The sequence below is a fragment of the Streptomyces sp. CB01580 genome (genome assembly GCF_001905795.1).
GTDB lineage: Bacteria > Actinomycetota > Actinomycetes > Streptomycetales > Streptomycetaceae > Streptomyces.
Map to the genome: position 1 here is coordinate 1 of NZ_LIXJ01000026.1, position 57,671 is coordinate 57,671.

Below are 57,671 nucleotides of genomic sequence, written 5' to 3' on the forward strand. Positions count from 1 at the left end.
GCCTGCGCGGCGAAGGTGCTGCGGGTGGAGGTCGTCGACGCGGGCGCCGGACAGCCCGCGCCGCGCACTCCGCACCGGGCCGGACGGCCGGGTGGGCACGGCACCGACTACGGAACAGACCCACATTTTACAGTCCCCCGCTGGTGTAGGCATCCCGCACCTGGGCTGACAAGGAAGTTTGGGCAGTACTAACCCACCTGACACCCCATCAGAACGAGCGTCAAATGAGCGTCACGAGCGTCATTTCAGCGTCAAGATATCGCCCGTAACGCCCACACCGCACATAATACGCACGAGCAAAACCGCAGGTCAGGAGCCCTTTGCGGCCAGTTCGAGGATGGCGACACACTCCACGTGGTGGGTCATCGGAAACATGTAGAGCCAAAAGCCGGTTAAAGAAAACTGCAGGTCAGAGACGCGTTCGGAGCGAAACGGACTCAAGGTCAATGTGCATTACGTGCGCCACGGGCGCTACGCGCAACCTCTCGACGCACGCCTATAGCCCTTCGACGGCCTGGAGGCCTCCACCAAGCGGGGCGAACACATCAGCGTGACCTTTTCCGAAATCGGGGTGGCCGCGCGAGCAGCGTGTCTTCATCGCTTCACGGCGAAAGGCACGCCAAGGCTGCGCAACGCGACCGCCAGGTCCACAAGTCACTCACCGCTGCTAGCGACGCCGACCTATCAGCGATCACCTCGGCAGCCGTGCTCGCCGAGGTGATCCACTCCCAGGTCGATGCCGCCGCGATAGGCGGACGCTCTCCCAACTACCTTTGCCCAGCTGGGCGGTCACGATCCTCACGCGAGATCGGACAACAACAGCTCCAGTTCCCTCTCCTCCTCGACACGAACACCGAGTTCGGCGACGGCCGCAGCGAGTGCGGGCTCCCAGGGAGTCTCCGTGGGGGTGCTGGCGAGCGGTGACAGTGGAGGTGAGGCGCAGCGGAGCACGGCGGCGCGGTAGTCCGCGGCCGTGTAGCGCCAGGGCCGCCACGGGACGCGGCGGCGAAGGACGCCGGCGATCCGGAGCCCGCCCCAGTCGAAGTCCCCGTGGTAGTACAGGGTCGCTCCGTGGGCGTGCAGCCCACGGAGCAGTGTGAGGGCGGCGGCGGAAGGCTGGCCTTGGAGGCAGACCAGGGGCGGGCAGGCAGGACCGAGCACGTCGGCCGCCGCCGCGAGGACGGTCGGATTCTCGCAGATTCGCACCATGGGAGCGGCGACGGCCGGAGGCTTGCGGGTGAGCTGGCGAAGGGTGAGCACGCAGGGTTCGCCTTCTTCGGCCAGGCGGTCCAGGGCTGGGGTGCCGCGCAGGTTCAGGGTCAGGACGGTCGAGGACAGCTCGTCCCGCAACAGTCCCACCGAGGCCCAGGCATCGCGTCGCCATTCGGCGCCCTGCCCCTCGTGGAAACCGGTCAGCGCACGAGCCCCGGACAGGGTAATGGTGGCCAGCGGTGTGCCGTCATCAAGGGCGTGAGCCCAGCCGAGGACCCGGGCAGCGAAGGCGGGTAGCGAGACGACTGGGACGGCGGGGAGTGCGCGCAGGGCGGTACACACCCCGGTGAGCAGACCGAACGTGACGTCTGGAGTGCGCCCCAGGCGCCGCGCCAGGCCGTCGGCGCGAATCCGGGCCGCCCACTCCGCAAGCGCAGGGACCGCAGCGACAAGCTCGTCGAGCGGCGTGTGCGCCCGCTTCCAGGCGTCCTCCTCCTCTTGGCGGGCTTCGACGAGCGATGTGACAGGCCCGGTGAGCGCCGCGACCGCGGCGGCGAGGCCATTCGGGCTTGCGCCCGAACGGCGCAGTACAGCGTCGACCGCTTCCAGCCGTACGGTCAGAGACCTGCCGCCACCGGGGGCCCGGGCGAGAAGTCGTTCGGCCGCCGCCCGCTGGGCCGGAGTGGGATCAGCCAGGGACACGGAACCAGTCAGGGGCTGCCCGGCCACCAGTCGTCGGCGCGCTCGTTCGACGAGCCAGGAGATGTCCGGTGTGCCGAGCAGCCGGGCGAGCCGCGGGCTGTCGACTGCTTCGGTGCCGGGCTCAGGCCCGTGGGTCAGTTCCACAGCGGCTCGGGCTCCTCTCCTCCGGGCGCGTCCTGGGGCGCGTGCCGTATGGGGTCCTCGCGGCGCTGCCGTCGCGTGCCGTCCCACTCCCAGCGGGTGACGAGGACCGCCGCCACCTCGTCGATCCGGGACAGCTGGGCGATGGCGATGCCGGGCACCTGCGGGTAGCAGGACCACTCCCGTTCGCTGGTCATGACCACATCGAGGTCGAAGGCGCTCAGCAGGCCGAGGCACTTGGCGCGGGAATCGTCGTCCACGCCGGCGAACGCCTCGTCGAGGGTGACCAGGCGGGGCGCGTGCGGGCTGCCCGCGCTGGCGTAGTGCGAGGAGGCGGCGGCGAACAGCGGTACGGACACGGCGAGGACGCGTTCGCCGCCGGAGGCGGGGCCGGTGGCGGGGACCCAGCGCCCGTGCTGGTGGCGTTCGACGCCGAATTCGTGCCAGGAGCGGTAGTCGAGCGCGGCAGTGAGGTGTTCGAGCCAGCTGCCCGAGCCGTCGTCGGACTGCTGGCGGGCGATCTGGGCCTGGAGGAACTCGCCCACCGCCGCGCGGTCCTCCGAAGTCCAGGCGTCCGCGGACTGGCGCAGCCTCTCGCGGGCTCGGGCCAGTCCGGACGGGGCCTTGCGCGAGGCCCGCCATACCAGCCGGAGTCTCATGCCGGTGGAGGTGGGACGGTCCTCCAGTTCGGCGTTCATGTCCCGCACCTGTCGTTCGGCGGCACCGATGAGTTCCTGGAGGGTGCCGGCGACCTCGGTGATCAGGTGAGTTTCGAGGATCTCGCGTTCGTGCGCGGACAGGATGCGGGTGAGCTCGCCGACCTCCGTGGCGAGCGCGTCGGCGAGTTCGGGTACGGCACGCTCGCGCCCCTGGTAGACGATGTCGACGACCACGCCGTCCTCGACCATGCGGGCGGACGCGCTGTGCCCGTGCCGGGACAGGGTGTCCTGCAGGGTCTTGAGTTCCTCGCTGAGTCGACGCTGGACGCGTTCCCAGGCGGCATCCGTGTCGTCGACGTTCGACAGGCCGGATTCGATGGCGCGGGCGAACGCGATGGCCGGGGTCGCAGCCCAGTGGCCGTTGTCCGAGGCGGGGACGGTGACCTCGGGCAGCGCGACCGCGACCAGGCCGGTGGCCGTGAAGCGCTGGAGGGCGGAGATGGCCTCCGCACGTGCGTCGACGGCTTCGGCGAGGTCCTTCTCCAGTTGCTCGATCCGCCCCTCGGCCCGGCTCGCCTCCCGGTCCGCCTGGGCGTGACGCTGCCGGGCATTCTTCTGGTCGGTCTCACAGATCCGCTGGGCCTCGGCGGTCTCGGCGAGGCGCCGTTCGAGTTCAGCGACGGCGGCGCCGACGGTGGAGCGCAGGGTCTGGTGGCGTTCGTCGGCCGCGGCCGCCTCGCGCACCGCCTCTTCAGCCCGCTGGGCGAGGTCTGCGACCCGCTCCTTCGCCTCGGCCGCCTCGGCACGCTCGTCGTCCACCTGCCGTGCGGCCTCCCCTTGTTCGCGCAGCGCGGGCCACAGAGCCGCCAGCGTGGCGGCGAGGGAGCCGAGGGCGTGACGCACGGCGGTGAGTCCGGCCCGATCTGCGGGCAATCCCAGATCAGTGGCGGCCTCGGCGAGTTCGGCGGCGGCCCGCTCGGCATGCTCAGCCGCCTCGGTGGCCTCGGTGGCGCGCTCTTCATACCGGGCACGAGCCTTGCGTACGGTCTCGGCGGCGGCGCTCACGAGCGCGTGCGCCCTGGTGAGCGACGACTCGTCGGGGACCTCGGCGAGCTCGGCGTCGAGCATGCGCCGGCGTGCCGCGATCGCCTGGGACCGAGCCGCGAGATTCTCCGATTCCTCGCGCAGGGAGACGAGTTCGATACCGAGCAGGGCGACGCGGGCCCGGCGCGCCGCCTCGCGCGCGCCTTCGCCGATGTACGTGGCGGCGGGCTTGGCCCATGTACCGGTGAGTGCGCCGACCCGAAAGCGCCCGTCGGGTGCCACCCATGTCGCGGCTTCTCCCCTGCCGTCGAGGCCGATGGCGGCGAGCAGCCGGGTCACCGTCACCTCATCCACAGCGGTGGCTCGTCGATCGCCGTGGTCCAGGGCCGGGCACAGCACATCCGCCAACGAAGGGCCGCTCACCGGCCCGTTCGACGGGGAGAGCAGGACATCGTGTCCGTCCACCGCCAGGACGGAGCCGTCTGGCAGCACCCAGGCGTCGAGGAGGCCGGAGGCTTCGAGCGCCGCTTCGAGCCCGGCGTGGTCGGCTTCAGGCAGTTCGTCACGGAAGTCGACCAGGCGCCAGAGCGGCGCGCCTGGCAGCGTCTCGCGCAGGCCGGGGGTGCGCGTCGCCGGGGGCTGGGGTTCGCTTCCGGTGCCGGCTTCCAGTGCGGCGAGATCGCGACGGGTCTCGGTGATGCGCTCTGCCAGCTCCGTGGTCTCACGGGCGGCTTCGGCCGCCTGGTCGGCGAGGTCCGCCGAGCGGGCGGTGTGCGCCCGGGTGGCCTCGACCCGCGCCGGGTAGGGACCGTCGAAGTGACGGGTCCACTCCTGGAGGTCGTCCAGGAGGCCCGTCTCGTCGGCGTAGGCCAACTCCTTCCAGGCGCGGGCGCTCTCGCGCACGTCGTCCAGGAGGGCCCGGCCCGCCCGCGCCGCGTTCTCCTCCGTCTCGCCGTGCGTCTCTGCGGCCAGTGCGAGGTCGGTCTCCGCCTCGTCGAGACGGCCCGCCGCCCGACGGTACGCGTCGGCGGCCTGCTCGGACGCTTCGAGGCGGCCCTCGACGTGGGCGAGCGCCCGCTGGGTGCGGGACGCGGCGTCCTCGACGGCTCGCTGCGATTCGGGCTCGGGCAGCATGACGTCCGCCGGCAGGACGACGTGCGCGGCGGCTGCCTGCTCCCGCGCGTGGGCGTACGTCACTTCGGCCCGGCCCCGTGCGGCGCGCAGCCGGTTGTCCGCGGTGCCGAGCCGCCCGAGCGCCTTGGTGTGGAGGGCGTCCGCCTGCTCCAGGTCCCCCCGCGCCCGGTCGGCCTCCTGCGTCGTTCGCAGCACGGCCTGCGCGGCGTGCTCCAGCTCTCGGGCGTCGCGCATCTCGGGCGCCTCGCGCAGCGCTTTCTCCTGGGCCCGCAAGCGTTCGCCGGTCTCAGCCAGGGAGCCGATCTCCTCTTCGGCTGCCGCTCGCTTCTCCACCGCGCCGGTGCGCCGCTCCTGCGCCTCTGCCAAATCTCGCTGTACGCGCTCGTAGCGGGAGTGCTCGGCGCGCGGAAGCCGGGCACGGCGCCGGGTGGCGATCCGGGCGTACCGCCTGTAGTACTCCAGGAAGGCGGCAGCGGCTCGCTCGGCGGCGGACGCGGCGGCCAGCTCGTCCTTCTCCTCGTCCAGGGAGCGGAACGCCTCGGCCACGTCGGCGATGACGGCCTGGTCCATGGGCGGCAGCGCCTCGGTGAGGGCGCGGGAGAGTGCGGCTTCGTTGGGCCGCTTGGAGAGCTGGGGCTGGCGCAGCTGGATGAGCAGGTCGATGAGGGCGGCGTACCGCTGCTCTCCGAGGCCGAAGAGTGCCTCGTCGACGGCCCTGCGGTACGCCTTGGCCTGGTCGTACACCAAGCCGTACCCCTCGACGGCCTCGGCGAGGCGGTCCCGGGACAGGGCCGTGCCGGTGGCGTCGAGGAGACGGAAGGTCCCCTCCGCGCGCTCCGTGGAGCCGTGGTCGACGCGTTGACGGGTGACGGCGTACCAGTGCCGGGCGATGCCCCGTCCGCTGACGGCCTTGAGCCCGCACAGCAGCGTACGGAAGTGCTGCTCGCCGGTCGTGTCGTCGAGCCTGCCGAACTCGACCCAGGCGTAGCCGAGCCGTTCGGAGTGCGGGTGCTCGCCACCGAGGAGGAGGTTCCATTCCATCCGCTTGCCCGGGTCGCCGTCGGGTTCGACTCGCCGCGGGCTGAGGTCGCCGTCGAGCAGGAACGGCAGAGTCAGGGCGAGCACCTTGGATTTGCCGGTGCCGTTGTTGCCGCGCAGCAACAGGCGTCCGTCCCGGAAGTGGAACTCCTCCACGTCGTAGTGGAACAGGTCGACGAGCCCGATGCGCAGGGGCTGCCAGCGGGAACGCCGCGGGGTGGGGAGGCGGGTCACGAGGTGGCCTTTCGCTGCGGAGGCACGGGGGCGGAGCCGGGTTCGCGGATGACGGTCTCGCCGACCGCGTACCGGGCGAGGGCGGGTCGCACCATGACCGCGTACGGATTACGGGAGACCAGGCCGAGCGCGGTGAGCCGGCCGAGGGCCTGTTCGACGAGCTCGGTCTCCATGCCTGGTTCCCGGGCGGACTTCGACCAGAAGCCGCCGTGCTGGGAGGCGAGTTCACGGACGCGGAGGGCAAGCTCGTCGAGAGCGACGGGGCCGTCTGCAGCGGCCAGGTGCTCGGCGATCAGCAGGGTGACGTGGCCGTGGGTGCCCTGCTCGGGCATGCGGACATCGGTGAGGTCGTCTTCGGGGTCGACCATGGCGATCCCCTCGGCGCGGACCTCGGCGACCAGCCCGGTCAGCTCGGTGATCCTAGCGGTGAGGAAGCCGCGCTGCCGGGTGAGGTAGCCGAGCTCCGCGTCGGTCAGGTCGTCGTAGTAGACCACCGGGTCGTCGAGCAACCTGCGAGTGAGTGAGCGGCGCATGGCGCGGAAACGCAGTTCGTCACTGTCCAGAGCGGTTTCGGCGACGAGTTCGGCGAGGCGGTCGTCGAGGGTTGCCGCAGAGATGGTGGAGGGGCCGCGGTGGGAGGCCAGTAGTCCGGCGAGGACGCGACGTTCTACGTCGTACAGGACATCCCCCGCTCCGCTGACGTAGGCATCTTCCTCGCCCGCGACCCGACGCAGCACGCCGAGGTCGAGCAGCAGCCGTACGACGGCGGCGAGGTCGAGGCGCTCGTCGCGGCGTTCCAGGGCGAACTCGATCCCCGTCGCGGCGAGTCGGGGATCGGCGGCGTCGAGGACGATCTGGTCGGCGAGGCGCCCGAGGGCGATCTGGGCCTCGCCGCGTTCGAGGGCGGCGAGCGCGAGACAGAGCAGAACGTAGCGGCGGCGGGTGAAGGGAGCGGCACCGCGGGTCGTGTCCCGCGCGGGGTGGGTGGGGTCGGTGAGGACACCGGGACTCTTGCGCAGCCGGGCGGCTTCGGTGTCCACCTGGAGTGCCCAGCCGGTGTTGCGGTCGAACCACTCCCGTAGTTCCGATGCATGCCGGCGGGCGAGGCGGAACTCGTCGGCGTACCGGCCGCGCGCGAGCAGAAGCGGCTGCTTGAGCAGGGTGCGGGCCGCTTTGCGCAGCTCGGCGGCGTGCTGGCCGTCCAGCACCTCGGCGAGTGGTGTGGTCATCGGCCGGGTTCTCCGTCCGTCAGGCCGTCTCCGCCCGCAGGACCGCGTCCCCCCATGAGGTCGACGATCTCGATGAGGTGGTCCGGGCCGCTGAAGACTCCGCCGGGGGTACGAACCTCGGCGGTCGTGCCGTCGGCGAGTGCGGTGAGTCTGATCTCCATGGAGCCGTCGTTGCTGGTGGCCGTGGTGTGCCGCATGCCGGGCCGCCACGTGGCCAGGGCGTCCCCGAGCAGCTGGAGGAACAGCCCGAAGGAGGCAGGGTCGAGCTCGCCGAGACCGGACAGGCGCGTGACGCCATGGGTGACGAGCCGGGCACGGGCGGCGGCCGTTTCGGCGGCCTGCTTGGCGGCGGTCTCGGCGAGCAGGCGCCGCCGCTCCTCCCGGTCCTCGACCTTGCGGGGCTTGCCACGCCGCTCGTAACTGCCGGTGCGGCGCAGTTGTGGGCTGATGCGCAACGGCTCGGCCTCGGCCCACGGGGTGGCGGCCGGGACGGGCCGCGCCGCGCGGGCGGCGAGGGTGTCGGCGTCGACGGTGAGGTGCCGGGCCGGATAGAGGCCGAAGGCGGCCCGCCACAGCCGGTGCCGGGCGTCGTCGTCAGGCGCCTCGGCGAACCAGCGCGCGAGCGTGCGAAAGTCGGCCGAGCGGTCGGAGCGGCCGGCCCGGCGTTCGTTCAGGGCTCGTACGACGGCCAGGAGCTGGGGAATCGCGCCGAGCGCCCGACTGCGCAGGAGCCTGGCCTGCGACTCGCGCCCGTCCCTGCTGATGAACCACGCGCCGAGCCCTGACCAGCGGGCGGCCCACCGCTCGTACACCTCCCGCTCCGCGTCCGGGGCCTCCTCCGGCGAAGCGTCGGCGGCCTCCCGCCCCGCAGCTGCCCGAAGCAGGGGCTCTACCCTCCCGTCCTCCTCCAGCTCCAGGATCAGCCGCGCGATCCGCCCGCCCAGCGTGATCAGATCCTGGATGAACCGCTCCAGGTACTGGATGAGCCGGTCTTTGTACGCGAGGAAGACCTCCTCCTCGACGTCGTGCAGGTCGATGGTCCGCTGGAGCGATCCCATGAAGGCCCGGGCATTGTCGGCGAGCGCGGCGAACCGGCTGGCCAGCGTGTCGAGCGCCAGATGAGTCTTGGCCGGATCCGGCTCCTCCTCGGCGGCCAGGACGAGAAGTGCCCGCAGCTGGGTGACGATGTCGTGCAGGGCCACAGCCTGGAGGGCGCCGCGGCGCCCGAGCGCCTCGTCGTAGGCGGACAGCGCCTCCTCGGCGGCCTCTCCCTCCCGGGTGAGCTGGTAGATGAATCGCTTCCGGTAGAAGTCTTCGACCGCGGTCACGCGGGCGGTGTCGGGGTCCGCCCGCAGGTTGCCCCAGCCGACGAGCTTGTCGAGCGCGCCGGCGACGGCGTCCAGCTCGGCGGGACGAATGTCCGCCGGCAGCGCGGTGTGCACCTCCTCGGGCCGCAGGTGGACCGCGAACCGTTCCTTGGCCATCAGGAACGCCCGCATCACGTGGCGGTAGAGCGGGGTGTTCGGCACGGTGAGGTGAGCGAAGGGGCCAAAGCCCGACGGCTCGGGAAGCGGGCCGGTGGAAGTGCTGGGGGCGGTGACGGTCATCGCCCGCCATTATCCCTGGGGCGCGGCGACCGCGGAGGGATACCGAAGTACCCAGCTGATTCACGCCGCCCTGATCGGCTCGGAAGGGCAGGGCGAAGCCTGAGCTCGCGGAAACTGTTCTCGATCACCACTGGCTGTATCCGGCCAGGGCATGGGCGGTCTGACCCGAACCCGGCCCTATGTCGGACACCGCCGATACCCTATGGCCCGTACGCACGCGACCAGCGCACGGCCTTCGGTAGATCTTCGAGGTGGGGACCAGAGTGAACGCAACGCCGCTGAGCCCGGACGATCCGGCCGAACTGGGCGGGTTCACGCTGCTGGGACGGATCGGCCACGGCGGCATGGGCCAGGTCTACCTCGGCGAGTCCGCTGCCGGTGAGGCCGTCGCGGTGAAGGTGATCAAACCCACGGTCGTCGACTCGGAGACCCGGCAGCGGTTCGCCCAGGAGATCGAGGTCCTCAAGACAATCTGGGGACCGCGCGTCGCCGCGTTCGTGAAGGCCGACACGGAGTCGGAGCAGCCGTGGCTCGCGACCGAGTACGTGGAGGGTCCCGACCTGCGTCGGCTCCTCGACACCCGGGGTGTCCTGTCGCCCCTGGCGGCCGCTTCGCTCGGAGCGACCCTTGCCGAAGCGCTTGCCGGAGTCCACAGCCAAGGGCTGCTGCACAGGGACCTCAAGCCGGCGAACATCCTGCTCGGCCCCAACGGCCCCAAGATCATCGACTTCGGCCTCGCCGTCTTCGCCGAGTCCAGCGCCTCCCTCACCGCGCCGAACATGGTGATGGGCACTCCTGCCTGCATGTCTCCGGAGCAGGCGAACGGGGAGAAGCCGCTGACGGCCCCGGTGGACGTGTACGCGCTCGGGGCGGTGCTGCTCTTCATGACCACGGGCCACTATCCGTACCAGGCCGATCACGTACAGGTGCTGTTCAGTCACATCGTCGACCCCGACAAGGCCCCTGACCTGTCGGGAGCCCCCGAGGAACTGGTAGGCCTCCTGTCGTCCATGCTCCGATACGCGCAGCAGGACCGTCCGACGATGGACGAGGTCGTCACCCAGTGCGTGGCGGTCATCAAGGCGCACGGGGCGACCGTGGCCCAGGCCCGACGGCAACTGGCCTCCCTCACCACGGTCGCGTACGAACCGCCGGGGCCCTCCCCCGTACCGGCTCCCGCCCCGCCGCTCACGGATGCCGAGGCCTTCGCCGAGGTGTCGACTCTCCTGGCACCGAACCCGGCGGCCGTGGCGCCGACCGTACCGCTGCAGCAGCCCGCCACCCCCGCCCACCTGCCGGGCTACACCCCGACGGTAGCGGTGACCCCCCAGGAGACCGAGTCCACGGCCGAAGCCGCGCCGCAGCCCACGCCCGCGTCGCCTGCCGGCCCGCGCCGTTCCGCCGCCGCGCTCCGGATCGCGGCACAGTTGCGGGAGACGTACGCGCCGACAGCGCCGTTCTGAGCGGACCGGCAGGCAGCGAGACGCCGGGGCGGGCCGGACAGAGGTGACCATCGCCCCTTGTCCCGGGCCGTGGCCCGCACAAAGGTCTACACAGTTCAGCAGCTATCAGGAGGTACCGCGGGTGACCGCCCAGCAGTCCAGTCGGCAGTCCAGCGGGCAGCCCGTTCCGAGCACCGGTACGAGTCTCCCGCCCGGCGCCCAGATCGTCGTACGCGACGAGGAATGGCTGGTCAAGAACGTCACCCGGACCGATCATGACGGCGACCGCATCGAGGCCGTCGGGATCTCCGAGTTCGTCCGCGATCAGGAGGCCGTCTTCTTCACAGACCTGGAGCGCACCCGCGAGGGCGCGCCCGGCATCGAGCTGATGGACCCCGCCAAGACCACGCTGATCAGCGACGACTCGCCGAACTTCCGCCGTAGCCGGCTCTTCCTCGAAGCGATTCTCCGCAAGACCCCGCTGCCCCAGTCCGAGCGCGGTCTGGCCCTCGCCGACAGCTTCCTGCTCGACTCGCTCCCCTACCAGCAGCGGCCCGCGCAGCTCGCGCTCTCGGGTCGGAACCTGCGCCCCCGCATGCTGATCGCGGACGTCGTCGGCCTCGGCAAGACCCTGGAGATCGGGCTCACCCTCGCGGAGCTGATCCGCCGCGGCCGCGGTGAGCGGATCCTCGTCGTGACCCCGCAGCACGTTCTGGAGCAGTTCCAGCACGAGTTGTGGACGCGGTTCGCGACACGTACGTCGTGCAGAAGCTGCGGAGTGAACGCGAGCTCGATCAGGTCGGTGAGCCATCCCGCCGCGAGAGCACGCGACTCCTCAATGGCACGTTCCGCTCCTATACCGCGCAGCCCGGCGAACACGCCATGGTCGATGGTCACCACCAGCAGCGCATCGCTCTGGGCCTCGGCGAACAGATCCTCGTGCCCCAGGTCGAGCCACCAGGTGTCCAGCGTCTCCTTGTCCTTACCCCGCCCCAGGCTCTCACCCTTGGAAACAAAGCCCAGCGCTGTCCACATGCCGCTGAGCTCGTAGTCGCGCCGGCACTTGGCACGGATACCGAGCCGATGAGCATGCCGCGCGCGGATCGCGTCGATCAGCTCACGAGCGACACCCTTACCTCGGTGTTCCTCAGCCACACACAAGTGAGCCAGCCGCACATACAGACTCCGCTTGGGCAGCCCGAAGAGCGCATAGCCGACCACCTCCTCGCCATCCACCGCCACCAGCAGGGCGTTGTCCTCGGCGTGCTTACGGTAGGCAGGCGGCGTGAGCAGACCCAGATACTTGGTGTATTGGTCGCCCAAAGCGATAACCGCGTCCAGCAGCTCCGCCTGTTCCTCAGATACCGGCAGCACTCTGATCGCCATGTTCCCCCTCCGATTCGCTCAACCGACAATGCCCCCAGGACGGCATACTGCCGAACAGGGTCACTGCCGAGCCACTGATTGATCAAAACCGGCTAACTGGCGTGAACTTGCCTGCTCTTGTCACCTTCGGCGGGCGGTGGTGAGTCTCGCGCCTGGCGGCGGCCTGACCGGCATCTGCAGTTCCTCACCGGCGGCAGCCATGGCCCACTTCAACGCGGCGCTCGCATACATGGCTCTACGGAGGTCTGTCCTCCGGGCCAATACGCACCCCCCGGCGGTCACTCATGGGCAGAATCAGCAAGCTGGTTGACCAACACCGTTCTTCTCCATGGCCACGTGGACGCCGCTCCTACGCTCGCCGTCATGCGCGAAGTCGAGTACCGGAGCATCGGGGTTCCGTTGGAGGAGTATGAACTCACCCGCGGAGACCATCGCCGCCAGAAGCGGAGCGAGGCGATCAGCGAGTCGGTTCGGCTTCAGGTCGAGGAGGACATCCTCAAATGCCGGACGGACCCGGCGAGAGCGGAGCGTGGCCGCCAGGCGTTCGAGAACGTCGCGAAGCTGATGCAGTCCTTCAAGAAGGCTGACCACGAGATCATGCGGTGGCGTGTCCGACTGTATTGCGGCCACATCATGGAGATGGAGGCGCATTACACATACACCGACCCGCTATCCGCCGGGTCATATGGCAGGCGATGCTCTGAGTGTGGGGGAGACCGGCAAACGATCGTGGCCTTCGAGCCCATCGGGCTACGTGGCTCGCTATCGAAGACAGCAGAACGCCTACCTCCGCCGCCCCCGAAGAACCCGACACGACCCGACCTCGAGCAACGTGTGAAGAGCTTGGGGAAGGAGAACGAACGCTTGCGCACGAAGCTCAGCGGCTGAAGGCCCCGAGCGAAGCCACTGGCCTTCTCGCCGGCAGCATGTAGAGGCGAATTGACGGCAAAGTAAAGATCGCCGCCCGCCCGGAGATCCACTTGATGGCAGCATGCAGCTGCCGTAGTTCGCTTCGAGTCGAAGGTGGGCCCATTGGAACGGCAAGTCAACGAGCGGCAGCTCTCGGTACTGCAGTGGGTGGGAGCCGGGTGCCCCGTCGGCGTGTGGGAAACCAGCTCCTACAAGACCACATGCCAGGCACTGCAGAACCGGGGCCTGGTCACGGTCTCCCGGAAGGGCGGCCACTGGAGCGTCGCCCTGACGACCGCTGGCCAGTATTACCTGGCGCACGGCACCTACCCTCCCCGCAGGTCTCGCCCGCGGAAGACCCAGGCCGCGATTCCGCAACCGCCGCCCACCCGAGCCCAGGAAACGCCGGCAGCCGGGCAAAAGCCAAGCCCTCCCCCACAGCCTCGCGTGACGTTCACGGAGCGGCTGCTGCAAGAGCTCGCGGAAGCTGGCGGCCGGATCGTCAAGAGCGGCAGCGGCCCGGACTTAGAGAAGTGGCCCTCCCGCGTCGCCGCGGCACGCAGGTCCGGAAGGGTCCCGGAGACGAAGGAGCTGTACGGGGGTTGGTGCCGTGGCGGCTATGAAATCGAGCTCGTCGACATTCCCGCCTGGCGCCTTGCAGCCCTCGAACCCGTCCCCGTACCGTCGCGGCTCGCGCGGCCGCACACCGTGGTGCGGGCCATGCAGAACGAACCCCAGCCGCTGGGCCTGACCAAGCCGGTCCAAGGACGCGCCCTCAGGCATATCCAGGCGCTGATCACCGCCACCGAGAACGCAGGACACTCCAGTGCGGCAGGGCAGACCGGCTCCGCGCCCCCGCCCCATCGCCGCCGCACGGCGTCTCCCCACTTCACCATCACCGCACAGGGACAGGCTGTGGGGTTCCTCGTCCTCCAGGAGCAGGACCGGACCGAGCACGTCGCTACCGAGAAGGAACTCGCCGACCCCAAGAAGAACTCCTGGATCAGGATCCCCCGCTTCGACTACACCCCATCCGAACGCCTCCGCTTCGTTCTCAGTGGCGGCCAGCCGCGCCGGGCGAGCGAATGGGCCGACACCCCCAGCCGCTCCCTCGAAGACCAGCTCGCCGAGATCGCGCAGGAGGTCACGCTTCGGGGGGAAGCTGCCGAACGCAGGCGTCTCGACGAGATTGAAGCGGCCCGCCAGAAGCGCATCCGCTGGGAAGCCGCCATGGAAGAAGCACGCGTCCAGTACGCCGAGGCGTACCGCGTCAGACACTTCGAAGCGCAGGAAGCAGCATGGCGCCACGCCACCCAACTAACGGAGTACGTGAGCGCCGTTCGCACGCAAGTCGAGACCATGCCACCGGGGCAGGCCCGAACCGAATCCGAGGTGTGGATCGACTGGGCGGCAGCCACCGCAGAGCGCCTCGATCCGCTGAGCACGCCACCTCGACTGCCCGACATCCCCGAACCACGAGCCGACGACCTGAAGCCCTTCCTCGGGCACTGGAGCCCGTACGGCCCCTGAGACGAGATCCACCCGACATCCGCCGCAGCATCACTGAACGTCATGGCCGAGAAGCGAAGGTGCGGGACTGGCCAAACGCTCGGCAGCCGACCTCACCAACCCACTGCGGCGGCCACCTCCACATGGGCCAGTGCCCCGGCCGGCCGACACCCTCGAACCATGCATGACGACCCATCAGGCAACGCGTCGTTCGTGCGTCAAACGTGCGTCAAACGTGCGTCAGATATGCATCAGATATCGCCCGTAACGCACGTAACGCCCATAATGCACACTCGGAGAAACAGCACGTCAGCGCCCCTTCTCGGCAGGCTCGAGGATCGCCACGCACTCCACATGATGCGTCATCGGAAACAGGTCGAACGCCCGCAGCGTCCGGACCCGGTAGCCCCCCTCGCGGAAGTACGCCAGGTCGCGGGCCAGGGCCGCCGGGTCGCAGGCGACGTAGGCGATGCGGCGGGCGCCCAGGCCCGACAGGTGCTTGATCGTGGCCCTGCCCGCACCCGCGCGCGGGGGGTCGAGGACGATGAGGTCGGTCTCGGTGATGCCGGTGCGCGGGAGGATCTGGTCGACCTTGCCGTGCTCGATGCGGACGCGGTCCAGGTCCTTGAGGTTGTGCCGGGCGTCCTCGACGGCGCGCTTGCCGGACTCGATGCCGAGGACCGCGCCCTTCTCGCCGATGCGCTGGCCGATGGCGCCGGCGAACAGGCCGACGCCGCAGTAGAGGTCGAGGGCGGTGTCGCCCTTGCGGGGCAGGAGGCCCTGCATGACGGCGCGGACGAGGGTGTCGGCGGCCTGGGGGTGGACCTGCCAGAAGCCGCCGGAGCCGACGCGGTAGGTGCGGTCGTCGGCGCGTTCGCGGACGAAGGCGCGGCCGTGCACCCGGTGGACGCCGCCGTCGCGTTCGTCGACGCGCATCACCGAGACGGGCTTGTCGAGTGCGACGAGGGGCAGGCGGGCGCCGGGCCTCGGGGTGAGGATGACCTGGCGGTCGTGGGAGCCGGTGGCGGCGATGGCCTCCACCGAGGCCATGCCGGGCCATTCCCGCTTCTCGATGCCGAGTTCGGTGACGCCGGGGGCGGCGATCAGGCAGCGCTCGACGGGCTCCACGTCGTGGGAGCGGTGCTTGCGCAGGCCGACGCGGCCGTCCTCGTCGATGGCGTACTGGACCCGGGTGCGCCAGGCCGGCACCTGGCCCGCCGGAAGCTTGTCGCCCTCGGCCGGGACGACGGTGCCGTCCCAGCCCGCCTCCTCGGGGGTGAGGCCGGCCAGGCGCCGGAGCTGTTCGGCGATCACCTCGCCCTTGAGCCTGCGCTGCGCGCCGGGCTTGGCGTGCTGCCAGTCGCAGCCGCCGCACTTGCCGGGGCCCGCGTACGGGCAGGGCGCCTCGACGCGGTCCTTGGACGGTTCGAGGATGCGTACGGCGTCGGCGCGCAGGAAACGGGAGTCGCTCGCGCCCTCGGTGACCCGGGCGACGACCTTCTCGCCGGGGAGCGTGTGGCGTACGAAGAGGACCCGGCCCTCCTCGGTGCGGGCGATGCAGTGGCCGCCGTGCGCGACGGGGCCGACCTCGACCTCGTACTCCTCCCCGACCAGCGACGACGTGGGTTCGTTCTGCATGACGGGGTGACTCCAGGTTTCGGGGCGGGACAGCCGGACGACGACCTGCGGCTCGGCCGGACGACGACCCACGAGTCTACGTCGGTGTCGTCCGGCCGTTCACCACGCACGCGCCGGGGAGCCGGCGGGGCCCCGGCCCGGGTTCCGGTCAGTCCTTGTTCGCGGGCTCCTTGGGCCTGCGTTCCACGGGTCCGCGGCGCACCGCGCCCGGCGCGTTCCACTCGGCGCGCTTCCTGGCCCGCAGCTTCGCCGCCTCGGAGGACTCCAGCTGGTACGGCACCGAGGTCACCATCACGCCCGGGGTGAACAGCAGCCGTCCCTTGAGACGCAGGGCGCTCTGGTTGTGGAGGAAGTGCTCGTACCAGTGGCCGACCACGTACTCGGGGATGTACACGCTGACCACGTCGCGCGGGCTCTCCCGGCGCAGGTTCTTCACGTAGTCGATGACCGGGCGGGTCACCTCGCGGTACGGGGAGTCGAGGATCTTCAGCGGGATGTCGATGCCGCGTCGCTCCCAGTCCTCCCTGAGGGCCTTGGTCTCGGCCGGGTCGACGCTGATGGAGAGCGCCTCCAGCTTGCCCGAGCGGATCAGCTTGGCGTAGGCGAGGGCGCGCAGGGTGGGCCGGTGCAGCTTGGAGACCAGGACGATCGAGTGGACCCGGGAGGGCCGCATCTTCTCGTCGGCCGGGGTCTCGTCGGCCGCGATCTCCTCGGCCACGCGGTCGTAGTGCCTGCGGATGGCCGTCATCGTCGCGTAGAAGATCACCATGCCGAGCAGGGCGACCCAGGCGCCGTGGGTGAACTTGGTGGCGAGCACGACGACGAGCACCGTGCCGGTCAGGAAGGCGCCGAAGGTGTTGATCGCGCGGGAGCGCATCATGCGGCGGCGCTTCGCCTGGTCCTTCTCCGTCTTCAGGTGGCGGTTCCAATGCCTGACCATGCCGATCTGGCTGAGGGTGAAGGAGACGAACACGCCGACGATGTAGAGCTGGATGAGCCGGGTCGAGTCCGCGCCGTAGACCCAGGTCAGCAGGATCGCCGCGCCGGCGAGCAGCACGATGCCGTTGGAGAAGGCGAGCCGGTCGCCGCGGGTGTGGAGCTGGCGGGGCAGGTAGCGGTCCTGGGCGAGGATCGAGCCGAGCACCGGGAAGCCGTTGAACGCGGTGTTGGCAGCCAGGAAGAGCACGAGGGCGGTGGCCGCGGCCAGGACGACGAAGAAGAACGTGCCGTCGCCGAACACGGCCGCCGCGACCTGCGAGATCACCGGGTCCTGGACGTAGTCGGCGCCGACCGGGACTCCGTTGTGGATCAGGTCCCGGGCCGGGTTCTCGGCCATCTTCACGTCGGTGGCCATGGCCAGGCCGATGATGCCGCAGAACATCGTGACGGCCAGCAGGCCCATCATCGCGAGCGTCGTCGCGGCGTTCCGGCTCTTCGGCTTGCGGAAGGCGGGCACGCCGTTGCTGATCGCCTCGACACCGGTGAGCGCGGCACAGCCGGAGGAGAAGGCCCGCAGCAGCAGGAAGACCAGCGCGAAACCGGCCAGTCCCTCGTGCTCGGCCCTGATCTCGAAACCGGAGGTCGGGGCGTGCATGGTGTCCCCGAGGGCCAGGCCCCGGAACGCACCCCAGATGATCATGATGAAGACGCCCGCCACGAAGAGATACGTGGGGATGGCGAAGAGCTTGCCCGACTCCTTGACGCCGCGCAGGTTCATCAGTGTGAGCAGCACGATGGCCGTGATCGCGGCCGCCGTCTTGTGCTCGACGACGAACGGGATCGCGGACCCCAGGTTCTCCACCCCGGAGGCGATCGACACGGCGACGGTCAGCACGTAGTCGACGAGCAGTGCGCTGGCCACGGTGAGCCCCGCCTTGGGCCCGAGATTGGTGGTGGCGACCTCGTAGTCGCCACCACCGCTCGGGTAGGCGTGCACGTTCTGCCGGTACGACGCCACGACCGTGAACATCAGGACGACGACGGCGAGCGCGATCCAGGGGCTGAATTGATAGGCCGACACGCCCGCGATGGACAGCACCAGCAGGACTTCGCCGGGTGCGTACGCCACCGAGGACAGCGGGTCGGATGCGAAGACAGGAAGTGCGATGCGCTTGGGGAGGAGCGTTTCCCCCAGCTTGTCGCTGCGCAGCGCCCGTCCGATCAAAATCCGTTTGGGCAGGTCGGTCAGTTTGGACACGCAGAGGATCGTAAGCGTTCCGTATGGAAGTCGCAGAACTGTGGGTGCCGTGGCCCGCCATTTCCCTGCGCTCAGCCGAAACCGCCACGAAATCCTTAACGAAATCCTTGCACTCCCGCATCGGAAACTGCACCGGGGGACTACGCACAGGAAGTGCGCACCGGCACTGCACGGGGCCCGGGGCGCTCCGTACGAGCAGCCCCGCAAGCCCCCGCACCGGCGCCGACGTCCGTGTGCTCAGGCGCCCTGGAACAGAGCGCTGTAGCCATTGAGCGCGGGCTGACCTCCGAGATGTGCGTAAAGAACGGTGGAATCCCGCGGGATTTCGCCGCGTGACACGAGATCGATCGCACCCGCCATCGATTTCCCTTCGTACACGGGGTCGGTGATCATTCCTTCGGTACGGGCGGCGAGCCGCATCGCGTCGAGCGTGGTGTCGTCGGGAATGCCGTACGTGCCCGCGTGGTAACGCGCGTCCAGTTCGATGTCGTCCACGGTGATCTCCCGGCGCACGCCGATGAGCCGTGCGGTGGCCGCGGCGATCCGGGCGATCTGCTCCCGGGTGCGCGTGGGGTCGGCGGAGGCGTCGATGCCGAGCACGCGTCGTGGCCGGCCGCCCGCCTCTTCGAGCGCGGCGAATCCCGCGACCATGCCGGCCTGGGTGGAACCGGTCACCGAGCAGACGACCACCGTGTCGAAGAAGACGCCGAGCGCGCGTTCCTGCTCGGCGACCTCGTACGCCCAGTTCGCGAAGCCGAGTCCGCCGAGCGGATGGTCGGAGGCTCCGGCGGGGATGGCGTACGGCCTGCCGCCGTCCTCCTCGACCTCGCGCAGCGCCCGCTCCCAGCTCTCCTTGACGCCGATGCCGAAACCGGCGCGTACCAGGCGCACGTCGGCCCCGGCCAGGCGGCTGATCAGGATGTTGCCGACCTTGTCGTAGACGGCGTCGGGCCAGTCGACCCAGCTCTCCTGGACGAGTACGCACTTGAGGCCGGTGCGGGCGGCGACCGCCGCGACCTGGCGAGTGTGGTTGGACTGGACGCCGCCGATGGAGACGAGGGTGTCGCAGCCCCGCGCGAGCGCGTCGGCCACGAGGTATTCGAGCTTGCGGGTCTTGTTGCCGCCGTAGGCGATGCCGGAGTTGCAGTCCTCCCGCTTGGCCCAGACGTCGGCGCCGCCGAGGTGGTCGGTGAGCCGGTCGAGGCGGTGTATGGGCGAGGGGCCGAAGAGGAGAGGGTGACGGTCGTACGAGGAGAGCGAGGCGACAGGGGCGGACGGGGACGGGTGAGCGGCGGTCGGCGACTGGGGCGACGGGGACTGGGGTGCTGCGGGCATCACGGAGGCTCCCTCGGTCGGGTCGGTGCTGGGCTCGGAGCGGGGTTGCGATCGGCTTCCGGGGTGGTGGTCGGCTCGCTGGGGACGGGGCAGGGGACGACCGGCTGTCGACGCCGGGGACGGTGGTCGGACGCCCTGCTGGGGCGTACGGGTACTGGCTCGTGCGGGTACTGGTACGGAGGCGTGCGGGTGCTGGCACGTACTGGCACCGGGGCGTACGGGTCTCGCGGGCGCCGGTGCTGCGGGCTGCGGGCTGCGGGCTGCGGGCTGCGGGCTGGAAGCGCCTACGCGGAGCACTCCTCGGACGGGTCGTCGGCGAGTTCTTCGAGTGCCCGCCAGATCTCGGCCGTGATCCGGACCGCCGCGTCGGTGTCGCGCGCCGCGCACGCCTCGATCAGCCGGTCGTGCAGTTCCGCCGAGCCGTGCGCCGCGCTCGCCGTGCCGAACTGCCTCCACTCCAACCGCCGGATCAAAGGCGTGTAGCGCTCGACGGTGGCGGCCACGGCACAGTTGTCGCAGGCGATGACGAGCACGTCGTGGAGCCGGTCGTCGGCGCGCAGCGCCTCCGCCACGTCGCCTCGGCGCGCCGCGTCCCGGAACGCGTCGTTCGCCTCGCGCATCGCGGCGAGGTCCGCGTCCGTGAGACGGGACACGGCGGTCCGGGCGGCCAGTTCGTGCATGGCCCGTACGACGGCCGCCGCGTCCCGGACGTCGCGCGGGACCAGGCGGGTCACCCGCGTATAGCTCTGGGGCTTGGACTCCACGAGCCCCTCGCCGGAGAGCCGGGACAGCGCCTCGCGGACCGGGGCCCGGGACAGCCCGAGACGTTCGGCGAGGTCCGCGTCCCGTACGGGGGTGCCGGGCGGGATCTCGCCACGCACGATCGCGTCACGGATCGCCTCGTACGCCGTTTCCCGCAACAACGTCCGTCGGACAGGACGCAGGGTCCGCAAGGTCTCCATGAACTGACATGTTAGATGTCTGTCCTGGCCGAGCTCAAGGGTCGCAAGAAGGACGGCCCCGAAGAACCCGTATCCGCGGGCGACGAGGGTCCGCAGGAAGCCCGAGCAGCCGGTGCGTACATGACGTCGCGGCGCCGCCGTGGTGTATGTGCCCGCTCCCCCGGGGATGTGCCCGCCCCGTCCGAACACGCTTGCCTCGTGCGAATGCCCCTGCCCACGGGTGCACCGCTCTCACGGACGGGCTCCCGACTTGACAGGGTGGCCGGAACCGACCGCTCCGCCGACACGGCGCGATGGCCGGAACCGGGCGCTCTCCCCGGCCTCCGTCGCGGACGCGTCGAAAGCGCGGCCGGATGGGGCTTCGCGCTTCCCGCCGCATAAGCTCATCCTGGGCAACGGGACGGACCGTTGCCCCGTTGTTTTGCCCGGCAAGCTGAGGAAGAAGTGTGAGCAGGGTGTTTTCGCAGGTCAGCCGGATGACCAGGACTGCGAGGTAGGCACAAGGTGCACATCGTCATCATGGGCTGCGGGCGAGTGGGAGCCGCTCTCGCGCAGACCCTGGAGCAGCAGGGGCACACGGTCGCCGTCGTCGATCGGGACCCCACGGCGTTCCGGCGTCTCGGGTCGGGCTTCGGTGGGCGGCGCGTCACCGGTGTGGGCTTCGATCAGGACACCCTCCGTGAGGCCGGGATCGAGGAAGCCGGCGCGTTCGCCGCGGTGAGCAGCGGTGACAACTCGAACATCATCGCCGCCCGGGTGGCCCGCGAGATGTTCGGCATCGAGAACGTCGCGGCGCGGATCTACGACCCTCGGCGCGCCGAGGTCTACCAGCGTCTGGGCATCCCCACGGTCGCCACCGTGCGCTGGACCGCGGACCAGATGCTGCGGCGGTTGCTGCCGTCGGGCGCCGAGCCGCTGTGGCGCGACCCGAGCGGTGGCGTACAGCTGGCGGAGGTGCACACCACCCCGTCCTGGATCGGTCACAAGATCAGCACCCTTCAGGAGGAGACGGGTGTCCGCGTGGCCTTCCTCACCCGTTTGGGCGAAGCCATACTGCCCAGCTCTCAGACGGTGCTGCAGGAGGGCGACCTCGTCCACGTGATGATGCGTACGGACGAGATCGCGAAGGTCGAGGCGGCCTTCGCCGAAGGGCCCGAGGAGGGCGGTCACTGATGCGTGTCGCGATTGCCGGTGCCGGCGCGGTGGGCCGTTCCATCGCCGGCGAACTGCTGGAGAACGGGCACGAGGTGCTGCTCATCGACAAGGCGCCGACGGCCATCTCGGTGGAGCGGGTGCCGATGGCGGAGTGGCTGCTGGCCGACGCCTGCGAGATCACCTCGCTCGACGAGGCGGCCCTCCAGCGCTGCAACGTCGTGATCGCCGCGACCGGCGACGACAAGGTGAACCTCGTCGTCTCGCTGCTCGCGAAGACCGAGTACGGCGTGCCGAGGGTCGTCGCCCGGGTCAACAACCCCAAGAACGAATGGCTGTTCAACGAGGCGTGGGGGGTCGACGTGGCGGTCTCCACGCCTCGTCTGATGTCGGCCCTGGTCGAGGAGGCGGTGAGCGTCGGTGATCTGGTGCGGCTGCTGCGCTTCAGCCACGGCGACGCCAACCTGGTCGAGCTGACGCTGCCTCCGGAGTCGGCGCTGGCCGGCACCCAGGTCGGCGAGGTGGCCTGGCCCGAGGACACCTCGCTGGTCACCATCATCCGCGGGCAGCGGGTGCTGACGCCGAGCATGGAGGAGACGCTGGAGGCCGGTGACGAGCTGCTGTTCGTGGCCGCGCAGGCCCGCGAGGAGCAGTTGGAGGACCTGCTGTCGGTGCGTCGGGGCGACTCGGAGGACTGACGCGGCGCGCACACGGGCGGTACGCCGAGGGCCCGGAACCTGTTCCATGGTTCCGGGCCCTCGTGTCCGCCGATGCCGTCGACGCGTTCAGAACTCCTGGGAGCGGGTCGCCGCACCCGCCTCGGCCGCCGCACGGGCCTCCGCCTTGCGGGCCTTCTCGGCCTGTTCCTCCGCCTCCATCTCGGCGAAGACGTCGATGGGCGGCGGCGCCTTGGCAAGGAAGACCCAGGTCAGATACACCGCGAGAAGGAACGGCGGGATCTTCAGGGCGACCAGGACCCAGCCGAACTGGGTGGTGTCGGCCCACCAGTACAGCGGGAAGAGGATCGCGCACTTGGCGAGCAGGATCAGGCCCCAGGCATAGCTGGCCTTGGCGTACGCCTTCTTGCGGCCGGGGTTCCTGGTGCGCCAGGAGAGGTTCTCCTTGAAGACCGGGCCGAGGATCAGGCCGATCAGCGGCACCCCGGCGAGGGTGGTGACCAGGTAGGCGAGGGCCAGGCCGAGCGTGTAGAGCATGCCCGGCAGGTAGAAGTCCTTGGCGTTGCCGGTCATCATCGCGAAGACGACACCGAAGGCGACGCCGAAGACACCGCTGAAGGCGTGCTTGACGGTGTCCTTGAGGACCAGCCGTACGGCCACGAGGACCAGCGACACCACCAGGGCCGCGATGGCCGAGACGTGCAGGTCCTTGTTGATCGTGAAGATCGTGACGAAGAGCAGCCCGGGAACGACTGTCTCCACCATCCCCCGGACACCGCCGAACGCCTCGAAGAGCGCGGCCTCGGTGACCGCCTTCGCTTCGGCCTCCTGGGGGTCGGTGCGGGTGATGCGGTCCGTGTCGGACGTCGGCTTGTCGTGAGACGTCACCGGCTACTCCTTGCCGAGCGGTCGGAGTTCGTATTTGGGGTTGAAGAGCACCCGGCGTCCGTGACTCATGGCGATCCGGCCCGAGGCGATGAGCTTGCGGCCCGGTTCTATGCCGGCGATGGAGCGCCGGCCCAGCCAGACCACGTCCAGCGGCGCGGTGCCGTCGAACAGCTCCGCCTCCAGGGCGGGCACTCCGGCGCGCGGTCGCAGGGTGACGGTCCGCAACGTACCGGTCACCTTCACGATCTGCCGGTCGGTGCATTCGGAGATCCGCGTACAGCCCGAAGCCTGCGAGTCCTCCTGCAGCTCCTCGGACTCCAGGTCCTCCTGGGAGCTGGACAGTCGGTCGAGCATCCGCCGGAAGCGGCCGGAAGGCTTCTCCGCCTTACCGGACCTTCCGGGCTTCTCGAATCGAGGAACAGCACTCATACCCGAAGGGTACCGGTCCCCGGTCCGCCGAGTGGGTGTCCGGTCTCACTCGAACGGGTTCCCGAAACGGCCGCCCGGCCCCGCCCTTGTCGACACCACGCGCCCCCCGAATCGACCGCACGCGCCTCCGGCCCCGGACGCCCCCTGCCACACGCGCGCAGGCCGGCGTGTGCGCCGTGCGCATCCACCGGGCACGCCCGCCCCCGCATGCCCGTCTCAGCCGCGTTCGAAGCGGTAGCCCATCCCCGGTTCGGTGACGAAGTGCCGGGGGTGCGAGGGGTCGGCCTCCAGCTTGCGCCGCAGCTGTGCCATGTAGACGCGCAGGTAGTTGGTCTCGGTGCCGTACGAGGGCCCCCAGACCTCCTGGAGCAGCTGCTTCTGGCTGACCAGCCGGCCGCTGTTGCGGACCAGGACCTCCAGGAGGTGCCATTCCGTGGGGGTGAGCCGCACGTCGCGGCCCGCGCGCTGGACCTTCTTCGCCGCCAGGTCGACGGTGAACTCCCCGGTCTCGACGATCACGACGTCGTCGGAGCCCTGCCCGCCGACCGGTTCGGCGCGGCGTACGGCGGCCCGCAGCCGGGCCAGCAGCTCGTCCATGCCGAACGGCTTGGTCACGTAGTCGTCGGCCCCCGCGTCCAGCGCCTCGACCTTCTCGTCGGAGGTGTGACGGGCGGAGAGCACCAGGATCGGCACCCGGGTCCAGCCGCGCAGCCCCTTGATCACCTCGACGCCGTCCATGTCGGGCAGGCCGAGGTCGAGGACGACGACGTCGGGATGGCGTGCGGCGGCGAGCTGGAGCGCGGTGGCGCCGTCGGGCGCGGCGTCCACCTCGTACTTGCGCGCCTTCAGGTTGATCACGAGGGCGCGTACGATCTGCGGCTCGTCGTCGACCACGAGCACCCGGGTCATGGGGGCCCTGCCTTTCTGCTGTAGGGCGACCGCCCGTGCGGCGGCCTGCGGTGCTGCGGTCTTCCGCGACCGCGGGGGGATCGGGGCGTCCCGCGCGGTCACGGGGCGGCCCGCGCGGGCAGGTCGAGGCCGGCCGGGACGTGCCCCGGTGCGGCCTTCAGCGTGAGCACCATGGTGAGCCCTCCGCCGGGGGTGTCCTCGGCGCCCAGTGTGCCGCCCATGGACTCGACGAACCCGCGGGCGACGGCCAGCCCCAGTCCGACGCCCGCACCGCGCGGGGCGTCACCGTAGCGCTGGAACGGCTCGAAGATACGGTCCTTGGCGTCGTCGGGGACGCCGGGTCCGCGATCGGCCACCCGCAGCTCGACGCGTTCGCCGAGCGCGCTGGCGGCCACGGTGACGCGTTGCCCGTCCGGGCTGTACTTGACGGCGTTCTCGACGATGTTGGCGACGGCCCGTTCCAGCAGCCCGGGATCGACGTCGACCATCGGCAGGGTCTCCGGGATGTCCAGGTCCACACTGCCCTCGGGGACGCCGCCGAGCGCCATCGGGACCACCTCGTCGAGGTCGATCTCGCGGATCAGCGGGGTGACGGTGCCCGTCTGCAGCCGGGACATGTCGAGGAGGTTGCCGACGAGGTGGTCGAGCCGGTCGGCGCCGTTCTCGATGCCCTCCAGCAGTTCGGCCTCGTCCTCGTCGGACCAGGCGACGTCGTCGGAGCGCAGCGAGCTGACGGCTGCCTTGATGGCGGCCAGCGGGGTGCGCAGGTCGTGGCTGACGGCGGCGAGGAGCGCCGTCCTGATCCGGTTCCCCTCGGCGAGCCGCCGCGCCTCCTCCGCCTCGTCGACCAGGCGCTGCCGTTCCAGTACGACGGCGGCCTGGGCGGCGAACGCGCCGAGCACCCGGCGGTCCTCGGCGGGCAGCACCCGGCCGGAGAGCGCGAGCGCCATGTGGTCGCCGACGGGCATGTCCACGTCGGCGTCCTCCGGCCTGGCCACCGGCCCCGGCCCGACGCTCCCGGCGCAGGTCCACGGATCGACGTCGCTGCGCCGTTCCAGCAGCGCGACGGACTCCATGGCGAACGTCTCGCGCACCCGCTCCAGGAGCGCGTCCAGGCTGGTCTCGCCGCGCAGCACACTGCCGGCCAGGAAGGAGAGGATCTCCGACTCGGCGCGCAGCCGGGCCGCCTGATGGGTGCGGCGGGCCGCCAGATCGACGACCGAGGCGACCGAGACCGCGACCGCGAAGAAGATCACGATGGCGACGATGTTCTCCGGGTCCTGCACGGTCAGGGTGTGGGTGGGCGGCGTGAACCAGTAGTTCAGCAGCAGCGAGCCGACGGCGGCCGACGCGAGGGCGGGCCGCAGCCCGCCGAGCAGGGCCGCGAGGACCGTCATGAAGAGGAACAGCAGGACGTCGTTGGCGAGCCCGGGGCCGTTGCCCAGTTCGCGCAGCAGCAGGGTGAGCAGGACCGGGCCGCCCACGCCGACCAGCCAGCCCCAGATGCTGCGGACCCGGCCCAGCCGGGCGCCGCGGGCGATGGGCAGCCCGCGGCCCTTGGCGACCTCGTCGTGGGTGACGATGTGGACGTCGAGGTCGGGGCCGGAATCGCGGGCGACGGTGGCGCCCACGCCCGGTCCGTATATGTACTGCCACGCCTTGCGGCGGCTGGAGCCCAGGACGATCTGTGTGGCGTTCACGCCGCGGGCGAATTCGAGCAGTGCCGAGGGGATGTCGTCGCCGACGACATGGTGGAAGGTGCCGCCCAGGTCCTCGACGAGGGTGCGCTGGACGGTGAGTTCCTTGGGCGAGGCGGAAGTCAGGCCGTCGCTGCGGGCGATGTAGACGGCGAGGATCTCGCTGCCGGAGCCCTTGGCCGCCATCCGGGCGGCGCGACGGATGAGCGTACGGCCCTCGGGGCCGCCGGTGAGTCCGACGACGATGCGTTCACGGGCCTGCCAGGTGGTGCGGATGTTGTGCTCGCCGCGGTACTGCTGGAGGTATTCGTCGACCCGGTCGGCGACCCAGAGGAGGGCCAGCTCGCGCAGGGCGGTCAGGTTGCCGGGGCGGAAGTAGTTGGACAGGGACGCGTCGATCCGGTCCGGCTTGTAGATGTTGCCGTGGGCCATCCGGCGGCGCAGGGCCTGGGGCGACATGTCGACGAGCTCGATCTGGTCGGCCCTGCGGACGACCTCGTCGGGAACGGTCTCGCGCTGCCGTACCCCGGTTATCGACTCGACGACGTCACCGAGCGACTCCAGGTGCTGGATGTTGACGGTGGAGATCACGTCTATGCCGGCTTTCAGGAGTTCCTCGACGTCCTGCCAGCGCTTGGCGTTGCGGGAGCCCGGCACGTTGGTGTGCGCCAGTTCGTCCACCAGGGCCACGGCCGGGGCGCGCTCCAGGACCGCGTCGACGTCCATCTCCGTGAAGAGGGCGGAGCGGTACTCGATCTGACGGCGCCGGACCTGCTCCAGACCGTGCAGCATCACCTCGGTGCGCGGGCGGTCGTGGTGCTCCACGAAGGCGACGACGCAGTCGGTGCCCCGCTCCACGCGGCGGTGTGCCTCGGAGAGCATCGCGTACGTCTTGCCGACGCCGGGTGCCGCGCCCAGGTAGATCCGAAGTTTGCCGCGTGCCATGGCCCCATTGTCTTCTCGAAACCCGACTGCGGCCGATGCGGCAGCCATCTCGAAAAACTACCCCTCCGATTCCCGGCAAATAGGGCAGGGGGCGGGGGTGGGGACCGAATTGACAGGATTCTGACGCCGGGGACCGCGAGTCCCGCCACCGACGGCGCCCTCACTCTCCCGAGACGCGCGGCGGGCAGCACCCTCGCCGCGACGCACGGCCGCCGTCTCCCCGCTCGGGGCGCACGGCCGACAGCGTCACCCGCGTGGTGCGCAACCGGGGGTGCCCTCGTCGCGGCACCCCGCCGACGACGCCCTGATCGCGACCCAACGGCTTCGCGACAACTTCCTGACATCGGCCGGACAGCCTTGGACGGGTCAGCCGGTCCGCCGGTCCACCGGGGTCACTCCCCGTCCTCGAAAGCGTGTACATGACGATACGAAGGGGCTTCACCGGGCCCGCCGTCGCGGCCCTCGCCGTGATCCTGTCCCTGTCATCGGCCCCCGCCGACGCGCGGACCCGCCCGACCGCCGCCGACGCACAGACCCCGGCCGCCGAACCCCGCTCCCCCGCCGTCCCGACCGTCACCGAGCAGCAGGTGATGCCGCATCTGCGCGCCCTGCAGCGCATCGCCGACCGCAACGGCGGCACCCGCGCGCACGGCACGAAGGGGTACGCGGAGTCCGTGGCGTACGTGAAGCGCGCCCTGGACCGGGCCGGCTTCCGGACCCGGCTGGTCCCCTTCACTTACGCGGGCGCCACCGGCCACAACCTGATCGCCGACTGGCCCGGCGGCGACCCGGACCATGTGCTGCTGACCGGTGCCCACCTCGACAGCGTCCCGGAGGGGCCGGGAATCAACGACAACGGCTCCGGCTCGGCCACCGTCCTGGCCGCCGCCCTCCAGGTGGCCGAGTCCGGTCTCGCGCCGCAACGCCATCTCCGGTTCGCGTGGTGGGGCGCGGAGGAGCCGGGGCTGATCGGTTCGGCGGACTACGTCAAGAAGCTGTCCGCGGCCGATCGCCGCCGGATCGACGTCTACCTCAACTTCGACCAGACCGGCAGCAGGAACACCGACACGTGGCTCGTGGTCCACGACGACGAGCGCGGCGAGACCGAGGCCCAGCAGGCGTTCGAGGCATGGTTCGCCGAACGGGGCATCCCGACGTTCGACATCGGGGTCGGCGGCTCGGACCACGAGTCGTTCGGGAACGCGGGCATCCCGTCGTCCGGCTTCAGCACCGGCATCTCGGACTGCATCCACGAGGCGTGCGACGACCTGGCCAATGTCGATCCGAAGACGGAGAAGACCAGCACCGACGCCGTCGTCGCCGTGCTGTGGAAGCTCGCCTCCGCCGCTCCCCGACACTGACCGCCGCCCCGAAAGGCCGAGAACGCGGGAGCCACGAGCCCGGTCCCTATCAGCCCATAAGCCGCGACCCCAGACATCACCGGTCCGGACATCACCGGTCCGGACACCACGAGTCCGGACATCACGAACCCAGGAATCGAGCCGATCGAGACATGCGCAGACCCTCGAAGCACCGCCGCAGGACCACCACCGCCCTCGTCGCCGCCGTGGTCGGCGGGATCACCCTGGCCGCCGTCCCCGCCTCGGCCGCCGTCGGGGGTCCGGGCGTCGGCGACCCGTACTTCCCCGACGACGGCAACTCCGGCTACGACGTCTCCCACTACGACGTCAAGATCGCCTACGACCCGGCGCGCACCGACCGCCTCGACGGCGACACCACGGTCACCGCCCGCGCCCTGACCGGCCTGGACCGGTTCGGCCTCGATCTCAAGGGCTTCACCGTGGCATCGGTCGCCGTGAACGGCACACCGGCGAGGAAGTTCTCCCGGGAGGGCGCCCACAAGCTGGTCGTCACCCCGGCCCGCCCGGTCGCGAAGGGCTCGACGTTCACCGTGCGGGTGAAGTACGCCGGGAAGCCCGACGCCGAGGGCTGGCACACCCTGAAGAGCGGCGGCGCGTACGTGGCGGGCGAACCGCACTCCGCGACCTCCTGGTACCCCGCCAACGACCACCCGTCCGACAAGGCCACCTTCGCCCTCACCGCGACGGTGCCCGACGGCTGGACGGTCGTCGGCAACGGCCTGCCGGGCCCGGAGAACGTCGAGGACGGCAGGAGGACCTTCCGCTGGTTCGAGGACAAGCCGATGGTCACGTACGCCAGCACGGTCGCCATCGACCGGTTCACCGTCCACCGGGGGAAGACCGCCGCGGGGACGCCTGTCATCACGGCGTACAGCCCGGACGCCGAGATCGACCCGGCGGCGGAGGACCAACAGACGGAGATCCTGGACTTCCTGACCACGAAGTTCGGCCCGTACCCCTTCTCCTCGGCGGGCGCCATCGTTGTCGGGGCCGCGAAGGAGCCCACGAACGACCCCGGTGCCCTGGAGACGCAGAGCCGCCCCACGTACCACACGATGATCTTCGACGCCTCGATGGTCCACGAGAACACCCACCAGTGGTTCGGTGACAGCGTCTCGTTCAAGGACTGGCGCGACGGCTGCGTCGCGGAGTGCTTCGCCCAGTACGCCGGGCAGTTGTGGGAGGAGCACAAGGGCGCCGACCTCGACACGGACTTCTACCGGTCCGAGGTGGAGGACTACCGCGACGACCCGTCGTTCTGGTCCGTCAAGCTCTACGATCCGGGCCCGGGCCGGGAGCTGGACTCGGCGCTGTACTTCAAGGGTTCGCTGATGCTGCACGCCCTGCGCCGCACGGTGGGCGACGAGGCGTTCTTCAGGACGCTGCGGACCTGGACCCATGACCACGCCTACGGAAACGCCTCGTTCCGGCAGTTCGAGGCGCTGGCGGCGAAGGTCTCGGGCAAGGACCTCAAGGGATTCTTCGCCGCGTGGGTCGACGGCACCGTGATCCCTGCGGAGCGGTACCTCTACCCGGGCGACCTCGCCGGACCGGCCGCACGGCACTGAACCAGCCGCACAGCACCGGACCGGTCGGGTACGCCCGGAGCGGGCGGGGGCCGCGTCGTCGGGGAGGAGACGACACGGCCCCCCTCTCCCTCTCAGCGGTCGTTCACCAACTGCCGGAGAGAGATGTTGAGTTGGAGGACGTTGACCGTCGGCTCCCCGGCGATGCCGAGGATCCTGCCCTCCGTGTTCCGCTCGACCAGCCTCTCCACCTCGGCGACGGGAAGGTGGTTCCGCTCGGCCACGCGCCGCACCTGGAGCCGGGCGTACGCCGGGGAGATGGCCGGGTCGAGGCCGGAGCCCGAGGAGGTGACCGCGTCGGGCGGCACGTCGGCGGGGTCGACGGGGTGCCCGGGGACCGAGTTGTCCCTGACGACGGCGGTCTTGGCGGCCTTCACCTGGTCGACGAGCTTCTTGTTGTCGCCGGCCAGGTTGGTCGCGCCGGAGACGAGCAGCCGGTACTGGGTGTTGACGCCGTTGGTGCCGAGGCCGGCGGACGGGCGCGGCTGGAACCATCGCAGGTCCGGGGCCGCCGCGGCCTGGCCCTTCTTCAGCGGCAGGTCATAGCGCTGGCCGATGAGCTCGGAGCCGACGACCTCGCCGTTCTCGGTGATCTCGGATCCGTTGGCCCGATGGGGGAAGACGCCCTGGGCGATGCCCGTCACGGCGAGCGGATAGAGCACACCGCAGACGACGGTGAGGACCAGCAGGGCGCGCAGCCCGGCCCAGAGCAACCGGGCGGTGTTCGCTACGGATTCGTTCATGGCAGCTCAGCCGATTCCTGATTTCGGTTGGGTCCGGGAGAGAGAACCCGTCCCGGGGGACGACGGCTCGACCCGACCCGGACATGGGCTCGGTGCAACCCGGACGTGGGCTCAGTGCAGCCCGGGAATGAGGGAGATGATCACGTCGATGGCCTTGATGCCGAGGAACGGGGCGACCAGGCCGCCAAGGCCGTAGATCCCGAGGTTGCGGCGGAGCATCGCGTCGGCGCTGCTGGGCCGGTAGCGCACGCCCCGCAGGGCGAGCGGGACCAGCGCGACGATGATCAGCGCGTTGAAGACGACCGCCGAGAGGATCGCGGACTGCGGCGAGGACAGCTGCATGATGTTGAGCTTGTCCAGGCCCGGGTAGACCGCCGCGAACATCGCCGGGATGATCGCGAAGTACTTCGCTACGTCGTTGGCGATGGAGAACGTCGTCAGCGCGCCGCGGGTGATGAGCAGCTGCTTGCCGATCTCCACGATCTCGATCAGCTTCGTCGGGTTGGAGTCCAGGTCCACCATGTTCCCGGCCTCCTTCGCGGCCGAGGTTCCGGTGTTCATGGCCACGCCGACGTCCGCCTGGGCCAGCGCCGGGGCGTCGTTGGTGCCGTCCCCCGTCATCGCGACGAGCTTGCCGCCGGACTGCTCCCGCCTGATGAGGGCCATCTTGTCCTCGGGCGTGGCCTCGGCGAGGAAGTCGTCGACGCCCGCCTCCTCGGCGATGGCCCGTGCCGTCAGTGGGTTGTCGCCGGTGATCATGACGGTCCGGATGCCCATCCGGCGCAGTTCGTCGAACCGTTCCCGCATGCCCTCCTTGACGACGTCCTTGAGGTGGATGACGCCCAGGACGCGGGCGCCCTTCTCGTCCTCCAGCGCCACCAGCAGCGGGGTGCCGCCGGCCTCGGAGATCCTGTCGGTGAGTTCCCGCGCGTCCGGCGAGACGGTGCCGCCGCGTGCCTCGACCCAGCCGACGACGGAACCGCTCGCGCCCTTGCGGACGCTGCGTCCGTCGATGTCCACGCCGGACATGCGGGTCTGGGCGGTGAACGGGACCCAGGTGGCCTGTCGCAGTTCGCCGTGGTGGCGCTCGCGCAGGCCGTACTTCTCCTTGGCGAGCACGACGACCGAACGTCCCTCGGGCGTCTCGTCGGCCAGTGAGGACAACTGGGCGGCGTCGGCCAGCTCGGCCGCCGTCGTGCCCTTGACGGGGACGAACTCGGACGCCTGCCGGTTGCCGAGGGTGATCGTTCCGGTCTTGTCGAGCAGCAGGGTCGAGACGTCCCCGGCGGCCTCGACGGCGCGTCCCGACATCGCGAGCACGTTGCGCTGCACGAGTCGGTCCATGCCGGCGATGCCGATCGCGGAGAGCAGCGCGCCGATGGTCGTCGGTATGAGGCAGACCAGCAGCGCGGTCAGCACGATGATCGACTGCTCGCGGCCGGCGTGGGCCGCGAACGGCTGGAGGGTGACGACGGCGAGCAGGAAGACGATGGTGAGGGACGCGAGCAGGATGTTCAGCGCGATCTCGTTGGGCGTCTTCTGCCGGGCGGCCCCTTCGACCAGGGCGATCATCCGGTCGATGAAGGTCTCGCCGGGTTTGGTGGTGATCTTGATGACGATGCGGTCGGAGAGCACCTTGGTGCCCCCGGTGACGGCGCTGCGATCGCCGCCCGACTCCCGGATCACCGGTGCGGACTCGCCCGTGATGGCGGACTCGTCGACGCTCGCGACGCCCTCGACGACGTCACCGTCGCCGGGGATGATGTCGCCCGCCTCGCAGACCACCAGGTCGCCGACGTGCAGGTCCGTGCCCGGCACCCGCTCCTCGCCGTGGTCGGTGACGCGCCGGGCGACGGTGTCGGTCTTCGCCTTGCGCAGGGTGTCCGCCTGCGCCTTGCCGCGCCCCTCCGCGACCGCCTCCGCCAGATTGGCGAAGATCGTGGTCAGCCAGAGCCAGGCCGCGATCGCCCAGCCGAACCAGTCGCCCGGGTCCAGGCAGGCCAGCAGGGTGGTGAACACCGACCCGACCAGCACGACGAACATCACCGGGGACTTGGCCATCGACCGCGGGTCGAGCTTGCGCACGGCGTCCGGGAGCGAGGTGAGCAGTTGCCGGGGGGCGAACAGTCCCCCGCCGACGCGTCCTTCGCCCGTGCGGCCCGTGGGCGTGTCCCGGTGCGGTGCCCGGGCCGGAGTGACATGGGACATCGGGTCCTCTTGCTTCGTACGGGAGTTCATGACGCCAGCCCTTCGGCCAGCGGTCCCAGCGCCAGGGCCGGGAAGTAGGTCAGCGCGGTGACGATCAGGACCGTGCCGACCAGCAGACCGCTGAAGAGCGGCCGGTGCGTGGCGAGGGTTCCCGCGGTCGCCGGTACGGGCCGCTGCCCGGCGAGGGAGCCGGCGAGCGCGAGGACGAAGACCATCGGCAGGAACCGGCCGAGCAGCATCGCGAGGCCGATCGTCGTGTTGAACCACTGCGTGTCCGCGTTCAGCCCGGCGAACGCCGAACCGTTGTTGTTGGCGCCCGAGGTGTACGCGTACAGCACCTCGGAGAACCCGTGTGCGCCGGGGTTCAGGATCGAGTGGGGCGGCGTGGGCAGGGCGACCGCCAGGGCGGTGAAGCAGAGCACCAGGGCCGGGGTGATCAGGATGTAGCAGGCGGCGAGCTTCATCTCGCGGGTGCCGATCTTCTTGCCGAGGTACTCCGGTGTGCGGCCGACCATCAGCCCCGCGATGAACACCGCGATGATCGCCATGATCAGCATGCCGTAGAGACCGGACCCGACGCCGCCGGGCGCGACCTCGCCCAGCTGCATGCCCAGCAGCGTGATCCCGCCGCCGAAGCCGGTGTACGAGGAGTGGAAGGAGTTCACCGCGCCGGTGGACGTGAGTGTCGTGGCGACGGCGAAGATCGACGACCCGGCGATGCCCAGCCGGGTCTCCTTGCCCTCCATCGCGCCGCCCGCGACGTCGAACGCGGGCCCGTGGTGGGCGAATTCGGTCCACATCATCAGGGCGGTGAAGCCCAGCCAGATGGCGCCCATCGCCCCCAGGATCGCGTAGCCCTGCTTGGGCGAACCGACCATCCGGCCGAACGTCCGGGTCAGCGCGAACGGGATGACGAGTATCAGGAAGATCTCGAAAAGGTTGGACAGTCCATCGGGGTTCTCGAACGGATGGGCCGAGTTGGCGTTGAAGTAGCCGCCGCCGTTCGTGCCCAGAACCTTGATGACCTCCTGCGACGCCACCGCGCCACCGCGCCACTGCTGCGAGCCGCCCAGGAACTGGCCGACCTCGTGGACGCCGGAGAAGTTCTGCACGGCACCGCAGGCGACCAGCACCAGCGCCCCGACCACGGAGATCGGCAGCAGGACGCGCACGGTGCCGCGCACCAGGTCGGCCCAGAAGTTGCCGAGCTCGCCGGTGCGGGACCTGGCAAAGCCGCGAACCAGGGCGACCGCGACGGCGATGCCGACGGCCGCCGAGACGAAGTTCTGCACCGCGAGGCCGCCGGTCTGGACGACGTGGCCCATGGCCTGTTCGCCCGCGTACGACTGCCAGTTGGTGTTCGCGACGAATGACGCGGCAGTGTTGAACGCCTGGTCGGGGTCGATCGAGGCGAAGCCCAGCGATCCGGGCAGACTGCCCTGGAGCCGCTGGAGGAGGTAGAGGAAGAGGACACTCACCGCGGAGAAGGCGAGCACACCGCGCAGATAGGCGGGCCAGCGCATCTCGGTGTCCGGGTTGGCGCCGATGGCCTTGTAGATCCACTTCTCGACCCGGAGGTGTTTCCGGGAGGAGTAGACGCGGGCCATGTGGTCGCCCAGGGGGCGGTACACCAGGCCCAGCGCCACGACGAGCGCGAGAACCTGGAGCGCTCCGGCGAGGACGGGGCTCATATCGGGCTCAGAACCTCTCCGGGTGCAGAAGGGCGAGGATGAGATAGCCCAGCAGGGCGACGGCCACGACGAGGCCGACGACGTTCTCGGCGGTCACAGCCTGGCCACCCCCTTGGCGACGAGGGCCACCAGCGCGAACACCGCGATCGTGGTGACGACGAAGGCCGGATCAGCCATCGTGTGCTCCTGGATGAGGTACGGAATTCTCTGACCTCTTGAGCAAACCCGGCATGGGTGCCGTTCCGACGTGCGTTGATGGCTTCCTTACGGCGTTCGGACGGCCTTTGACGGAGCACATACGTGCCCCATACGCGCCCCCTACGCGCGCTCCTCGCGCGCCTCTGGGCCCGGCCCGCTCCCCGCCTCACACATGTCCCGCCGCCCCGCACGTCCCGCCCCCGGCTCTCTCCCGAACGCGAAAAGGCCGGTGGGCCGTACCCCCTCGCAAAGGGGGTACGGCCCACCGGCCTCGGATCGATTCGGCACGGGCCGCGGCCCGTGTCGCCGAGTCCGCTCAGCGCACCTCGGTGATCTCCGGGCCGCGCTGGAGCTGGCCCATGCCGCCGGAGAACCGGGAGCTCTCCTGGTCCTCCTGCTGGACGCCCTCGGGCACCATCTGGGCATCGTTGGGAAGCTTGAGGACGATCGGGTCGCGGGGCGCCATCGGGCCGTCGCCGCGGACGACCACGGTGTCCCGGAAGATCGTCTCCAGCAGCCCGGCGGCCTCCGGCTGCACGGCGCCCTGACCGGAGATCACTCCGCGCAGGAACCAGCGCGGGCCGTCGACACCGACGAAGCGCACCAGCTGTGCGCCGCTCGTGCCGTCCGGGAGCTGTACTGGGACCTGGGCGCGCAGTTCCCAGCCCAGCGGACCCTCGATCTCGTCGATGATCCCGCCCTGCTGGGTGATGCCCGTGGCGATCTCCTCGCGGACCTCGCCCCAGATGCCCTCCTTCTTGGGGGCGGCGAACGCCTGGAGCTGGACGGCGCTGTCGCGCAGCACCACCGTCGCGGCGACGATCGCGTCGCCGGCCACCTCGACGCGCAGCTCCATGCCCTCGACACCGGGCACGAACATGCCGCCCAGATCGACCCGGCCCTCACCGGGCTGGGAGACCTCGGTGATGTCCCACGGCCCGTCCGGCCGCGGCGCCGGCGGGAGATTCACCCGGCGCGGGCCGTCGTCGGCCGCGTCGGGGCCCTCGTGCTCGTCGACGACCTGTTCGGCCTCGCGCGCTTCGTCCGCCACGTCCTCGGCGGAACCACTCTTCTTGCGACGTCCGAACACGTCACTGTCCTTCCCGGTCGGGTACGACCGAAGCGTAGCTGTTCCCGCCCTGGATGATCCCGTCCCCGACGCCATCGGCTCCGGCGGAGGCATGGCCTCCGGTGGATCCGAAGCCTCCTTCGCCGCGGGCCGAACCCGGAAGCTCGGCCACCTCGTGGAAGCGCACCATCTCGACCTGCTGCACAACCAGCTGGGCAATCCGGTCGAAACGCTCGAACCGCACGGGCTCGCGGGGGTCGAGATTGATGACGATCACCTTGATCTCTCCACGGTACCCGGCATCGACCGTCCCCGGGGCATTCACGAGGGCGACTCCGCAGCGCGCGGCGAGGCCGGAGCGCGGGTGCACGAACGCGGCGTATCCGTCGGGCAACGCGATCGACACCCCGGTGGGCAGCACCGCCCGCTCGCCCGGGGCAAGTTCGGCGGACTCGGTGGTCACCAGGTCGACCCCGGCGTCCCCTGGGTGTCCATAGGCCGGAATCGGCACCTCCGGGTCGAGGCGGCGGATCAGGACGTCCACGGGCCGTCGCATCAGGGATTCACCTCGAAGGCACGGGCGCGCCGGACCTGGTCCGGGTCGGCCATGGCGGCGCGGATCTCGGCCGGACGGCCGTTCTCGATGAAGTGGTCGACCTTCACCTCGATGAAGAGGGCCTCGGCACGGACCGCGACCGGTCCGTCCGGGCCGCCTATCCGTCCGGTCGCCCGCGAGTAGATCTTCCGGCCGTGCACCGCGGTGACCTCGGCGTCGAGGTGCAGCACGGTGTCCACCGGCACCGGGCACACGAAGTCGGTCTCCAGCCGCCCGGTCACCGCGATCACCCGCAGCAGCCAGTTCAGCGAGCCCAGCGTCTCGTCCAGCGCGGTGGTCAGGACACCTCCGTGCGCCAGCCCCGGGGCGCCCTGGTGAGCGGCCTGCACGGTGAACTCGGCGGTGACGCTCACGCCCTCGCCGGCCCGCGCCTGGAGGTGCAGCCCGTGCGGCTGTGCCCCGCCGCAGCCGAAACAGTGTTCGTAGTGCGCGCCGAGGAGTTCGCCGGGGGCCGGGGCCTCGGGGTGCCGTACCGGTTCCACCGCGTCGGCGGGGGGATTCAGAGCCGCAGATGTTCCACTCACAGGCGCAGACCTTACCCGCGCGGCCGATGCCGGGGCGCACCGTGCCAAGCTTGGACGCATGCAGCCTTCCACCCCGCCTTTCGACGAACGGCTCACCGCGCCCCGCTCGTGGTGGCTCATCGCCTTCCTGATCGGCATCGCCTGCGCGCTGATGCTGCTGCCGCTCGGCACCGTGCCCCTGCTGGCCGGTCTGGCGGGCGGTAGCGCGCTGTCGGCGATCGCGGTGAGTTCGTACGGCTCGGCCAGGATCCGGGTGGTGGCCGGTGCCCTGGTGGCCGGGGACGCGCGGATCCCGGTCTCGGCGCTGGGCGAGGCCGAGGTGCTGGACGGCGAGGAGGCGCGCGCGTGGCGCTCGTACAAGGCCGACACCCGTGCCTTCATGCTGCTGCGCAGCTATATCCCGACGGCGGTCCGGGTGGAGGTCACCGACCCGCAGGACCCGACTCCGTACGTCTACCTCTCGACCCGGGAACCGCAGGCGCTGGTCGCTGCCCTGGGCTCGGCGCGTTCCTGACCGGGGTTCCCGCGCCGGCCGGCCCCCGCGGGGCCGTGTCCGGGGCTTCGGTGTTCCCGGGGCCCGCGGATCAGTTCTCCGGTTCCTTCCGCGGCCCCTTGCGCGGGCCGCGCGCCCGCTCCAGGGGCGGCAGCTCCGGCAGCCGGTCCCAGGGGACCCGGCGCTCGCGCAGGTCCTTCCTGATCTTGTCGGCGAGCTTCCGGGTGTCGCGCCGGTTCATCACCGCGCCGACGGCGGCACCGACCAGGAACGGGATCAGGTTCGGCAGATCGCGCGTCATGCGCTTCGTGATCTGCTGGCGCAGCTCGCGCTTCATCCGGCCGCCCAGCGCCGCGTTGATCGTCATGGGTTGGGCGACGTCGATGCCGCGCTCCTCCGTCCATGACGTGAGGTAGGCGGTGGACCGCTGGGTGAGGCCGCCCGGCGGGCGCAGCCCGTAGACCTCGTACAGCTCCGCGACGAGCTTCAGCTCGATCGCGGCCACGGCGGTGATCTCCGCCGTCAGTTCGGTGAGCATCGCGGGCGGCACCGGCATCATGGCCGCCGCGCCGATACCGGCGCCGACGGCGGCGCTCGCCCTGCTCGCACCCGCGACGAGCTTGTCGGCGAGGTCCTCCGGGCCGAGGCCCGGGAACTGCTTGCGCAGCGTCGCGAGGTCGCGCACGGGGACGCGGGGAGCGGACTCGATGATCAGGTCGGCGATGTGACCGATCGCGATCCTGGCGCCCTCCCTACCCTTGCGCACACCCCGTTTCACCGAGCTCAGACGGCCCCCTGCGGTCCGGGGCCCCGTTCTGTCGAGCTGTCCGGCCCCGTGGGCCGGGCCGGCTCCTTCATGTCTCCCCTGTGCGGTCACCGCTTCGAATGCCGCGGCTGCTTCGAGCGAGGCCGACCGGCCTCGCTCGTCGTACCGCTCGCCCGGGGAGGGCGACAGGGCGGACCGCCCGGCGGGCGTCACCACGCCTTTCGCCGGGCCTGTTCCGCCCTGGTTCGCCTCCGACGACTTCTTGCGCCGCAGGCGTCGCCTCCGGGACGGTTTGTCGCCTGTCACGGCCGACTCGACCTAGTCGCAGTCGCGGCAGATCGGCTGACCGTTCTTCTCCCGTGCCAGCTGGCTCCTGTGGTGCACGAGGAAGCAGCTCATGCACGTGAACTCGTCGGCCTGCTTCGGCAGGACCCGGACGGCCAGCTCCTCGTTGGACAGGTCCGCGCCGGGCAGCTCCAGGCCCTCGGCGGCGTCGAACTCGTCGACGTCGACGGCGGAGGCCGTCTTGTCGCTGCGGCGCGCCTTGAGCTCTTCGAGGCTGTCCTGATCGACGTCGTCGTCGGTCTTGCGTGGAGTGTCGTAATCGGTTGCCATGTCGCTCTCCCCCTCTGGGTGTCTGCGGTGTCTCAGCGCACGTAACGCGTGAGAGGCCGGACTTGTGCCCGACCCGAGGCGGAGATTTTGCCTCACATCAAGGTCTGTTACTCAATCGACACCCAAAAGGACCGCTCGGGAGTGATCGGTCTGGGTGGCGATGGGGACCGTACACGGCCCTCGCGGCGCGCTTCACGGGCGCCACCCCGTGTACTTCCCGTGATATCAGGCCCCGAAAACCCCGGCTTTTGCGGGATTTCCGGCGCGCGCGCCCATCACGGAGCGTTGACGTATAGAAATTCTTTTCTGTGATCGATCACACATGAGCGCCTTGGTCACAGGTTACGAAAATTCCGCCCAAAGCGAACAAAGTACTTCGGGTACGATTCGCCGCGTCGGCGCGCTCAGACGGGCAGTGAGACGCGCATCACAAGGCCCCCTCCCTCACGGGGTTCCGCGACGATACGGCCGCCGTGGGCGCGCGCCACGGACCGCGCGATCGACAGGCCGAGCCCGACCCCCTTGTCGCTCCCCGTCCGCTCCGTACGCAGCCGTCTGAAGGGCTCGAAGAGGTTGTCGATCTCGTAGGCGGGCACCACCGGCCCCGTGTTCGAGACCACCAGCACGGCGTGGCCGGACTGCAGCGTGGTGGTGACCTCCACCCAGCCGTTCTCCGGCACGTTGTAGCGCACGGCGTTCTGCACGAGGTTCAGCGCGATCCGCTCCAGCAGGACGCCGTTGCCCTGGATGACGGCCGGGGACCGCTCGCCGCGGATCTCCACGCCCCGCTCCTCGGCCTCGGCGCGCGTCTGGTCGATGGCGCGCGAGGCGACCTCGGCCAGGTCGACCGGTTTGCGTTCGACGATCTGGTTGTCGCTGCGGGCCAGCAGCAGCAGGCCCTCCACCAGCTGTTCGCTGCGCTCGTTGGTGGCCAGCAGGGTCTTCCCCAGCTGTTTGAGCTCCGTCGGTGCCTGGGGGTCGGAGAGGTGCACCTCCAGCAGCGTGCGGTTGATCGCGAGCGGCGTGCGCAGTTCGTGCGACGCGTTCCCGACGAACCGCTGCTGGGCCGTGAAGGCGCGCTCCAGGCGGTCGAGCATCTCGTCGAAGGTGTCGGCGAGTTCCTTCAGCTCGTCGTCCGGGCCGTCCAGCTCGATCCGGCGGGACAGGTCCGTTCCGGCCACCCGGCGGGCGGTGCGGGTGATCCGGCCCAGCGGGGAGAGCACCCGGCCCGCCATGGCGTAGCCGAAGGCGAACGCGATGACGCTGAGGCCGACCAGGGCCAGCAGCGACCGGTTCAGCAGCGTGTCCAGCGCCTGCTGCCGCTGGTGGTTGACGCAGGAGTTCATCGCCGCGTTGATGGCGTCCGGCGTGGGGTTCGTGCCGAAGTTGCACACGTCGCTGACGATCCGGCCGCTCACGATCCTGAACGGCAGCTCACTGCCCACGTGGAGGGCCTGGGCGGCCAGCATGTAGATGATCGAGAGCAGCAGGATGCCCGCGATCAGGAACATGCCGCCGTAGAGCAGCGTGAGCCGTATGCGGATGGTCGGGCGCAGCCAGTACGGCGGCTCCGGCTGTTTGGGCTCCCAGGTGGGCTTCGGAGGCGCCGTCGGGGGCGCCGGGACGCTGGGCATCGGCGCTCAGATCCGGTAGCCGGAGCCGGGCACGGTGACGATCACCGGGGGCTCGCCGAGCTTGCGGCGCAGCGTCATGACGGTGACCCGGACGACGTTGGTGAACGGGTCGGTGTTCTCGTCCCACGCCTTCTCCAGCAGCTGCTCGGCCGAGACGACCGCGCCCTCGCTGCGCATCAGGACCTCCAGCACGGCGAACTCCTTCGGCGCGAGCTGGATCTCGGTCTCGCCGCGGAACACTTCCCGCCGGTTGGGATCCAGCTTGATGCCGGCGCGTTCCAGGACGGGCGGCAGCGCCACCGTCGTGCGCCGGCCCAGCGCCCGCACGCGGGCGGTGAGCTCGCTGAAGGCGAACGGCTTGGGCAGATAGTCGTCGGCGCCGAGCTCCAGCCCCTCCACCCGGTCGCTGACGTCCCCGGACGCCGTGAGCATGAGCACCCGCGTGGGGATGCCCAGCTCGACAACCCGGCGGCAGACGTCGTCACCGTGCACCAGGGGAAGGTCCCGGTCCAGCACCACGACGTCGTAGTCGTTGATCTCGATGCGCTCCACGGCCGCCGCGCCGTCGTACACGACATCGACGGCCATGGCCTCTCGGCGCAATCCGGTGGCCACCGCATCGGCGAGCAGCTGCTCGTCCTCCACGACGAGTACGCGCACGGCGCTGTCCTTCCTCAGAGATTTCACGTTTTCACGTTCAGGCTTCATCACGTCGAAAACGCAGAACGTGCCGATGCGCACACGGTCCGTGAAGCGGACCGCTCATCGACACGGTCATGCGCTGCTCCATCCTGCCCGCAACGCGCATAAACCGGCGGTAAGACGGCGTTCACCAGCCCGGACTCCCCAGGAATTCACCGGATTTCCGGGCCAGTTGAGGTTTCTGTGAGGTTCGGGCCGGGGAGGACGCATTCACACCCGAGATCACGCCTCGAATGTGGCGTCCCACAGGCCACTCCGTCCCCGGAGAGTGCGTGATCACCGCCCTACCGCCACCGCGCGGAGGGAAACCCCGGGCACACCCCCGTGCCACCGACTCACGATGAGGGGGCGCATTATGGACGCTTTCACCGCTGGTCTGCTGCAGCGGATCAGGACGACCGAATCCGACCTCACAAGGGCTCGGGAGACGGGCGACGACTTCCTCGCGGATGTCGAGCAGGGCGAACTGGACGACCTGCACCGCCTCGCCGCCGAGCACGGCGTCAAGATCGGCACCACCGGCGTCTGAACCGTCGTGGGAGGGCCCCGGCCACCGTTCGTGGTGGTCGGGGCCCTTCTGCCGCTCCGGGGGCCTCTGACGGGCTCCTGCGGCCTCTCCCCGTCCCGTCCGCCGCAGCTGTCGATGTGCGCCACCGGGAACCACGGGACAGCCCTCAGTCGTGCCAGGCGCCGTATTCCTCCAGGAGGGCCTGGAGCGGTTCGAAGACGCCCGGCGTCGCGGCGACCGTCAGGTCTCCGTCGGCGGGCAGCCCGGGGCGGCCTCCGGTGCACGCCCCCGCCTCGCGGGCGATGAGGTCACCGGCTGCCAGGTCCCACGGGTGGAGCCCGCGCTCGTAGTAGCCGTCGAGGCGGCCCGCCGCCACGTCGCACAGGTCCACGGCCGCTGAGCCGCCGCGCCGGATGTCGCGCAGCTGCGGGATCAGCCGCTGGGCCACGTCCGCCTGGTGCGCGCGGACGTGGGCGACGTAGTTGAAACCGGTCGAGACGAGCGCCTGGTCGAGCGGTGGCGCGGGCCGGCAGCTCAGAGCGGTGTTCTCGCCGTGCGCCCCGCGGGCGTACGCGCCGCCGCCGAGCACGGCCCAGTACGTCTCCCGGCGCATCGGGGCCTCAACCACGCCCACGATCCGCTCGCCGTCCCGCTCCGCGGCGATGGAGACGGCCCAGGTGGGCAGGCCGTACAGGTAGTTCACCGTGCCGTCGAGCGGGTCGATGACCCAGCGGATACCGCTGCTGCCCGGCGTGCTGGCGCCCTCCTCGCCGAGGAAGCCGTCCTGGGGGCGGCGTTCGGCGAGGAGGCCGGTGATCAGCTTCTCGGCGGCGATGTCCATCTCGGTGACGACGTCGATCGGGCTGGACTTGGTCGCGGCCACGCCCAGGTCGGCCGGGCGGCCGTCGCGCAGCAGTTCACCGGCGCGACGGGCGGCCTCCAGGGCGAGGTCGAGCAGTTCGGACGGGTTCGGGTCGGTCACGGCGCTCCAGGTGTCGGCGGACGACGGATGTCGGCGGACTGCGGTGAGGCACGGGCGACGAGAGCCATGGCGGGCCCTCGGTCCCGGGCGGGGCGGCCGGGGCGGCGGTGTGCCCCGGGCGGATCAGGCGTAGGGGCTGTCGGCGCCCGCGGCTGCGGGCCTGGGCGCCCGGGCCGGACAGCATCCGACCGGACACAGGTCGTGGCTCGGGCCGAGCGCGCCCAGGGCGCAGCGCTCCGGAGCGCACCCCCGCTCGGTCCCGGCCCGCTCCAGCACCAGTTCGCGCACGGCCGCCGCGAACCGGGGGTCGGCGCCCACGGTCGCGGACCTGCGGACCGGGAGTCCGAGTTCGGCCGCCTTCGCGGTGGCCTCGGTGTCGAGGTCGTACAGGACCTCCATGTGGTCCGAGACAAATCCGATGGGGGCCATGACCACGGCGGGGACACCCTCGCCGTGCAGGCTCTCCAGGTGGTCGCAGATGTCGGGTTCCAGCCACGGGATGTGCGGGGCGCCGCTGCGGGACTGGTAGACGAGCCGCCAGGGGTGTTCGACGCCGGTCTCCTCGCGCACCGCGTCGACGATCAGACGGGCGACGTCGAGATGGGCCGCGACGCAGGCGCCGCCGCCGCCGTGTCCCTCGACGGGGCCGGAGGTGTCGGCTGCGGACACGGGGATGGAGTGCGTGGTGAAGGCGAGGTGCGCCCCGGCCCGTACGTCCTCGGGCAGGTCGGCCAGGGAGGCGAGGACGCCGTCCACCATGGGCCGCACGAACCCGCGGTGGTTGAAGTAGTGCCGCAGCTTGTCGACGCGGGGCACCGGCAGCCCCTCGGCCTCCAGGGCGGCCAGCGACTCCGCGAGGTTCTCGCGGTACTGCCGGCAGCCGGAGTAGGAGGCGTAGGCGCTGGTGGCGAGGACGGCGATGCGGCGACGGCCGTCCGCGACCATCTCGCGCAGGGTGTCGGTGAGGTAGGGCGCCCAGTTGCGGTTGCCCCAGTACACCGGCAGGTCCAGGCCGTGCTCCGCGAAGTCCTTGCGCAGGGCGTCCAGCAGCGCCCTGTTCTGGGCGTTGATCGGGCTGACGCCGCCGAACAGGAAGTAGTGCCGGCCGACCTCCTTCAGCCGCTCCTCGGGGATGCCCCGGCCACGGGTCACGTTCGCCAGGAACGGGACCACGTCGTCCGGGCCTTCGGGGCCGCCGAAGGAGAGCAGCAGCAGGGCGTCGTAGGGAGCGGGGTCACACAGATCGGGCATGCCATCGATCCTGCCACTCGCCTCGGACGGTGCTTCATCGACATCCCCCGGCACCGCCTCCGCGCCCCGGCCTCCCGCGCCCGCCCCGGTCCGGGTGCCCGCCCCCGGCCTCCCGCGCGGAGCCCGGGGCCCGCGCCGCTCCCCTCCCGTCCCCCGCCCATAAGCTGTACCGGCCGCATTCAGGCGTAACAGACACGTTCGTCACAGACACGTTCGTCACAGGCACGTTCGATCGCATCGCCCCGGAGCCTTCCTTGCCCAGTCCCTACCGCGCGATCTTCGCCGCCCCCGGCACCAAGCGGTTCTCGGCGGCCGGATTCCTCGGCCGGATGCCGCTGTCCATGATGGGCATCGGCGTGGTGACCATGGTTTCCCAGCTCACCGGCCGCTACGGACTCGCCGGGGCGCTCTCCGCGACGCTGGCGATGTCGGCGGCCGTGATCGGGCCGCAGATCTCCCGGCTCGTGGACCGGCACGGTCAGCGCCGGGTGCTGCGGCCCGCCACGCTCGTCGCGCTCGCGGCGGTGGCCGGGCTCCTCGTCTGCGCGCAGCAGCGGCTGCCGGACTGGACGCTCTTCGTCTTCGCGGCGGGCGCCGGCTGCGTACCCAGCGTGGGCTCGATGATCCGGGCCCGCTGGGCGGAGATCTACCGCGGTTCGCCGCAGCGGCTGCACACCGCGTACTCGTGGGAGTCGATCGTCGACGAGGTGTGCTTCATCTTCGGGCCGATCATCTCGATCGGCCTGTCCACGTCCTGGTTCCCGGAGGCGGGTCCGCTGCTCGCGGCGGTGTTCCTGCTGGTCGGCGTGGTCTGGCTGACCGCGCAGCGCGCCACCGAACCGGTCCCGCACCCGCGCGAGCAGCACACCGGCGGTTCCGCGATGCGTTCCCGGGGCCTGCGGGTGCTCGTGGTGACGTTCATGGCGACCGGGGCGATCTTCGGGGCGATCGACGTGGTGACGGTGGCCTTCGCCGAGGAGCAGGGGCACAAGGCGGCGGCGAGTCTCGTCCTGGCCGTGTACGCCCTGGGGTCCTGCGTGGCCGGGGCCGTCTTCGGCCTGCTGCGGCCGGGCGGGAAGCCGTCCACCCGGTGGCTGCTGGGCGTGTGTGCGATGGCCGTGAGTATGATCCCCCTCCAACTGGCCGGGAGCCTGCCGTTCCTGGCCGTGGCGCTCTTTGTCGCGGGCCTCGCCATCGCACCGACGATGGTCACCACCATGGCCCTCGTAGAGCAGCACGTACCCCGCACCGCACTGACCGAGGGCATGACCTGGACCAGCACCGGGCTCGCCGTCGGCGTGGCACTCGGCTCCTCGGCCGCCGGCTGGGTGGTAGACGCCTCCGGGGCCGAGGCGGGGTACGCGGTGCCCGCCGTGGCGGGAGCGCTCGCGGCCGCGGTGGCGTTCCTGGGGTACCGCCGGCTCAGCGGGCCGGCCGCTACGGGAGGGCGTGGGGAAGATGACCGGAACCGGCGCACGGACGACGACGAGCGCGTGGCGTAACTGGGCGGGGAACGTCACGGCACGTCCGGCGCGGGCCGTGACGCCCGCCTCCGCGCCCGAACTGGCCGAGGCGCTGCGCCGGGCCTCCGAGGACGGCCTGCGGGTGAAACCCGTCGGCTCGGGGCACTCCTTCACGTCGGTGGCGGCCACCGACGGACTGCTGATCCGCCCCGACCTGCTCGCCGGCATCCGGGAGATCGACCGCGAGGCGATGACGGTGACCGTCGGGGCCGGCACCACGCTGGAGCGGCTCAACACCGTCCTGGCGAGGGAGGGCCTCTCGCTCACCAACATGGGCGACATCATGAAGCAGACGGTCGCCGGTGCCACGTCGACCGGCACCCATGGCACCGGCCGCGACTCTGGGTCCATATCCGCGCAGATCCGCGCCCTCGAACTGGTCACCGCCGACGGGCGGGTGCTGACCTGCTCGGAGAAGGAGAACGCCGACATCTTCGCCGTCGCCCGGATCGGGCTCGGCGCGCTGGGCGTCGTCACGGCGATCACCTTCGCCGTGGAGCCGGTCTTCCTGCTGACGGCCCGTGAGGAGCCGATGGGCTTCGACCGGGTCACGACCGACTTCGACCAGCTGGTCACGGAGAACGAGCACTTCGAGTTCTACTGGTTCCCGCACACCGGCAACTGCAACACCAAGCGCAACAACCGCAGCGCGGGACCGGCCGCGCCTCCCGGGAAGGTCAGCGGCTGGATCGAGGACGAACTCCTCTCCAACGGGATCTTCCAGGCGGCCTGTGCGGTCGGCCGGGCGTTCCCCGCGACGATCCCGTCGATCGCCAGGGTCTCCAGCCGCGCGCTCTCGGCTCGTGCGTACACCGACATTCCTTACAAGGTCTTCACCAGTCCGCGCCGGGTGCGCTTCGTGGAGATGGAGTACGCCGTGCCGCGCGAGGCCGCCCTGGAGGCACTGCGGGAGGTCAGGGCGATGGTCGATCGCTCTCCGCTGCGGATCAGCTTCCCGGTGGAGGTGCGCACCGCGCCCGCCGACGACATCGCGCTCTCCACTGCCTCGGGCCGGGACAGTGTGTACATCGCCGTCCACATGTACCGGGGCACGCCCTACCAGGCGTACTTCACGGCCGTCGAGCGGATCATGACCGCCCATGCCGGCCGCCCGCACTGGGGCAAGATCAACACCCGCGACGCGGAGTACTTCGCCGAGGTCTACCCGCGCTTCGGCGAGTTCACCGCCGTACGCGACCGGCTCGACCCGGACCGGCTGTTCGGCAACGCCTACCTGCGCCGGGTGCTGGGCGACTAGTGCCGCTCCCGGCACTAGTAGGGCTTGTCGTCGAAGCGCCCTCGTGCGGCCGGAGGCCGGGCCGAGGGGGCGGTGCCGGAGGGCACCGCCCCTCGGTCTCATCGGCCGGTGTCGGTGCCGGTGGTGGCCTGTCCGCCCTGCGCCGGGGCCTGCCCGGCATCCGTGGGCTGCGGGGCGACGCCGCCGTCGCCGGGGGCCGACGGGGCGGGTGTGGTCGCCGGGGACGGACCGGTCCCCTCGCCGCTGTCGCCGGGCCGCGTGGGGCTGGGCGCCGGATCGTCCGGGGCGCGGCCGTCCTGACCGGAGTCGGGGTTCCGGCTCTGCCCGCCGCCCGGCGCCGTGCCGGGGGCCTCGCCGCTCTCCTGCCCCGGCGTCCGGTCCCGGTCCGGGCCGGTGTCGGTCGACGGCGCGGGGCCGTTCGTCCCGGAGTCCCGTCCCCCGCCGCGTACGACGGAGCCCACGGTGGTGCCCCGGCCACCGCTCAGGTCGCCCCCGGAGACCAGTTCGTACGTGGTGATCCCGGCCATGGCCACGACGAAGACCACGGCCGCCCCGGCAGCGGAGCGCTTCCAGCCCCGGAACCGGGTGCCGTGCGTGGTGGCCTCGGAGAACTCCTCGTCGGGCGCCCCGTCCCGGCCCGGGCGGACCGCCGCGAGCGGCCGGGTCGCGCCGAACGGCCCGGTCGGCCGGGCGGGGTCCTGATCGGTGTCCACGGCACGCAGCACGGTCGTGGCGTCCACGGCACGCAGCACCGTCGTGGCGTCGACGGCGGGGAGCACGGTTGTCGCGTCCACGGCGGGGAGCACCGTCGTGGCGTCCTCGACCCCGTCGTGGCCCGGCTCCGGCGAGGACCGCCGTTCCCCCCGCGAGGCCCGCGCGTCGCCCGCCCTCCGGTTCCGCCCGGCCGCCTCGCGGCCCTGGTGCTTCGCCTGAACCGTGGCCTCGCGTATCTGCTCCCCCGTACGGCGGAAGAAGTGCTGGAAGACGGAACCGCCGCACGTGGCGACGACGCTCATCACCCCCGCGCCCAGGATCGTTCCGTAGACGCCCAACTGGGAGGCCGCCACCGCCGCGGCGACCGCCGCCACGGCGCTGCCCGCCACTTGCGGCAGGCTCAGATCTATTCGCTTTTCCTTGGGATCCGTGTCACTTTCCGGCTTCTGCACCATTTCCAGCCCTTGATTGACATCTCTCCCACCATGCAACAGAAAGGGACATCTGAGCGAAGTGATTAGTTCCGCTTCGGGAGATTCTGTGAAGCAGGACACGCACGAGGGGCATACGACCCCCGACTGGGTAGCTCAACTGCCGCACCCGACGACAACTTCGACGGCGCGGCGGTCCACTCGCGTGGCCCGAATGGAGTACTGTGACGAGCCCTGAGCCGGATTCCCGCACGGGTGTCCGGGATCTTCGGGAAGGGGGCCGCAAGGAGGCACTCGATCCGGCGGCGCCGCGGCATCCCACGGGGACCGGCTACATGATGTGACCAGAAGTCACTTCATGTTGCACAATGGGTCACCGTGTCATACCGGCGGTCAAGGGCTCACGCTCGACACACCGGGCAACACGGCAATGTTGTGGCAGGCTGCACCCGGGCAGGCCACACTCGACTAGCGGAAGCAGCGACGCACGTGACGTCGGCAGGCACCACCCGGGAGGTCCCCATGCCCGAACTGCGTGTCGTGGCCGTCTCCAACGACGGCACACGACTGGTGCTCAAGGCTGCGGACAACACGGAGTACACGCTTCCGATCGACGAGCGGCTGCGAGCCGCCGTGCGCAACGACCGTGCGCGGCTGGGCCAGATCGAGATCGAGGTGGAGAGCCACCTCCGCCCGCGCGACATCCAGGCGCGGATACGGGCGGGCGCCTCCGCCGAGGAGGTCGCCCAGTTCGCTGGGATCCCGGTCGACCGTGTCCGCCGCTTCGAGGGCCCTGTCCTCGCGGAACGCGCCTTCATGGCAGAGCGCGCCCGCAAGACGCCCGTACGCCGTCCCGGCGAGAACACCGGCCCCCTGCTCGGCGAGGCGGTGAAGGAGCGGCTGCTGCTGCGCGGCGCCGACAAGGAGACCGTCCAGTGGGACTCGTGGCGCCGTGACGACGGCACCTGGGAAGTCCTGCTGGTCTACCGGGTCGCGGGCGAACCCCACTCGGCGAGCTGGACGTACGACGCGCCGCGCCGGCTGGTCCAGGCCGTGGACGACGAGGCGCGTTCGCTGATCGGCGAGACCGACGAGGTCGCCGCGCCCGAGCCGACCTTCCCGTTCGTGCCCCGGATCGCGCGGCTGCCCCGCGACCGGCCGCTGGACCGCTCCCTGGACCGCCCGTTGGAGCGCCCGTCGGTTCCGGCCCCCGTGCCCGACCCCGAGGAGCACGTGGGCGGCATCTCGTCCGGTGAACGCGATTCGCTGACCAGCCTGCTGGAGGCGGTTCCGAGCTTCCGCGGCGACATGGTCGTCCCGGAACGGCCCGAGCCTCCCGCCCCGGACCCGGTCGCGGAGGAGCCGGAGGCCGACGAGCCGCCCGCGGCGGCCGCCTCCGCGGGTGCCGGTTCCGCCTACGCGGATGTGCTGATGCCGCGGGCGGTGGCGGGACACCGCGACCGGCTGATCGGGACCACGGACCGACAGGCCGAGGCCGACGGCGTACGGCCGGGCCGCCGGGCCGCGGTGCCGAGCTGGGACGAGATCGTCTTCGGCACGCGCCGAAAGAAACAGGACTGAACGGGGCGACCGCAGCATGACGAGGGTCCGTACGCCACGGCGTACGGGCCCTCGTGCCGTGTCCTGCGCGCGCGGCGCGGGAGAAACAGGTGTCCCGGAAGCGACGCACCGCACGCAAGCGGCGCACGGCGCGGAGGAAGCGCACGGTCCGAAAGACACGCGTGACATGGAAGAAGCGACGGGAGAAGCGTACGGCCGGACCGCGTCCCGGCCGTACGCCGCGCTCAGTCCGGCGCGCCTCGCGTCAGCGGGGATCGGGGCCCGTGGCGACCGGGCGGGTCCCGTCGGCGGTCCACTCGGACCAGGAGCCCACGTAGAGCGCCGCCGGAATCCCGGCGACGGCCAGGGCCAGCACCTCATGGGCGCCCGAGACGCCCGAGCCGCAGTAGACACCGACCTCGGACGCCCGGTCGGCGCCGAGCTCGTCGAAGCGGGCCGCCAGCGAGGAGGCGGGCAGGAACCGGCCGTCCTCCTCCACGTTCTCGGTGGTCGGGGCCGAGACGGCGCCCGGGATGTGGCCGGCCACCCGGTCGATCGGTTCCACCTCGCCCCGGTAGCGTGCGGCGGCCCGCGCGTCGAGCAGCAGGCCCGACCGGGCCAGCGCCGCCGCCCCGTCGGCATCCAGCAGCGGCACGGCGCCGGGCACCGGCCGGAAGTCGCCCTCGTCCGGCGTGGGGATCTCCTTGTCGAGCTTCCCCTCCCAGGCCGCGAGGCCGCCGTCCAGCACCCGGACGTTCTCGTGCCCGGTCCAGCGCAGCAGCCACCAGGCGCGGGCCGCCGCCCAGCTCTGACCGCCGTCGTACACGACCACCGGGGTGTCCGCGCGGACACCGGCCCTGCGCATGGTCGCGCCGAACTCCTCGGGGTCGGGCAGGGGGTGGCGTCCACCACTGCCCGCCGAACCGGCGAGGTCCGCGTCCAGGTCGACGAAGACCGCGCCCGGGATGTGTCCGGCCTCGTAGTCCGGGCGGCCGTGCGGGCCGCCCTGCTGCCAACGTACGTCCAGGAGCACCGGCGGACGTGGCCCCGCCAGCTCGCTCGCGCATTCGGGCGCGGTGATGATCGGCTTCATGGAAACCATCCTCGCGCAGGAGCGGTCCCACCCGTAACACCGTCACACCACGGAACCGGACCTACCGCATGTTTCCGGCCTCTCTGTCGAGATCCCGGACGATGCGGCGCGGCCGGGCCGCATGGAGCGCCGGGTGGTGCGAGCATCTGCACGGGGCGCGCACCACCCGTGCCGCACCACGGCACACGGCCCCGTTCCCCCCGTACGGCCACCACGATGGTCCGAGGAGAGAGTGACGATGACCGAGGCTCCCGCCCGGCGCACACCCGGAACACCTTGCTGGGTGAGTCTGATCGTGCACGGCTTGAGCACCACAGAGGATTTCTACGCCGGTCTGTTCGGCTGGGAGTTCGCGCCCGGACCGGACCAACTGGGTCCGTATGTCCGCGCGTCGATCGGCGGAAAGGTGGTCGCGGGCATTGGACAGCTGCCGTCCGACCGCCTCCTGCCCGTGGCCTGGACGACGTATCTGGCCACCGACGACGCCGATGCCACGGCGGAGCTGATCCGCTCCTGCGGTGGCACGGTCGCCGTGGGGCCGCTCGACGCGGGCGAGGCGGGGCGGCTCGCCATCGCCGCAGATCCCGGGGGCGCGGTCTTCGGGATCTGGCAGGCCGCCGCGCATCTCGGCACGGCTCTCTCCGGCACCCACGGCACCCCGGTCTGGAACGAGCTGCTGACCCGTGAGACCTCGACGGTCTGCAAGTTCTACCAGACGGTGTTCGGCTACGAGGCGGGAGCGGTCGTATCGGCCGACTTCGACTACCAGACGCTGCGTCTGCGCGGTCGTCCGGTCGCCTCGCTGCACGGCGTGGGTCACGCCCTTCCCCGCGACCGCGGGCCGCACTGGATGACGCACTTCGAGGTCGACGACACCGACGCGACCGCGCGTCGTGCGGTGGACCTGGGTGGGTACGTCCTCCAGCCACCCCGCGACGGCTCCTTCGGCCGGATCGCGACCGTGGCCGACCCGGAGGGCGCCGTGTTCACGATCGCGCGGTCACCCGACAGGCTCTGAACCGAAGGGCTCCGGGCCGCGGCGTCAGCCGGCCCGGAGCCGTTCGACATGGCGGCGGGCGGGGCCGGACAGCCGGGCGTGGAGCTCGTCGAAGAGATCGGACGCCTCGGTTCCGCTCCATTCGGCCGGCAGCAGCTCCCGCGCGACACCGGGGTCGAGGTAGACCAGCCGGCGCCAGTCGGTGATGACCCTGATGTATGTCATGAACGCCTCACCTTCGGTCACCCGGCCCCCGCCGGCGATGCGCTCGGCCACCGGCCGGTACGCCCCGAGGAAATCGGCGTAGAGCCGCTGGAGCCGGACGGTGTCCCACCAGGTGCGCACCTTCGCGGCCAGTTCCGCGCGGCCCGCACGGCCCTTGCCCGCCTCGCCCTCGGGCGCGTTCCCGACCCGGATCCCGGTCTTCGTCCTCCCAGCCGCGGGGAGGTGGTCGGCCCGGAAGAGGTCGGCGTAGGAGCGCAGCCCGTGCCGGGCCAGCATGTCCTCCGCCTCCTCGTACACATGGCCCGGTGCGATCCACACCCCGGCGGACACGGAGCCGAAGCCGAGCCTGGTCAGCTGGGTGCGCAGCGTGTGCCGTCGGGCGCGCTCGGACTCGGGCACGGAGAAGACGACGAGCACCCAGCCCTCGTCGACGGTGGCGCGCCGCGCCGCGAAGATGCGCGGATCGCCGTCGCGCAGGACGCGTTCGGTGTCCGGCGAGATCCGGTATCCGGCCGCCCCGGACACCGTTTCCGCTTCGAGGATTCCGGCGCGCTTCAGTCGGGAGACGGAGGACCGCACGGTCGGCCCCTCGACGCCCAGGTCGGCGAGCAGCCGGATCAGCGAGGCCACGGACATCCAGCCATCGGTGTCGCGCGCGTACAACCCGTAGACCGTCACGATCAGCTGCCTCGGCTGCGCCTTGCCCGGGGATCCCGGTCCGGGCGCGGACTCTTCCCCGCTCGCCGTGTTCACGGCGTCATCCTAAACACCCGTGCCGCGGGCCTCGGGAGGACGGGGCTGCGCGACGGGAGGTCAGCCCGAGGTGACCGGCAGCACGTCGGGCGACAGGGCGGCCGCGCGCGCCGTCGCACTCGTCATCCGCCTGCGATGGTGACGACGGCACAGGACCTCGTACCCGACGGTCTCGGCGGCCACGCCCACGTCGCCCACCACGACCTGCTCGCCGTCAACGACCATCTCGCCGCCCACCGTGCGCGCGTTGTGAGTGGCCCGCGCTCCGCACCAGCACATCGCCTCGACCTGGAGCGTCTCGACCCGGTCCGCCAGCTCGATCAGCCGCTGCGAGCCCGGGAAGAGCTTGGTGCGGAAGTCCGTGGTGATGCCGAACGCGAAGACGTCCAGGTCCAGGTCGTCCACGATCCGGGCCAGTTGGTCGATCTGTTCGGGGGCGAGGAACTGCGCCTCGTCCACGATGACGTAGTCGGCCTTTCCGCCCTTCGACATCTGGGCCACGAGGTAGGCGTACAGGTCCATGTGCGGTGCGGCCTCGACCGCTTCCGTCACGAGTCCGAGACGGGAGGAGAGCTTCCCCTCGCCCGCGCGGTCGTCCCGGGTGAAGATCACGCCCCGCAGTCCCCTGGCCGACCGGTTGTGCCCGATCTGCAGCGCCAGCGTGCTCTTTCCGCAGTCCATGGTGCCGGAGAAGAAAACCAGTTCGGACATCAGTGGAGCACAATCTTCCGGATCGAGGGGGACCCGCTGACCGGCCGGTACCGGCGCGGCGCGACCCGTTCGCGGGGCGACGGATGCCCGAGCACGACGGCGCGCTCTGCGCGGTCCGTCGCCCCGGAGGAGAACACGGGCTCGGGCATGGGGAACTGAGGGCCTTTCGGACGCGGTGGGGCGGTCGGGCGGATCGGGAGGGAGACGTGCCTGCGCGGGAGCGGCTACGAGCGTACTTCGAGCAGGGGCACGAGCTGCTCGGCGGGGGTCATCGAGCCATGCATGCCGACCATCGCGGACTCGTGCGGTTCATTGACCGAGGCGGTGATCACCACGTCGTCGTGGGCCGCGGCGACGACGTCGCCGATCCTGCCGTGGACACGTTCGTCGATCGTCGGGCCGAACCATCCGGCCTCGATCGCCTCGTCCCGGCTCGCCACCCAGAACTGCTCGCCGAGCACTTCGCGCCAGACGGCCAGGACGTCGTTCTCGGCGCCCGGGACGGCGTACACGTGCCGGGCCCGGCCCTCACCGCCGAGCAGCGCGACGCCCGCGCGCAGTTCCCAGTCCTCGTCGAAGTCGATGCGCGACCGCTCGTCGAAGGGGATGTCGATCATGCCGTGGTCGGCGGTGATGTACAGCGCCGAGCGGGGCGGGAGCTGTTCGGCCAGGCGCCGGGCCAGGCCGTCCACGTGCATGAGCTGTCCGCGCCAGGCGTCGGAGTCGACGCCGAAGCGGTGGCCGTTGGCGTCGACCTCGCTGTAGTACGTGTAGACGAGCGATCGGTCGCCCGCAGCGAGGCGTTCGGCAGCAACGTCCATCCGTTCCTCGCCGGTCAGTCGGCCGAGGAACGTACCGCCGCTGAGCGCGACCTGGGTGAGCGGGGTCCGCTCGAAGGCCGGCGCGGAGACCTGGGCGGTGCGCACCCCCGCGGCATCCGCGAGCGCGAAGATGGTGGGATGCGGCTGCCAGACGGCGGGCGGGGTCCACGGCTGCCAGCGGAGCTGGTTCATCAGCTCGCCGGTGTGCGGATCGCGCACGGTGTAGCCGGGCAGGCCGTGCTCCCCCGGCGGGCGTCCGGTGCCGACCGAGGCCAGTGACGTCGCAGTGGTGGCCGGGAAGCCCGCCGTGACCGGGCGGCCGGCGCCGCCGCGCGAGGTGGGCAGCAGCGAGTGCAGGAAGGGCGCCTCGTCGGGATGCGCCTTGATCTGTTCCCAGCCGAGGCCGTCGATCAGGAAGACGCAGTTCCGGTCCGCCGGGGCGAGTTCGGGGATCGTGGCGGTGAAACCGGGCACGCCCTGCCCGGCGACGAGCGTGGGCAGCAGATCGGCGAGCGAGCCGCTGCCGTACTCGGGGACGGGAGCGGTGTCGATGTCGAGCAGAACGGGGTCCTGCCAGGCCGGCTGAGCCATCAGCGGCCGGTCGCCGCGGTCGCGGCCGTGGCCTCGGAGAGGGACTGCGCGAAGGCGAGGGTCTGGCGCACGGTGTCCGGGCCGTCCCCGGCCTCGCTCACCCGCAGGCTCAGGTCGTCGGCCGTCGAGTTGCCGGTGTAGCCATGGTCGGCCTCGCAGTTGGGGTCGCCGCAGGCCGCCGGTTCGAGATCGATGCGGGAGACCGCACCCCAGCCGATGGTGAGGACGACTTCGCGGGGCAGTGTGCCCGGCACGTATTTCTCCGGGTTGGCCACGACCCGGCTGACCACGACCGACGAGATGCGGTCGAGCTTGACCGATTCCGTCGAGGTCGTGGCGTACGGCGACGGGGAGGTGGTGTCCGCGTTCTGCTCGTCGGTGTGGCTGACGATGAAACGGGTGCCCGTGAGGACCAGGACCGTGACGTGACGGCGCACCTCGTTGGAGTCGAAGGTGGTCTCCTGGTGGACCAGGTACGAGGCGACGGGCTCACCGCCCACGGCGGCTTCCACCGCCTCGGCCACGAGTGCCGGGTAGTAGCCACTGCGCTCGATCGCCGCGCGCAGCCCCTGGGTCGTCGTACCGGTCTTAGCCATGGGCACCATCCTACGGGGGGCGGATGACTGCCGGGGACGTCGTACGGCGGCACGGACCGGGGACACGGTGGTCCGCGCTCCGGTGGGCGCGGGGCGGTGGGAACGGGAGCGTCCCGGCCCCTCCGGCGACGGGAACGTCCGGGCAGCGGCCGTCCGGTCAGTAGTTGGGGAGGCGGCGGGGGCCGAGGTCGGTACGGGGCGGCGGCGGGGAGAGCCGGACGCTCGCCCCGAGGACGGCCAGCCCGTGGGTGGCGACCACGACCGGTTCCAGGGCGACGGAGACCACCTCGGGGTGGTCGTCGACCAGCCGGGACACCCGCAGCAGCAGTTCTTCGAGCGCCGCGGTGTCCACGGGTGCCGCGCCCCTCCAGCCGAACAGCACCGGGGCCGCCCGGATGGACCGGATCAGCTCCGCGGCGTCGCGGTCGGTGGCCGGAACCAGACGGTGGGCGGTGTCGCCGAGGAGTTCTGAGGGCGCGCCCGCGAGCCCGAACGAGAGGACGGCGCCCGCCGCCGGGTCGATCGAGGCCCGTACGACGGTGTCGACCCCGCGCGGCGCCATGGCCTGGACGACGGGCTGGAGTTCGGCGGGCCTGCCGAGCAGGTCGGTCAGCTCGCCGTACGCGCGGCGCAGCGCGTCCTCCCCACCAAGGTCCAGCCGCACGCCGCCGAGATCGGCCCGGTGACGCAGATGGGGCGCGGTGGTCTTGAGCGCGACGGGATAACCGATCCGTGCCGCGGCGGCGACGGCGGCCTCCGGGTCGGGGGCGGGCAGTGTCGGCCGTACGGCGATGCCGTAGCGGCCGAGGAGCTCGCACGCCTCGTCGGGTGTGAGCTGTCTGCCGCGTGGGGCGGGGTCCGGTCCGAGGAGGGTGTCGATCAGTTCGGCGGTACCCGACTCGTCGATGGTCTCGTCGAGGAATTCGGGCACCTTGCCGGGTACGGCGCCCTGTCTCCGCCACTGCGCGTACCGCACCGACTCGGCCAGGGCGCGTACGGCCCGTTCGGCGGCGGGGTAGGCGGGGATCCGGCCTGCGCGGCCGTCCGTTCCCGGGCCGTCCGTTCCGTGGCCGTCCGTTCCGTGGCCGTCCGTTCCGTGGCCGTCCGTCCCCGGTCCGGCCGGGGTGGTCCGGGCGCCCTGGCCGTGCCGACCGTCCTCGCCGTTCGGCGCTCCCCGGGTGCCCGGGGAGCCGACGGGCGCGGTACGGATGTGCGCGGTGGCGGACACGGGCGCAGTGGTCGCCGGCCGTGCGGTCCCGGGCCCGGTGTCCGCGGGCTCCCTGGTCGTGGAGGACGGCTTCGCCGCGCGCGGCGCGACCGTGCCGCTGGCCACGGCCAGGGCCTCCGCCAGCCCGCCGATCTCCACGTGGACGACGGCCACGGGCTTCGCGGGACCGGTGGCCGCCGCCGCGCGCAGCGCGGTCGCCAGGACCTCCCCGCCGCCGTTCTCCGCCTCGCCGTCCTCGCCCACCCAGGGGATCGCCGTGACGATCACCGAGTCGCAGTCGTCGTCGGCGAGGGCCTCGGTCAGGGCGTCCCGGAAGTCCTGCGGCGTCGCGGCGGTGGTGAGGTCGAGAGGCGGCCGCGGACGCAGACCCTCGGTCAGGCAGGCGTCGTACGTGAGCAGGCCGAGCGACTCGGAGTTGCCGAGGATCGCGACCCGGGGACCCGCCGGGAGCGGCTGGTCCGCGAGGAGGAGACCCACGTCGACCACCTCCGTCACCGTGTCGACGCGGATCACGCCCGCCTGCCGCATGAGGGCGGAGACCGTCGCGTCCGGGATCCGGCTGACGGGTACGGCGTGGCCGGGCGGGGTGGCGCCGGTGTGCCGGGCCCCCTTCACCACGACCACGGGCTTCACGGCCGCGGTGCGCCGGGCGAGCCGCATGAACTTGCGCGGGTTGCCGAACGATTCGAGGTACAGCAGGGCGACGTCGGTGTCCGGGTCCTCGTACCAGTACTGCAGGAAGTCGTTGCCCGAGATGTCGGCCCGGTTGCCCGCGGAGATGAAGGTGGAGAGCCCCGCACCCTGCCGGTAGAGCCGGGAGAGCAGGGCGATGCCGATCGCCCCGGACTGGGTGAACAGACCGATGCGGCCCTGCTTGGGCGGCTCGGGGGCGAGGGAGGCGTTCAGCCGGACGGCCTCGGCGTTGTTGATGACGCCGAAGGCGTTCGGACCGATGATCCGCATCCCGTACGAGCGTGCCTGGCGGACGAGTTCGCGCTGCCGGTCCCTGCCCTCGGCGCCCCACTCGGCGTATCCGGCGGAGAGGACGACGAGACCCTGGACGCCGTGCTCGCCGCAGTCGGCCACGGCCTCCGGTACGCGCTCGGCGGGGACGGCGACGACCGCGA

General features: G+C 71.2%; 45 protein-coding genes and 3 pseudogenes (1 of these 48 running past the window's edge). 15 read left to right on the forward strand and 33 right to left on the reverse strand.

Annotated features, from left to right (window positions below; all coding sequences use genetic code 11):
* Positions 1 to 192, forward strand: a pseudogene (locus AMK22_RS42430) (hypothetical protein); the annotation flags it as partial.
* 606 nt (positions 193 to 798) lie between these two features.
* On the opposite strand, the gene AMK22_RS28820 reads toward AMK22_RS42430, so the two are convergent.
* Genes AMK22_RS28820 through AMK22_RS28835 form a run of 4 tightly spaced genes read right to left on the reverse strand, consistent with a single transcriptional unit; the run spans position 799 to position 9,000 of the window.
* On the reverse strand, positions 799 to 2,058 hold the full coding sequence (locus AMK22_RS28820) for a TIGR02679 family protein (protein WP_199883342.1): 1,260 nt from the start codon (positions 2,056 to 2,058) through the stop codon (positions 799 to 801).
* Positions 2,049 to 6,164 carry a TIGR02680 family protein gene (locus tag AMK22_RS28825; protein WP_073789812.1) on the reverse strand — a complete coding sequence of 1,372 codons (4,116 nt, stop codon included), beginning with the start codon at positions 6,162 to 6,164 and terminating at the stop codon, positions 2,049 to 2,051. The genes AMK22_RS28820 and AMK22_RS28825 overlap by 10 nt, the downstream gene beginning before the upstream one ends.
* Complete coding sequence (locus AMK22_RS28830; protein ID WP_073789814.1) at positions 6,161 to 7,393, reverse strand: TIGR02678 family protein; 1,233 nt, start codon at positions 7,391 to 7,393, stop codon at positions 6,161 to 6,163. The genes AMK22_RS28825 and AMK22_RS28830 overlap by 4 nt, the downstream gene beginning before the upstream one ends.
* Positions 7,390 to 9,000, reverse strand: a complete 1,611-nt coding sequence (locus tag AMK22_RS28835; RefSeq protein ID WP_073789816.1) for a TIGR02677 family protein — start codon at positions 8,998 to 9,000, stop codon at positions 7,390 to 7,392. The genes AMK22_RS28830 and AMK22_RS28835 overlap by 4 nt, the downstream gene beginning before the upstream one ends.
* Before the next feature lie 263 nt (positions 9,001 to 9,263).
* Here AMK22_RS28835 and AMK22_RS28840 point away from each other — a divergent pair, with 263 nt between their 5' ends.
* Together AMK22_RS28840 and AMK22_RS28845 are read left to right on the forward strand one after the other, a co-directional pair.
* Positions 9,264 to 10,463, forward strand: a complete 1,200-nt coding sequence (locus AMK22_RS28840; RefSeq protein ID WP_073789818.1) for a serine/threonine-protein kinase — start codon at positions 9,264 to 9,266, stop codon at positions 10,461 to 10,463.
* 121 nt (positions 10,464 to 10,584) lie between these two features.
* Positions 10,585 to 11,193, forward strand: a pseudogene (locus AMK22_RS28845) (helicase); the annotation flags it as partial.
* A 308-nt stretch (positions 11,194 to 11,501) separates the two neighbouring features.
* On the opposite strand, the pseudogene AMK22_RS41200 reads toward AMK22_RS28845, so the two are convergent.
* Positions 11,502 to 11,828, reverse strand: a pseudogene (locus AMK22_RS41200) (GNAT family N-acetyltransferase); the annotation flags it as partial.
* 363 nt (positions 11,829 to 12,191) lie between these two features.
* Between AMK22_RS41200 and AMK22_RS28855 the strand changes: the two are divergent.
* Together AMK22_RS28855 and AMK22_RS41205 are read left to right on the forward strand one after the other, a co-directional pair.
* Positions 12,192 to 12,716, forward strand: coding sequence for a hypothetical protein (locus tag AMK22_RS28855; protein ID WP_143203602.1), 525 nt, complete (start codon positions 12,192 to 12,194; stop codon positions 12,714 to 12,716).
* Between the two features lie 135 nt (positions 12,717 to 12,851).
* On the forward strand, positions 12,852 to 14,267 hold the full coding sequence (locus AMK22_RS41205; protein WP_242434170.1) for a hypothetical protein: 1,416 nt from the start codon (positions 12,852 to 12,854) through the stop codon (positions 14,265 to 14,267).
* 288 nt (positions 14,268 to 14,555) lie between these two features.
* Here the strand turns inward: AMK22_RS41205 and AMK22_RS28865 are convergent, their stop codons facing one another.
* The 4 genes from AMK22_RS28865 to AMK22_RS28880 all read right to left on the reverse strand — a co-directional run bounded on the left by AMK22_RS28865 (position 14,556) and on the right by AMK22_RS28880 (position 20,369).
* On the reverse strand, positions 14,556 to 15,884 hold the full coding sequence (locus AMK22_RS28865) for a class I SAM-dependent RNA methyltransferase (protein WP_073789822.1): 1,329 nt from the start codon (positions 15,882 to 15,884) through the stop codon (positions 14,556 to 14,558).
* A gap of 148 nt (positions 15,885 to 16,032) precedes the next feature.
* The gene (locus tag AMK22_RS28870; RefSeq protein WP_073789824.1) at positions 16,033 to 18,081 is read right to left on the reverse strand and encodes an APC family permease; all 2,049 of its coding nucleotides are present in this window, start codon (positions 18,079 to 18,081) and stop codon (positions 16,033 to 16,035) included.
* 237 nt (positions 18,082 to 18,318) lie between these two features.
* Positions 18,319 to 19,416, reverse strand: a complete 1,098-nt coding sequence (locus AMK22_RS28875; protein ID WP_073789825.1) for a 1-aminocyclopropane-1-carboxylate deaminase — start codon at positions 19,414 to 19,416, stop codon at positions 18,319 to 18,321.
* 284 nt (positions 19,417 to 19,700) lie between these two features.
* Positions 19,701 to 20,369 (reverse strand): GntR family transcriptional regulator, encoded by a 669-nt coding sequence (locus tag AMK22_RS28880; RefSeq protein WP_107430660.1) that lies wholly within the window; start codon positions 20,367 to 20,369, stop codon positions 19,701 to 19,703.
* A gap of 513 nt (positions 20,370 to 20,882) precedes the next feature.
* On the opposite strand from AMK22_RS28880, the gene AMK22_RS28885 reads away from it, so the two are divergent.
* Positions 20,883 to 21,551, forward strand: a complete 669-nt coding sequence (locus tag AMK22_RS28885; protein WP_073789829.1) for a potassium channel family protein — start codon at positions 20,883 to 20,885, stop codon at positions 21,549 to 21,551.
* On the forward strand, positions 21,551 to 22,228 hold the full coding sequence (locus AMK22_RS28890; RefSeq protein ID WP_073789831.1) for a potassium channel family protein: 678 nt from the start codon (positions 21,551 to 21,553) through the stop codon (positions 22,226 to 22,228). Before AMK22_RS28885 ends, AMK22_RS28890 begins: the two co-directional genes overlap by 1 nt.
* An 87-nt stretch (positions 22,229 to 22,315) precedes the next feature.
* Here the strand turns inward: AMK22_RS28890 and AMK22_RS28895 are convergent, their stop codons facing one another.
* The 4 genes from AMK22_RS28895 to AMK22_RS28910 form a co-directional block, all read right to left on the reverse strand.
* Positions 22,316 to 23,095: a DUF3159 domain-containing protein gene (locus AMK22_RS28895; RefSeq protein ID WP_073789832.1), complete on the reverse strand. Its 780-nt coding sequence runs from the start codon at positions 23,093 to 23,095 to the stop codon at positions 22,316 to 22,318.
* A 3-nt stretch (positions 23,096 to 23,098) separates the two neighbouring features.
* Positions 23,099 to 23,524, reverse strand: coding sequence for an OB-fold nucleic acid binding domain-containing protein (locus AMK22_RS28900; RefSeq protein ID WP_073789834.1), 426 nt, complete (start codon positions 23,522 to 23,524; stop codon positions 23,099 to 23,101).
* Between the two features lie 216 nt (positions 23,525 to 23,740).
* Positions 23,741 to 24,433 carry a response regulator gene (locus tag AMK22_RS28905; RefSeq protein ID WP_073789836.1) on the reverse strand — a complete coding sequence of 231 codons (693 nt, stop codon included), beginning with the start codon at positions 24,431 to 24,433 and terminating at the stop codon, positions 23,741 to 23,743.
* A 98-nt stretch (positions 24,434 to 24,531) separates the two neighbouring features.
* Positions 24,532 to 27,075 (reverse strand): sensor histidine kinase, encoded by a 2,544-nt coding sequence (locus tag AMK22_RS28910; RefSeq protein WP_073789837.1) that lies wholly within the window; start codon positions 27,073 to 27,075, stop codon positions 24,532 to 24,534.
* 419 nt (positions 27,076 to 27,494) lie between these two features.
* Between AMK22_RS28910 and AMK22_RS28915 the strand changes: the two genes are divergently transcribed.
* A complete protein-coding gene (locus tag AMK22_RS28915; protein WP_073789839.1) occupies positions 27,495 to 28,436 on the forward strand; it encodes a M20/M25/M40 family metallo-hydrolase in 942 nt (313 codons plus the stop codon).
* Positions 28,437 to 28,588: 152 nt separating this feature from the next.
* Positions 28,589 to 30,025: a M1 family metallopeptidase gene (locus tag AMK22_RS28920; protein WP_073789840.1), complete on the forward strand. Its 1,437-nt coding sequence runs from the start codon at positions 28,589 to 28,591 to the stop codon at positions 30,023 to 30,025.
* 92 nt (positions 30,026 to 30,117) lie between these two features.
* Here the strand turns inward: AMK22_RS28920 and AMK22_RS28925 are convergent, their stop codons facing one another.
* The 7 genes from AMK22_RS28925 to AMK22_RS28955 form a co-directional block, all read right to left on the reverse strand.
* On the reverse strand, positions 30,118 to 30,786 hold the full coding sequence (locus tag AMK22_RS28925) for a potassium-transporting ATPase subunit C (protein ID WP_073789842.1): 669 nt from the start codon (positions 30,784 to 30,786) through the stop codon (positions 30,118 to 30,120).
* 111 nt (positions 30,787 to 30,897) lie between these two features.
* Positions 30,898 to 32,994 carry a potassium-transporting ATPase subunit KdpB gene (gene kdpB / locus AMK22_RS28930; RefSeq protein WP_199883343.1) on the reverse strand — a complete coding sequence of 699 codons (2,097 nt, stop codon included), beginning with the start codon at positions 32,992 to 32,994 and terminating at the stop codon, positions 30,898 to 30,900.
* A 26-nt stretch (positions 32,995 to 33,020) separates the two neighbouring features.
* Positions 33,021 to 34,685 (reverse strand): potassium-transporting ATPase subunit KdpA, encoded by a 1,665-nt coding sequence (kdpA, locus tag AMK22_RS28935; protein WP_073789845.1) that lies wholly within the window; start codon positions 34,683 to 34,685, stop codon positions 33,021 to 33,023.
* 7 nt (positions 34,686 to 34,692) lie between these two features.
* On the reverse strand, positions 34,693 to 34,782 hold the full coding sequence (gene kdpF, locus AMK22_RS28940) for a K(+)-transporting ATPase subunit F (RefSeq protein WP_073789847.1): 90 nt from the start codon (positions 34,780 to 34,782) through the stop codon (positions 34,693 to 34,695).
* A 417-nt stretch (positions 34,783 to 35,199) separates the two neighbouring features.
* Positions 35,200 to 35,973: a DUF3710 domain-containing protein gene (locus AMK22_RS28945; RefSeq protein WP_073789849.1), complete on the reverse strand. Its 774-nt coding sequence runs from the start codon at positions 35,971 to 35,973 to the stop codon at positions 35,200 to 35,202.
* A 1-nt stretch (position 35,974) separates the two neighbouring features.
* Positions 35,975 to 36,508: a dUTP diphosphatase gene (gene dut / locus AMK22_RS28950; protein WP_073789850.1), complete on the reverse strand. Its 534-nt coding sequence runs from the start codon at positions 36,506 to 36,508 to the stop codon at positions 35,975 to 35,977.
* The gene (locus AMK22_RS28955) at positions 36,508 to 37,092 is read right to left on the reverse strand and encodes a PaaI family thioesterase (protein ID WP_073789852.1); all 585 of its coding nucleotides are present in this window, start codon (positions 37,090 to 37,092) and stop codon (positions 36,508 to 36,510) included. Before AMK22_RS28955 ends, dut begins: the two co-directional genes overlap by 1 nt.
* A gap of 58 nt (positions 37,093 to 37,150) precedes the next feature.
* Between AMK22_RS28955 and AMK22_RS28960 the strand changes: the two genes are divergently transcribed.
* Positions 37,151 to 37,606: a DUF3093 domain-containing protein gene (locus tag AMK22_RS28960; protein ID WP_073789853.1), complete on the forward strand. Its 456-nt coding sequence runs from the start codon at positions 37,151 to 37,153 to the stop codon at positions 37,604 to 37,606.
* Between the two features lie 70 nt (positions 37,607 to 37,676).
* Here AMK22_RS28960 and AMK22_RS28965 read toward each other — a convergent pair whose 3' ends face one another.
* The 4 genes from AMK22_RS28965 to AMK22_RS28980 all read right to left on the reverse strand — a co-directional run bounded on the left by AMK22_RS28965 (position 37,677) and on the right by AMK22_RS28980 (position 41,260).
* Positions 37,677 to 38,657 (reverse strand): hypothetical protein, encoded by a 981-nt coding sequence (locus tag AMK22_RS28965; RefSeq protein ID WP_073789855.1) that lies wholly within the window; start codon positions 38,655 to 38,657, stop codon positions 37,677 to 37,679.
* A 12-nt stretch (positions 38,658 to 38,669) separates the two neighbouring features.
* Positions 38,670 to 38,966 (reverse strand): DUF4193 domain-containing protein, encoded by a 297-nt coding sequence (locus AMK22_RS28970; protein ID WP_003965732.1) that lies wholly within the window; start codon positions 38,964 to 38,966, stop codon positions 38,670 to 38,672.
* Positions 38,967 to 39,370: 404 nt separating this feature from the next.
* Positions 39,371 to 40,600 (reverse strand): sensor histidine kinase, encoded by a 1,230-nt coding sequence (locus tag AMK22_RS28975; protein ID WP_073789857.1) that lies wholly within the window; start codon positions 40,598 to 40,600, stop codon positions 39,371 to 39,373.
* Positions 40,601 to 40,606: 6 nt separating this feature from the next.
* The gene (locus AMK22_RS28980; RefSeq protein WP_073789918.1) at positions 40,607 to 41,260 is read right to left on the reverse strand and encodes a response regulator transcription factor; all 654 of its coding nucleotides are present in this window, start codon (positions 41,258 to 41,260) and stop codon (positions 40,607 to 40,609) included.
* 397 nt (positions 41,261 to 41,657) lie between these two features.
* Here AMK22_RS28980 and AMK22_RS40225 point away from each other — a divergent pair, with 397 nt between their 5' ends.
* On the forward strand, positions 41,658 to 41,831 hold the full coding sequence (locus AMK22_RS40225; RefSeq protein WP_199883344.1) for a hypothetical protein: 174 nt from the start codon (positions 41,658 to 41,660) through the stop codon (positions 41,829 to 41,831).
* A gap of 145 nt (positions 41,832 to 41,976) precedes the next feature.
* Here the strand turns inward: AMK22_RS40225 and AMK22_RS28985 are convergent, their stop codons facing one another.
* Both AMK22_RS28985 and AMK22_RS28990 read right to left on the reverse strand, forming a co-directional pair.
* The gene (locus AMK22_RS28985; RefSeq protein WP_073789859.1) at positions 41,977 to 42,792 is read right to left on the reverse strand and encodes an inositol monophosphatase family protein; all 816 of its coding nucleotides are present in this window, start codon (positions 42,790 to 42,792) and stop codon (positions 41,977 to 41,979) included.
* 123 nt (positions 42,793 to 42,915) lie between these two features.
* Positions 42,916 to 44,043, reverse strand: coding sequence for a ferrochelatase (locus AMK22_RS28990; protein ID WP_073789861.1), 1,128 nt, complete (start codon positions 44,041 to 44,043; stop codon positions 42,916 to 42,918).
* A 254-nt stretch (positions 44,044 to 44,297) separates the two neighbouring features.
* Here AMK22_RS28990 and AMK22_RS28995 point away from each other — a divergent pair, with 254 nt between their 5' ends.
* Together AMK22_RS28995 and AMK22_RS29000 are read left to right on the forward strand one after the other, a co-directional pair.
* On the forward strand, positions 44,298 to 45,545 hold the full coding sequence (locus tag AMK22_RS28995; protein ID WP_073789863.1) for an MFS transporter: 1,248 nt from the start codon (positions 44,298 to 44,300) through the stop codon (positions 45,543 to 45,545).
* Complete coding sequence (locus tag AMK22_RS29000; protein ID WP_073789865.1) at positions 45,502 to 46,824, forward strand: D-arabinono-1,4-lactone oxidase; 1,323 nt, start codon at positions 45,502 to 45,504, stop codon at positions 46,822 to 46,824. The genes AMK22_RS28995 and AMK22_RS29000 overlap by 44 nt, the downstream gene beginning before the upstream one ends.
* A gap of 98 nt (positions 46,825 to 46,922) precedes the next feature.
* Here the strand turns inward: AMK22_RS29000 and AMK22_RS29005 are convergent, their stop codons facing one another.
* Positions 46,923 to 47,993 (reverse strand): hypothetical protein, encoded by a 1,071-nt coding sequence (locus tag AMK22_RS29005; RefSeq protein WP_073789867.1) that lies wholly within the window; start codon positions 47,991 to 47,993, stop codon positions 46,923 to 46,925.
* 498 nt (positions 47,994 to 48,491) lie between these two features.
* Here AMK22_RS29005 and sepH point away from each other — a divergent pair, with 498 nt between their 5' ends.
* Positions 48,492 to 49,550, forward strand: a complete 1,059-nt coding sequence (gene sepH / locus AMK22_RS29010; protein WP_073789920.1) for a septation protein SepH — start codon at positions 48,492 to 48,494, stop codon at positions 49,548 to 49,550.
* A gap of 244 nt (positions 49,551 to 49,794) precedes the next feature.
* Here the strand turns inward: sepH and AMK22_RS29015 are convergent, their stop codons facing one another.
* The gene (locus tag AMK22_RS29015; protein ID WP_073789869.1) at positions 49,795 to 50,622 is read right to left on the reverse strand and encodes a sulfurtransferase; all 828 of its coding nucleotides are present in this window, start codon (positions 50,620 to 50,622) and stop codon (positions 49,795 to 49,797) included.
* A gap of 238 nt (positions 50,623 to 50,860) precedes the next feature.
* Here AMK22_RS29015 and AMK22_RS29020 point away from each other — a divergent pair, with 238 nt between their 5' ends.
* Positions 50,861 to 51,640: a VOC family protein gene (locus AMK22_RS29020; RefSeq protein WP_199883345.1), complete on the forward strand. Its 780-nt coding sequence runs from the start codon at positions 50,861 to 50,863 to the stop codon at positions 51,638 to 51,640.
* Between the two features lie 24 nt (positions 51,641 to 51,664).
* On the opposite strand, the gene AMK22_RS29025 is transcribed toward AMK22_RS29020, so the two are convergent.
* From AMK22_RS29025 to AMK22_RS29045, 5 genes are all read right to left on the reverse strand, one after another.
* On the reverse strand, positions 51,665 to 52,597 hold the full coding sequence (locus AMK22_RS29025; RefSeq protein WP_073789873.1) for a PaaX family transcriptional regulator: 933 nt from the start codon (positions 52,595 to 52,597) through the stop codon (positions 51,665 to 51,667).
* 60 nt (positions 52,598 to 52,657) lie between these two features.
* Positions 52,658 to 53,308 carry a thymidine kinase gene (locus AMK22_RS29030; RefSeq protein ID WP_073789875.1) on the reverse strand — a complete coding sequence of 217 codons (651 nt, stop codon included), beginning with the start codon at positions 53,306 to 53,308 and terminating at the stop codon, positions 52,658 to 52,660.
* Between the two features lie 224 nt (positions 53,309 to 53,532).
* Positions 53,533 to 54,720, reverse strand: coding sequence for an alkaline phosphatase family protein (locus AMK22_RS29035; RefSeq protein ID WP_073789877.1), 1,188 nt, complete (start codon positions 54,718 to 54,720; stop codon positions 53,533 to 53,535).
* A complete protein-coding gene (locus AMK22_RS29040; RefSeq protein WP_073789878.1) occupies positions 54,720 to 55,316 on the reverse strand; it encodes a DUF5998 family protein in 597 nt (198 codons plus the stop codon). The genes AMK22_RS29035 and AMK22_RS29040 overlap by 1 nt, the downstream gene beginning before the upstream one ends.
* A gap of 157 nt (positions 55,317 to 55,473) precedes the next feature.
* A protein-coding gene (locus tag AMK22_RS29045) for a bifunctional acetate--CoA ligase family protein/GNAT family N-acetyltransferase (RefSeq protein ID WP_073789880.1) crosses the window boundary here: on the reverse strand, positions 55,474 to 57,671 show its 3' portion. Its footprint extends 835 nt past the window's final position; 2,198 of the gene's 3,033 nt are visible here — the last part of the coding sequence; the start codon falls outside the window, past its right edge; its stop codon occupies positions 55,474 to 55,476.

Coding starts and splice junctions, on each gene's coding strand:
- AMK22_RS28830 (WP_073789814.1), bottom strand. CDS start 7,393: ATGACCACACCACTCGCCGAGGTGCTGGACGGCCAGCACGCCGCCGAG.
- AMK22_RS28835 (WP_073789816.1), bottom strand. CDS start 9,000: ATGACCGTCACCGCCCCCAGCACTTCCACCGGCCCGCTTCCCGAGCCG.
- AMK22_RS28855 (WP_143203602.1), top strand. CDS start 12,192: ATGCGCGAAGTCGAGTACCGGAGCATCGGGGTTCCGTTGGAGGAGTAT.
- AMK22_RS28865 (WP_073789822.1), bottom strand. CDS start 15,884: ATGCAGAACGAACCCACGTCGTCGCTGGTCGGGGAGGAGTACGAGGTC.
- AMK22_RS28875 (WP_073789825.1), bottom strand. CDS start 19,416: ATGCCCGCAGCACCCCAGTCCCCGTCGCCCCAGTCGCCGACCGCCGCT.
- AMK22_RS28890 (WP_073789831.1), top strand. CDS start 21,551: ATGCGTGTCGCGATTGCCGGTGCCGGCGCGGTGGGCCGTTCCATCGCC.
- AMK22_RS28900 (WP_073789834.1), bottom strand. CDS start 23,524: ATGAGTGCTGTTCCTCGATTCGAGAAGCCCGGAAGGTCCGGTAAGGCG.
- AMK22_RS28905 (WP_073789836.1), bottom strand. CDS start 24,433: ATGACCCGGGTGCTCGTGGTCGACGACGAGCCGCAGATCGTACGCGCC.
- AMK22_RS28910 (WP_073789837.1), bottom strand. CDS start 27,075: ATGGCACGCGGCAAACTTCGGATCTACCTGGGCGCGGCACCCGGCGTC.
- AMK22_RS28915 (WP_073789839.1), top strand. CDS start 27,495: ATGACGATACGAAGGGGCTTCACCGGGCCCGCCGTCGCGGCCCTCGCC.
- AMK22_RS28920 (WP_073789840.1), top strand. CDS start 28,589: ATGCGCAGACCCTCGAAGCACCGCCGCAGGACCACCACCGCCCTCGTC.
- AMK22_RS28925 (WP_073789842.1), bottom strand. CDS start 30,786: ATGAACGAATCCGTAGCGAACACCGCCCGGTTGCTCTGGGCCGGGCTG.
- kdpB (WP_199883343.1), bottom strand. CDS start 32,994: ATGTCCCATGTCACTCCGGCCCGGGCACCGCACCGGGACACGCCCACG.
- kdpA (WP_073789845.1), bottom strand. CDS start 34,685: ATGAGCCCCGTCCTCGCCGGAGCGCTCCAGGTTCTCGCGCTCGTCGTG.
- dut (WP_073789850.1), bottom strand. CDS start 36,508: ATGCGACGGCCCGTGGACGTCCTGATCCGCCGCCTCGACCCGGAGGTG.
- AMK22_RS28960 (WP_073789853.1), top strand. CDS start 37,151: ATGCAGCCTTCCACCCCGCCTTTCGACGAACGGCTCACCGCGCCCCGC.
- AMK22_RS28970 (WP_003965732.1), bottom strand. CDS start 38,966: ATGGCAACCGATTACGACACTCCACGCAAGACCGACGACGACGTCGAT.
- AMK22_RS28975 (WP_073789857.1), bottom strand. CDS start 40,600: ATGCCCAGCGTCCCGGCGCCCCCGACGGCGCCTCCGAAGCCCACCTGG.
- AMK22_RS40225 (WP_199883344.1), top strand. CDS start 41,658: ATGGACGCTTTCACCGCTGGTCTGCTGCAGCGGATCAGGACGACCGAA.
- AMK22_RS28990 (WP_073789861.1), bottom strand. CDS start 44,043: ATGCCCGATCTGTGTGACCCCGCTCCCTACGACGCCCTGCTGCTGCTC.
- AMK22_RS29000 (WP_073789865.1), top strand. CDS start 45,502: ATGACCGGAACCGGCGCACGGACGACGACGAGCGCGTGGCGTAACTGG.
- AMK22_RS29005 (WP_073789867.1), bottom strand. CDS start 47,993: ATGGTGCAGAAGCCGGAAAGTGACACGGATCCCAAGGAAAAGCGAATA.
- sepH (WP_073789920.1), top strand. CDS start 48,492: ATGCCCGAACTGCGTGTCGTGGCCGTCTCCAACGACGGCACACGACTG.
- AMK22_RS29015 (WP_073789869.1), bottom strand. CDS start 50,622: ATGAAGCCGATCATCACCGCGCCCGAATGCGCGAGCGAGCTGGCGGGG.
- AMK22_RS29020 (WP_199883345.1), top strand. CDS start 50,861: ATGACCGAGGCTCCCGCCCGGCGCACACCCGGAACACCTTGCTGGGTG.
- AMK22_RS29030 (WP_073789875.1), bottom strand. CDS start 53,308: ATGTCCGAACTGGTTTTCTTCTCCGGCACCATGGACTGCGGAAAGAGC.
- AMK22_RS29035 (WP_073789877.1), bottom strand. CDS start 54,720: ATGGCTCAGCCGGCCTGGCAGGACCCCGTTCTGCTCGACATCGACACC.
- AMK22_RS29040 (WP_073789878.1), bottom strand. CDS start 55,316: ATGGCTAAGACCGGTACGACGACCCAGGGGCTGCGCGCGGCGATCGAG.